General features: G+C 64.2%; 61 protein-coding genes (1 of these 61 cut by a window edge). 46 read left to right on the forward strand and 15 right to left on the reverse strand.

Annotated features, from left to right (window positions below; all coding sequences use genetic code 11):
* Positions 1-79: 79 nt before the first annotated feature.
* From flgB to RFM68_RS30185, 28 genes are all read left to right on the forward strand, one after another.
* Positions 80-460 carry a flagellar basal body rod protein FlgB gene (gene flgB, locus RFM68_RS30050; RefSeq protein ID WP_320236598.1) on the forward strand — a complete coding sequence of 127 codons (381 nt, stop codon included), beginning with the start codon at positions 80-82 and terminating at the stop codon, positions 458-460.
* 2 nt (positions 461-462) lie between these two features.
* Positions 463-879, forward strand: a complete 417-nt coding sequence (gene flgC / locus RFM68_RS30055; RefSeq protein WP_320212446.1) for a flagellar basal body rod protein FlgC — start codon at positions 463-465, stop codon at positions 877-879.
* The gene (gene fliE, locus RFM68_RS30060; protein ID WP_320236599.1) at positions 880-1,209 is read left to right on the forward strand and encodes a flagellar hook-basal body complex protein FliE; all 330 of its coding nucleotides are present in this window, start codon (positions 880-882) and stop codon (positions 1,207-1,209) included.
* Between the two features lie 4 nt (positions 1,210-1,213).
* Positions 1,214-2,002, forward strand: coding sequence for a flagellar basal-body rod protein FlgG (gene flgG / locus RFM68_RS30065; RefSeq protein WP_320236600.1), 789 nt, complete (start codon positions 1,214-1,216; stop codon positions 2,000-2,002).
* 6 nt (positions 2,003-2,008) lie between these two features.
* Positions 2,009-2,530, forward strand: coding sequence for a flagellar basal body P-ring formation chaperone FlgA (gene flgA / locus RFM68_RS30070; RefSeq protein WP_320236601.1), 522 nt, complete (start codon positions 2,009-2,011; stop codon positions 2,528-2,530).
* Between the two features lie 149 nt (positions 2,531-2,679).
* A complete protein-coding gene (locus RFM68_RS30075; RefSeq protein WP_320236676.1) occupies positions 2,680-3,768 on the forward strand; it encodes a flagellar basal body P-ring protein FlgI in 1,089 nt (362 codons plus the stop codon).
* A 2-nt stretch (positions 3,769-3,770) separates the two neighbouring features.
* Complete coding sequence (locus tag RFM68_RS30080; protein ID WP_430694976.1) at positions 3,771-4,382, forward strand: MotE family protein; 612 nt, start codon at positions 3,771-3,773, stop codon at positions 4,380-4,382.
* A complete protein-coding gene (flgH, locus tag RFM68_RS30085) occupies positions 4,379-5,083 on the forward strand; it encodes a flagellar basal body L-ring protein FlgH (protein ID WP_320236605.1) in 705 nt (234 codons plus the stop codon). Before RFM68_RS30080 ends, flgH begins: the two co-directional genes overlap by 4 nt.
* 18 nt (positions 5,084-5,101) lie before the next feature.
* Entirely contained in the window at positions 5,102-5,596 is a 495-nt protein-coding gene (locus tag RFM68_RS30090) for a flagellar basal body-associated FliL family protein (protein ID WP_320236606.1), read from the forward strand.
* Positions 5,593-6,324 (forward strand): flagellar type III secretion system pore protein FliP, encoded by a 732-nt coding sequence (gene fliP, locus RFM68_RS30095; protein ID WP_320236607.1) that lies wholly within the window; start codon positions 5,593-5,595, stop codon positions 6,322-6,324. The genes RFM68_RS30090 and fliP overlap by 4 nt, the downstream gene beginning before the upstream one ends.
* A gap of 215 nt (positions 6,325-6,539) precedes the next feature.
* A complete protein-coding gene (locus RFM68_RS30100; protein WP_320236608.1) occupies positions 6,540-7,535 on the forward strand; it encodes a flagellin N-terminal helical domain-containing protein in 996 nt (331 codons plus the stop codon).
* A gap of 258 nt (positions 7,536-7,793) precedes the next feature.
* Entirely contained in the window at positions 7,794-8,864 is a 1,071-nt protein-coding gene (locus RFM68_RS30105; protein ID WP_320236609.1) for a flagellin N-terminal helical domain-containing protein, read from the forward strand.
* Between the two features lie 179 nt (positions 8,865-9,043).
* The gene (gene fliF, locus RFM68_RS30110; RefSeq protein ID WP_320236610.1) at positions 9,044-10,702 is read left to right on the forward strand and encodes a flagellar basal-body MS-ring/collar protein FliF; all 1,659 of its coding nucleotides are present in this window, start codon (positions 9,044-9,046) and stop codon (positions 10,700-10,702) included.
* A gap of 3 nt (positions 10,703-10,705) precedes the next feature.
* The gene (locus RFM68_RS30115) at positions 10,706-11,332 is read left to right on the forward strand and encodes a hypothetical protein (RefSeq protein ID WP_320236611.1); all 627 of its coding nucleotides are present in this window, start codon (positions 10,706-10,708) and stop codon (positions 11,330-11,332) included.
* On the forward strand, positions 11,329-12,747 hold the full coding sequence (locus tag RFM68_RS30120; RefSeq protein WP_320236612.1) for a MotB family protein: 1,419 nt from the start codon (positions 11,329-11,331) through the stop codon (positions 12,745-12,747). Before RFM68_RS30115 ends, RFM68_RS30120 begins: the two co-directional genes overlap by 4 nt.
* Before the next feature lie 146 nt (positions 12,748-12,893).
* The gene (locus RFM68_RS30125) at positions 12,894-14,294 is read left to right on the forward strand and encodes a MotC family chemotaxis protein (protein WP_502572771.1); all 1,401 of its coding nucleotides are present in this window, start codon (positions 12,894-12,896) and stop codon (positions 14,292-14,294) included.
* Positions 14,291-15,643 (forward strand): flagellar hook-length control protein FliK, encoded by a 1,353-nt coding sequence (gene fliK, locus RFM68_RS30130; RefSeq protein ID WP_320236614.1) that lies wholly within the window; start codon positions 14,291-14,293, stop codon positions 15,641-15,643. Before RFM68_RS30125 ends, fliK begins: the two co-directional genes overlap by 4 nt.
* Entirely contained in the window at positions 15,573-16,163 is a 591-nt protein-coding gene (locus RFM68_RS30135; RefSeq protein ID WP_430694977.1) for a transglycosylase SLT domain-containing protein, read from the forward strand. The genes fliK and RFM68_RS30135 overlap by 71 nt, the downstream gene beginning before the upstream one ends.
* 221 nt (positions 16,164-16,384) lie before the next feature.
* Entirely contained in the window at positions 16,385-17,053 is a 669-nt protein-coding gene (locus RFM68_RS30140; RefSeq protein WP_320236616.1) for a response regulator transcription factor, read from the forward strand.
* A 79-nt stretch (positions 17,054-17,132) separates the two neighbouring features.
* On the forward strand, positions 17,133-18,386 hold the full coding sequence (locus tag RFM68_RS30145) for a flagellar hook protein FlgE (RefSeq protein ID WP_320236617.1): 1,254 nt from the start codon (positions 17,133-17,135) through the stop codon (positions 18,384-18,386).
* 29 nt (positions 18,387-18,415) lie between these two features.
* Positions 18,416-19,867: a flagellar hook-associated protein FlgK gene (gene flgK / locus RFM68_RS30150; protein ID WP_320236618.1), complete on the forward strand. Its 1,452-nt coding sequence runs from the start codon at positions 18,416-18,418 to the stop codon at positions 19,865-19,867.
* A 3-nt stretch (positions 19,868-19,870) separates the two neighbouring features.
* Positions 19,871-20,920 carry a flagellar hook-associated family protein gene (locus RFM68_RS30155; protein ID WP_320236619.1) on the forward strand — a complete coding sequence of 350 codons (1,050 nt, stop codon included), beginning with the start codon at positions 19,871-19,873 and terminating at the stop codon, positions 20,918-20,920.
* Positions 20,921-20,951: 31 nt separating this feature from the next.
* Positions 20,952-21,299 (forward strand): flagellar biosynthesis regulator FlaF, encoded by a 348-nt coding sequence (flaF, locus tag RFM68_RS30160; RefSeq protein ID WP_320236620.1) that lies wholly within the window; start codon positions 20,952-20,954, stop codon positions 21,297-21,299.
* Positions 21,296-21,733 carry a flagellar biosynthesis repressor FlbT gene (gene flbT, locus RFM68_RS30165; protein WP_320236621.1) on the forward strand — a complete coding sequence of 146 codons (438 nt, stop codon included), beginning with the start codon at positions 21,296-21,298 and terminating at the stop codon, positions 21,731-21,733. Before flaF ends, flbT begins: the two co-directional genes overlap by 4 nt.
* 2 nt (positions 21,734-21,735) lie before the next feature.
* Entirely contained in the window at positions 21,736-22,143 is a 408-nt protein-coding gene (gene flgD, locus RFM68_RS30170; protein ID WP_320236622.1) for a flagellar hook assembly protein FlgD, read from the forward strand.
* A gap of 25 nt (positions 22,144-22,168) precedes the next feature.
* Positions 22,169-22,435, forward strand: a complete 267-nt coding sequence (gene fliQ, locus RFM68_RS30175) for a flagellar biosynthesis protein FliQ (RefSeq protein ID WP_040989996.1) — start codon at positions 22,169-22,171, stop codon at positions 22,433-22,435.
* Between the two features lie 163 nt (positions 22,436-22,598).
* Positions 22,599-24,464 carry an asparagine synthase (glutamine-hydrolyzing) gene (gene asnB, locus RFM68_RS30180; protein ID WP_320236623.1) on the forward strand — a complete coding sequence of 622 codons (1,866 nt, stop codon included), beginning with the start codon at positions 22,599-22,601 and terminating at the stop codon, positions 24,462-24,464.
* 150 nt (positions 24,465-24,614) lie between these two features.
* Positions 24,615-26,258: an MFS transporter gene (locus RFM68_RS30185; RefSeq protein WP_320236624.1), complete on the forward strand. Its 1,644-nt coding sequence runs from the start codon at positions 24,615-24,617 to the stop codon at positions 26,256-26,258.
* 57 nt (positions 26,259-26,315) lie between these two features.
* On the opposite strand, the gene RFM68_RS30190 is transcribed toward RFM68_RS30185, so the two are convergent.
* Positions 26,316-26,453, reverse strand: coding sequence for a cupin domain-containing protein (locus RFM68_RS30190; RefSeq protein WP_320236625.1), 138 nt, complete (start codon positions 26,451-26,453; stop codon positions 26,316-26,318).
* Between the two features lie 76 nt (positions 26,454-26,529).
* On the reverse strand, positions 26,530-27,915 hold the full coding sequence (locus RFM68_RS30195) for an NAD(P)/FAD-dependent oxidoreductase (RefSeq protein ID WP_320236626.1): 1,386 nt from the start codon (positions 27,913-27,915) through the stop codon (positions 26,530-26,532).
* 368 nt (positions 27,916-28,283) lie between these two features.
* On the opposite strand from RFM68_RS30195, the gene RFM68_RS30200 reads away from it, so the two are divergent.
* A complete protein-coding gene (locus RFM68_RS30200; RefSeq protein WP_320236627.1) occupies positions 28,284-28,784 on the forward strand; it encodes a putative pterin-binding protein in 501 nt (166 codons plus the stop codon).
* A gap of 16 nt (positions 28,785-28,800) precedes the next feature.
* Positions 28,801-30,831 carry a putative bifunctional diguanylate cyclase/phosphodiesterase gene (locus tag RFM68_RS30205; RefSeq protein ID WP_320236628.1) on the forward strand — a complete coding sequence of 677 codons (2,031 nt, stop codon included), beginning with the start codon at positions 28,801-28,803 and terminating at the stop codon, positions 30,829-30,831.
* Between the two features lie 75 nt (positions 30,832-30,906).
* Here the strand turns inward: RFM68_RS30205 and RFM68_RS30210 are convergent, their stop codons facing one another.
* The gene (locus RFM68_RS30210) at positions 30,907-32,688 is read right to left on the reverse strand and encodes a chloride channel protein (protein WP_320236629.1); all 1,782 of its coding nucleotides are present in this window, start codon (positions 32,686-32,688) and stop codon (positions 30,907-30,909) included.
* Between the two features lie 287 nt (positions 32,689-32,975).
* Positions 32,976-33,704: an NAD-dependent epimerase/dehydratase family protein gene (locus RFM68_RS30215; RefSeq protein ID WP_320236630.1), complete on the reverse strand. Its 729-nt coding sequence runs from the start codon at positions 33,702-33,704 to the stop codon at positions 32,976-32,978.
* Between the two features lie 62 nt (positions 33,705-33,766).
* Here RFM68_RS30215 and RFM68_RS30220 point away from each other — a divergent pair, with 62 nt between their 5' ends.
* Complete coding sequence (locus tag RFM68_RS30220; RefSeq protein WP_320236631.1) at positions 33,767-34,240, forward strand: MarR family winged helix-turn-helix transcriptional regulator; 474 nt, start codon at positions 33,767-33,769, stop codon at positions 34,238-34,240.
* 12 nt (positions 34,241-34,252) lie between these two features.
* On the opposite strand, the gene RFM68_RS30225 is transcribed toward RFM68_RS30220, so the two are convergent.
* The gene (locus tag RFM68_RS30225) at positions 34,253-34,552 is read right to left on the reverse strand and encodes a putative quinol monooxygenase (protein ID WP_320236632.1); all 300 of its coding nucleotides are present in this window, start codon (positions 34,550-34,552) and stop codon (positions 34,253-34,255) included.
* A 182-nt stretch (positions 34,553-34,734) separates the two neighbouring features.
* Here RFM68_RS30225 and flhA point away from each other — a divergent pair, with 182 nt between their 5' ends.
* The 7 genes from flhA (at position 34,735) to RFM68_RS30260 (ending at position 40,069) form a co-directional block, all read left to right on the forward strand.
* Entirely contained in the window at positions 34,735-36,822 is a 2,088-nt protein-coding gene (gene flhA / locus RFM68_RS30230) for a flagellar biosynthesis protein FlhA (RefSeq protein ID WP_320236633.1), read from the forward strand.
* Positions 36,819-37,571 carry a flagellar biosynthetic protein FliR gene (gene fliR, locus RFM68_RS30235; RefSeq protein WP_320236634.1) on the forward strand — a complete coding sequence of 251 codons (753 nt, stop codon included), beginning with the start codon at positions 36,819-36,821 and terminating at the stop codon, positions 37,569-37,571. Before flhA ends, fliR begins: the two co-directional genes overlap by 4 nt.
* A gap of 5 nt (positions 37,572-37,576) precedes the next feature.
* Positions 37,577-37,963 (forward strand): hypothetical protein, encoded by a 387-nt coding sequence (locus RFM68_RS30240; protein WP_320236635.1) that lies wholly within the window; start codon positions 37,577-37,579, stop codon positions 37,961-37,963.
* A 73-nt stretch (positions 37,964-38,036) separates the two neighbouring features.
* Complete coding sequence (locus RFM68_RS30245; RefSeq protein ID WP_320236636.1) at positions 38,037-38,606, forward strand: rod-binding protein; 570 nt, start codon at positions 38,037-38,039, stop codon at positions 38,604-38,606.
* 8 nt (positions 38,607-38,614) lie between these two features.
* Positions 38,615-39,034, forward strand: coding sequence for a hypothetical protein (locus RFM68_RS30250; RefSeq protein ID WP_320236637.1), 420 nt, complete (start codon positions 38,615-38,617; stop codon positions 39,032-39,034).
* Between the two features lie 30 nt (positions 39,035-39,064).
* Complete coding sequence (locus RFM68_RS30255) at positions 39,065-39,586, forward strand: hypothetical protein (RefSeq protein ID WP_320236638.1); 522 nt, start codon at positions 39,065-39,067, stop codon at positions 39,584-39,586.
* Between the two features lie 198 nt (positions 39,587-39,784).
* On the forward strand, positions 39,785-40,069 hold the full coding sequence (locus tag RFM68_RS30260; protein ID WP_320236639.1) for an SCP2 sterol-binding domain-containing protein: 285 nt from the start codon (positions 39,785-39,787) through the stop codon (positions 40,067-40,069).
* A gap of 60 nt (positions 40,070-40,129) precedes the next feature.
* Here the strand turns inward: RFM68_RS30260 and RFM68_RS30265 are convergent, their stop codons facing one another.
* Together RFM68_RS30265 and odc2 are read right to left on the reverse strand one after the other, a co-directional pair.
* Positions 40,130-40,723, reverse strand: a complete 594-nt coding sequence (locus tag RFM68_RS30265; RefSeq protein ID WP_320236677.1) for a GNAT family N-acetyltransferase — start codon at positions 40,721-40,723, stop codon at positions 40,130-40,132.
* A 270-nt stretch (positions 40,724-40,993) separates the two neighbouring features.
* Positions 40,994-42,127 (reverse strand): ornithine/lysine decarboxylase, encoded by a 1,134-nt coding sequence (gene odc2 / locus RFM68_RS30270; RefSeq protein ID WP_320236640.1) that lies wholly within the window; start codon positions 42,125-42,127, stop codon positions 40,994-40,996.
* A gap of 542 nt (positions 42,128-42,669) precedes the next feature.
* On the opposite strand from odc2, the gene RFM68_RS30275 reads away from it, so the two are divergent.
* The 4 genes from RFM68_RS30275 to RFM68_RS30290 all read left to right on the forward strand — a co-directional run bounded on the left by RFM68_RS30275 (position 42,670) and on the right by RFM68_RS30290 (position 46,901).
* Entirely contained in the window at positions 42,670-43,866 is a 1,197-nt protein-coding gene (locus tag RFM68_RS30275) for an amidase (RefSeq protein ID WP_320236642.1), read from the forward strand.
* Between the two features lie 2 nt (positions 43,867-43,868).
* Positions 43,869-44,768, forward strand: coding sequence for a LysR family transcriptional regulator (locus RFM68_RS30280; RefSeq protein ID WP_320236643.1), 900 nt, complete (start codon positions 43,869-43,871; stop codon positions 44,766-44,768).
* Positions 44,769-44,992: 224 nt separating this feature from the next.
* A complete protein-coding gene (locus tag RFM68_RS30285; RefSeq protein ID WP_320236644.1) occupies positions 44,993-45,661 on the forward strand; it encodes a DUF1007 family protein in 669 nt (222 codons plus the stop codon).
* A 103-nt stretch (positions 45,662-45,764) separates the two neighbouring features.
* The gene (locus tag RFM68_RS30290) at positions 45,765-46,901 is read left to right on the forward strand and encodes a nickel/cobalt transporter (protein ID WP_320236645.1); all 1,137 of its coding nucleotides are present in this window, start codon (positions 45,765-45,767) and stop codon (positions 46,899-46,901) included.
* Between the two features lie 15 nt (positions 46,902-46,916).
* On the opposite strand, the gene denD is transcribed toward RFM68_RS30290, so the two are convergent.
* From denD to RFM68_RS30310, 4 genes are all read right to left on the reverse strand, one after another.
* Positions 46,917-47,891 carry a D-erythronate dehydrogenase gene (denD, locus tag RFM68_RS30295; RefSeq protein WP_320236646.1) on the reverse strand — a complete coding sequence of 325 codons (975 nt, stop codon included), beginning with the start codon at positions 47,889-47,891 and terminating at the stop codon, positions 46,917-46,919.
* 2 nt (positions 47,892-47,893) lie between these two features.
* Positions 47,894-48,100, reverse strand: coding sequence for a hypothetical protein (locus RFM68_RS30300; RefSeq protein WP_320236647.1), 207 nt, complete (start codon positions 48,098-48,100; stop codon positions 47,894-47,896).
* Positions 48,101-48,150: 50 nt separating this feature from the next.
* On the reverse strand, positions 48,151-49,146 hold the full coding sequence (locus RFM68_RS30305) for a cation diffusion facilitator family transporter (protein ID WP_320236648.1): 996 nt from the start codon (positions 49,144-49,146) through the stop codon (positions 48,151-48,153).
* Between the two features lie 64 nt (positions 49,147-49,210).
* A complete protein-coding gene (locus RFM68_RS30310; protein WP_320236649.1) occupies positions 49,211-49,897 on the reverse strand; it encodes a GNAT family N-acetyltransferase in 687 nt (228 codons plus the stop codon).
* Positions 49,898-49,980: 83 nt separating this feature from the next.
* Here RFM68_RS30310 and RFM68_RS30315 point away from each other — a divergent pair, with 83 nt between their 5' ends.
* Positions 49,981-51,165, forward strand: a complete 1,185-nt coding sequence (locus RFM68_RS30315; protein WP_320236650.1) for a pyridoxal phosphate-dependent aminotransferase — start codon at positions 49,981-49,983, stop codon at positions 51,163-51,165.
* A 12-nt stretch (positions 51,166-51,177) separates the two neighbouring features.
* On the opposite strand, the gene RFM68_RS30320 is transcribed toward RFM68_RS30315, so the two are convergent.
* The 3 genes from RFM68_RS30320 to trhO form a co-directional block, all read right to left on the reverse strand.
* Complete coding sequence (locus RFM68_RS30320; protein WP_320236651.1) at positions 51,178-51,939, reverse strand: SDR family oxidoreductase; 762 nt, start codon at positions 51,937-51,939, stop codon at positions 51,178-51,180.
* A 309-nt stretch (positions 51,940-52,248) separates the two neighbouring features.
* On the reverse strand, positions 52,249-52,980 hold the full coding sequence (locus tag RFM68_RS30325) for a tellurite resistance TerB family protein (RefSeq protein WP_320236652.1): 732 nt from the start codon (positions 52,978-52,980) through the stop codon (positions 52,249-52,251).
* Between the two features lie 121 nt (positions 52,981-53,101).
* On the reverse strand, positions 53,102-54,031 hold the full coding sequence (trhO, locus tag RFM68_RS30330) for an oxygen-dependent tRNA uridine(34) hydroxylase TrhO (protein ID WP_320236653.1): 930 nt from the start codon (positions 54,029-54,031) through the stop codon (positions 53,102-53,104).
* Between trhO and RFM68_RS30335 the strand changes: the two genes are divergently transcribed.
* Both RFM68_RS30335 and RFM68_RS30340 read left to right on the forward strand, forming a co-directional pair.
* Entirely contained in the window at positions 54,030-54,182 is a 153-nt protein-coding gene (locus tag RFM68_RS30335; protein WP_320236654.1) for a hypothetical protein, read from the forward strand. The genes trhO and RFM68_RS30335 overlap by 2 nt on opposite strands.
* Positions 54,179-54,817: a 2-dehydro-3-deoxy-phosphogluconate aldolase gene (locus RFM68_RS30340; protein ID WP_320236655.1), complete on the forward strand. Its 639-nt coding sequence runs from the start codon at positions 54,179-54,181 to the stop codon at positions 54,815-54,817. The genes RFM68_RS30335 and RFM68_RS30340 overlap by 4 nt, the downstream gene beginning before the upstream one ends.
* Before the next feature lie 11 nt (positions 54,818-54,828).
* Here the strand turns inward: RFM68_RS30340 and RFM68_RS30345 are convergent, their stop codons facing one another.
* Positions 54,829-55,578: an SDR family oxidoreductase gene (locus RFM68_RS30345; protein ID WP_320236656.1), complete on the reverse strand. Its 750-nt coding sequence runs from the start codon at positions 55,576-55,578 to the stop codon at positions 54,829-54,831.
* Between the two features lie 244 nt (positions 55,579-55,822).
* Here RFM68_RS30345 and RFM68_RS30350 point away from each other — a divergent pair, with 244 nt between their 5' ends.
* A protein-coding gene (locus RFM68_RS30350) for an AraC family transcriptional regulator (protein WP_320236678.1) crosses the window boundary here: on the forward strand, positions 55,823-56,167 show its 5' end (the start). Its footprint extends 549 nt past the window's final position; 345 of the gene's 894 nt are visible here — the first part of the coding sequence; it begins with the start codon at positions 55,823-55,825; the stop codon falls past the right edge of the window.

The raw sequence follows: 56,167 nt of genomic DNA on the forward strand, positions 1-56,167 counted from the left end.
GGCAGCATAGCCCGTTCCCGCGCAAGGTCCGCGCAAGACTGGCCGCCTAGTCTTGTGCGTAGATGCCCGGGAGATTCCCATGGAACCCGTAAACCTTTTTGATCTCGCCACACGGCAGTCGCAATGGCTGGCCGTGCGCCAGTCGGCGATTGCCTCCAACATCGCCAATGCCAACACGCCAGGCTATACGGCCAATGATGTCGAGCCGTTCGAAAAGGTCCTCGATCGGACCGCGGTGACGCTTGCGGCCACGCAGGCAGGTCACCTTGGCGCCGAAACGGCCAATGCCGGCTTCAACGTCAAGCCGCAGGACCCCAACGGCGCGATCATGCCGTCGAAGAACACCGTGGTTGTCGAGCAGGAGTTGATGAAGGCCGGCGACGTCCGCCGCTCCTTCGAGCTCAACACGGCGATCGTCAAGGCGTTCCATTCGATGATGACCATGGTGGTGAAGAGCTGACCATGGACGCGCTGACAGCAGCCCTCAAAGTCGCGGCCTCCGGCCTAGGCGCCCAGTCGGAACGCCTGCGTGTGGTCTCGGAAAACCTCGCCAACGCCCAGTCGACCGGCAACACGCCCGGCGCCGATCCCTATCGGCGCAAGACGATCACCTTCCAGTCCGAGGTCGACCGCGCAAGCGGCGGCTCGCTGGTGGAAGTCAGCTCGATCTCTCGCGATCCCTCCGACTTCCCGATCGAATTCCAGCCCGGCAACGAAGCCGCCGACGCCAAAGGGTACGTCAAGATGCCAAACGTCAACACGTTGGTTGAAATGGCCGACATGAGCGAGGCGAACCGCTCCTATGAGGCCAACCTGCAGGTCATCAAGCAGGCTCGCGATCTGATTTCCATGACCATCGACCTGATGAGGAACCAGTAAATGATCGGCGGTATCGGGGCACTACAGTTCAAACCGGCAATCGACGGCGCCGACTCAGCCGCGCCCGGCCTTCTTCAAGGCGGTGTCGGGACACCAGCCGGTGAAAGCGTCGGCAGCAGCTTCGCCGAAGTCCTCAGCCATGCCGCGACGAAGACGGTCAAGACGCTGCAGGGCGCCGAACAGATGTCGATACAGGCCCTCAAGGGCGATGCCGACACGCGTCAGGTTGTCGATGCGGTGCTGAGCGCCCAGCAGGCGCTGCAGACCACAATCGCGATCCGCGACAAGGTCGTCTCGGCCTACCTCGAAATCAGCCGCATGAGTATCTAGCATCATGAAAGCACTTGCCATCGCCGCCACCGGCATGAATGCCCAGCAGACCAACCTGGAAGTTATCGCCAACAACATCGCCAACATCAACACCACCGGCTACAAGCGGGCGCGGGCCGAATTCTCCGACCTGCTCTACCAGGTCGACCGCACCCAGGGCGTGCCCAACCGGTCCAACACCTCGCTGGTGCCGGAAGGCGTCTCGATCGGCCTTGGCGTCAAGACGACGGCGGTGCGCAACGTCCACACCCAGGGCGAACTGACCAGCACCGGCAACAGCTTCGACCTGGCGTTGACCGGTAGGGGCTGGTTCCAGATCGAGGGCGCCGACGGCGGCACACTCTACAGCCGCGCCGGCGCCTTCAACACCAATGCCACCGGCCAGCTTGTGACGGTGGACGGCGCCAACGTCATCCCGGCCATCACGGTGCCGACCGACGCCGTCGAGGTGATCGTCAACAAGACCGGCCAGGTCTTTGCTCGCTTGGACGGTCAAACCAACCTCCAGCTTCTCGGCCAGCTCCAGATCGCCAACTTCGCCAACGAGGCTGGCCTGGCGCCGCTCGGCGACAATTTGTTCCAGGAAACGGCTGCCTCTGGCACGGCCAATGTCGGCGTTCCCGGCGATCCAGGCTTCGCCACCATCCAGCAGGGCTATCTGGAATCCTCCAACGTCGATCCGGTCAAGGAAATCACCGAGCTGATCTCGGCGCAGCGCGCCTACGAAATGAACTCCAAGGTCATCCAGGCAGCCGACGACATGGCCTCGGTGGTCTCCAAGAACATCAGGTAACGGATGATGGCCGGGCCGATCTCCCGCGCACTCCGTCGCGCCGCGCTGGCCACCGTCCTGGTGGCCGCAGGCATGCCGGCGTTCGCGCAGGACACGACCGGCCAGTCGGCTACGCAGATCGCCGCCGGCCAGGCCGTCGGCGAGGCCGTGCTGATCCCCAACCGGGTCATCTATCCCGGCGAGATAATCGAGCCCGCCTCGCTCAAGCAGGTGACGCTCATCCCCGGCAAGCACAAACCGGACGGCATGGCGACGCGCTCGGAGGAACTCCAGGGCAAGGTTGCCAAGCGCACGCTTCTGCCGGGACGCTACATTCCGGCCACGGCCATCCGCGACGCCTGGCTGGTCGCACAGGGCGCTTCCGTGCAGGTCTATTTCACCGCCGGCGCGCTGACCATCTCCGCGGCCGGCGTCACGCTGGAGCCAGGCGCCGCCGGCGACCAGATCAAGATCCGCAACATCGATAGCGGCAAGATCATCTCCGGCACGGTGATGACCGACGGCACCATCAAGGTCGGCGCTTCGTGATGCGCGCCTTTGTTCTGCTGCTGAGCACGGCCATCTGCCTTCAGCCGGCACTGGCGGACGGGCTGACGCCCAAGGCCAAGCGCGAGCTGGCGCAGAAAAACGGCGGCGTCTACGACGATCCGGAGTACGATCCGGCCACCACCCAGCGCATGTTTCGGGTCTCGACGGGGCCAAGCACGCTGCCGCCCGGCCAGGTCGCCGCGCGCATCAAGGACATCGCTCAGCTGCAGAGCGCGCGCGACAACCAGCTCGTCGGCTACGGCCTGGTCATCGGCCTTGCCGGCACTGGCGACAGTCTGCGCAACTCGCCGTTCACCGAGCAGTCGATCCGCGCCATGCTGGAGAATCTCGGCATCGCCACCGAAGGCGGCAGCGCGCGCGCCAAGAACGTGGCCGCCGTCATCGTCACCGCCAACATGCCGCCCTTCGTCCAGTCGGGCAGCCGCATCGACATCGACGTCTCCTCGATGGGCGACGCCACCTCGCTTGCCGGCGGCACGCTGGTGATGACGCCGCTGAAGGCGGCAGACGGCGAGATCTATGCCGTCGGGCAAGGCTCCGTGATCGTCGGCGGTTTCACCGCCCAGGGCCAGGCAGAGAAGTTGACGCAGGGCGTTCCGACGGCCGGCCGTGTGCCCAACGGCGCCATCGTCGAGCGCTCGGTGCCGGCCGAGTTCGACGACCAAGGGGTGTTGACGCTGCAACTGCGCAATCCCGATTTTTCCACCGCCATCCACATCGCCGACGCCATCAACGACTACACCTCGCAGCGCTTCGGCATGCGGGTCGCCGCCGAGCGCGATGCGCGCACCGTGCAGATCAGGCGGCCGAAGAATGTCTCCGCCGCGCGTTTCTATGCCGAGATCGAAAATCTGGTCGTCGAGTCGGATGCCCCTGCCCGCGTCGTCATCGACGAGCGTACCGGCACCATCGTCATCGGCAGCAACGTCAGGATCTCGCGCGTGGCGATCAGCCACGGCACGCTTACGGTGCGCATCACCGAAGCGCCGAAAGTTGTCCAGCCGGAACCCTTCTCCAGGGGCGAGACCGCGGTCGAGCCGTTCACCGCCATTGAAGCGAGCCGGCCCGACGCGCGCGTCGCCGTGCTCGACGGTCCCGATCTCGAAACGCTTGTCTCCGGCCTCAATCGCCTCGGCGTAAAGCCCGACGGCATCATCGCCATCCTGCAAGGCATCAAATCGGCCGGCGCCTTGCAGGCCGACCTTGTTCTCCAATAGGCATGCCGATGATCGAGCTTCTCTCCTCGAGGATGCACCGCCCTCTCATGATGATCGCCGCCGCGGCAGCGGCCGCGCTTCTTGGCAGCGCTTCTGTCGGCGCGGAGGAGGTTCGTCAGGTTCTACCCGGCGGACAGGCGCCGCTCCAGCCGGCCCAACTCACGCGCGAGCAGGAGCCGGCCCAGCCGGCCGCACTCGCAGGCGGGAAGGCGCCTGACGAAAGCGAGATCCAGCGCTTCTGCTCCAACATCGCGGACGCCGCACGCGACCGTCGTTACGCGCTTCAGGCCGAGGAACTGAAGCAGCTGCAGGCCGGCATCGACGCGCGCATGAAGGCGCTGGAGGCGAAGCGGGCCGAATATGAAGAATGGCTGAAGCGCCGCGAAGTGTTCCTGGCGCGCGCCGAGGACGGCGTCGTCAAGATCTATGCCGGCATGAAACCCGACGCCGCCGCCGAACGGTTGGCGATGGTCAATGCCGAACTCGCGGCGGCCATCCTGATGAAGCTCGATTCACGCAAGGCCGGCGTCATCTTGAACGAAATGGACCAGAAGGCGGCGGCGACGCTCACCGGCATCATGGCCAGCGCGGCGCGAAGGGTTGATCCGTCATGAAGTTGAAGCTCTTTGTCCTCGTCGCGGTTGCGGCGTTGTCCGGCTGCGGCACCAATTTCAAGGAGATCGGCCGGGAGCCGGCCTTGTCGCCGGTCGGTTCCGGTATCGGCGACGGTGCCTCCGGTCCTTACAGCTATCCCGAGCCACCGGCGGCGCGGCCGAAGAAATTTTCGCTGTGGGACGATCGCCAGAGCCGGCTCTTCACCGATCCCCGCGCCTTGCGCGCCGGCGACATACTGACCGTCAACATCAAGCTCAACGACAGAGCCAATTTCAAGAACCAGAACGATCGCAGCCGCACCGCCGCGCGTAAGCTCGGCTACGACGTCAATCTCGGCTGGGAAAAGGCGAGCACCAGCGGCAAGGGCGACGCCGGCTTGAGCTCCAGCACCGAGACCAATGCCGACGGCGAGATCAAGCGCTCGGAAGACATCGCCCTCAATGTCGCCGCCGTCGTCACCGATGTGCTGCCCAACGGCAACCTGCTGATCAGGGGTTCGCAGGAAGTGCGCGTCAATTACGAGCTTCGGGTGCTGACCATCGCCGGCATGGTGCGTCCCTCCGACATCGGCGCGGAGAATACCATCCCCTACGAGCGCATCGCCGAGGCGCGCATCTCCTATGGCGGCCGTGGCCGCGTGAGCGAGGTCCAGCAGCCGGCCTATGGCCAGCAGGTGCTCGACCAGGTTCTTCCTTTCTAGGGCCCGGAGAGCGCTGCCGTGGCCAATGTCGAGCAGGTTCAGCCCAAGAAGGGACCTTCCGTGGTGATCCAGCTCGCCATGTTGCTGGTCATGACGGGTGCGGCCGTCGGCATGGGCTGGGTTTCCGGCGGCTATCTCAAGCAGGGCGAAACGCCGGCCCCCGTGCCCGCGGCGCCGCAGAATGCCGGCACGGCGGAGAAGCCCGCCGAAGCCGGCAAGTCGGCCGCTGGGCCGACGCTGGTTCAGCTGGCGCCGATCACCACCAATCTCGCCTCGCCGTCGGAAGTCTGGATCCGGCTGGAGGCATCGCTGCTCTACGATGGCCCTCAGGCGCCGGAAATGACCGAGCAGATCCATCAGGATCTGCTCGCTTACGTGCGCACGCTCAAGCTGCATCAGATCGAAGGCGCCAGCGGCTACCAACATCTCAAGGCCGATCTCGAGGAGCGCGCGGCGCTGCGCAGCGGCGGCCACGTCAAACAGGTTCTGGTCAGGACGATGCTGCTCGAATGAGAAAATTCCTCATAGCCACGGCGCTCGTCGTCGTCACCACTTCCGTCGCCGCTGCCCAGCAGCTCGATCTCGGCGGCATCGGCAAGGCCGACGGCACGACCGTTGGCTATCTGATCCAGATGTTCGGCCTGCTCACCGTGCTTTCGGTGGCGCCGGGCCTGCTGATCATGGTGACGAGCTTCACCCGCTTCGTCATCGCCTTCTCGATCCTGCGCGCCGGCATCGGCCTTCAGTCGACGCCGGCAAACCTGATCCTGATCTCGCTGTCGCTGTTCATGACCTTCTATGTCATGGCGCCGACCTTCGACCAGGCCTGGAACACCGGCGTGAAGCCTTTGATGGACAACCGGATTACGCAGGCCGAGGCCTTCGAGAAGATTTCCGGCCCGTTCCGCGACTTCATGCTGCACAATGTGCGCGACAAGGATTTCGACCTCTTTGCCGATCTCGCCAGGGAGCGCGGCCAGACCGTCTCGCGCGAGACCGTCGACCTGCGCATCCTGGTGCCGGCCTTCATGATCTCGGAAATCCGCCGTGGCTTCGAGATCGGCTTCCTTATCGTTTTGCCGTTCCTCGTCATCGACCTCATCGTCGCCACCGTCACCATGGCCATGGGCATGATGATGCTGCCGCCGACGGTGGTGTCGCTGCCGTTCAAGATCCTGTTCTTCGTGCTGATCGACGGTTGGAACCTTCTGGTCGGCAGCCTGGTGCGCTCCTTCACCTGACGCGGCAGCGGGTTGGCACCGCATACTGGCTCGAATTTTACCCAATATATTTTCGATTAACCCTGCGATTTAGCTCTTTGGTAGGGACTGGTCTGCATATTGCTCGCAGATGGCGGGTGATCGGGTTTCAGAGATCATTGGCATGATGCCGCACCGTCATACCGGACATGCCGGTATGTCAAAAAAATCCGTGTAAAAACAAGGTACGAGTACCCATGGCCAGTATCATGACCAACGCCTCGGCGCTGACCGCGCTGCAGAGCTTGAACGCCACCCAGAAGAACCTCGACACCACCCAGGCCCGCATCTCGACGGGCTATCGCGTCTCCCAGGCTTCCGACAACGCCGCTTACTGGTCGATCGCCACCACGATGCGCTCCGACAACCAGGCCATGTCCACCGTTTCGGACGCGCTCGGCCTCGGCGCCTCCAAGGTCGACACCGCTTACACCGGCATGGACAGCGCGATCAGCACCATCAATCAGATTCAGCAGAAGCTGACCGCATCCTTCGGCCAGACGGATGCTTCCAAGGAAAAGACCCAGGTTGAAATCAAGGCTCTTCAGGACCAGTTGAAGGCCTATGCCGATGGCGCCACCTTCTCCGGCACCAACATGCTCTCGGTCAACAGCGGCGCCACCGCCACGACCGCAGCCGACGTCAAGATCGTTTCGGCCTTCAACCGCAGCGCCGCTGGCGCGGTTTCGATCTCGACGATCGACGTCAACGTGGAAAGCATCAAGCTGTACGAGGCCGGCACCGCTGCGGGCGTGACCAAGGGTATCCTCGACGCCGACCGCCTCGGCTCGAGCGGCGCCGTCACCGCGACCGCCTCGAACCCGACCCTGGGCGCCGCTGCGGCGGGCACCGACACTTATTCGGTCGCCACCCTGAAGATCTTCTCGGGCACCACCGCTGCCAGCGACACCCAGATCCAGCAGATGATGAACGTCGTCGACGCCGCACTCAAGGGCATGACGACCGCCGCCACCAAGCTCGGCGCCGCCAAGAGCTCCATCGACCTGCAGAAGACCTTCACGTCGAGCCTGATGGACTCCATCGATCGCGGCGTCGGCCAGCTCGTCGATGCCGACATGAACAAGGAATCGACCCGCCTTCAGGCGCTGCAGGTCCAGCAGCAGCTCGGCGTCCAGGCGCTGTCGATCGCCAACGGCTCGTCGCAGTCGATCCTGTCGCTCTTCCGCGGCTGATCGCTCTACACTGACTAGGCTAAAGCATCGGGCCGCGCCAAAAGCGCGGCCCGATTTGCGTTTGCTCAAGGCTCGCGCAATCCTCGTTCCTTAACCTCTCGAAAGCCTACTTTTAACAGGCCATTAACCATATCGCGCTAGGTATGGTTAACCAATGACTTAGGTTGTCGAATCGGCCCGACCGGCACGATCGCAACCGATGGGCAGGTCGAAACCCGGCCTGTGTGGCATGCCGGCTTTTGAGAAGGAGCGAGTTTCTTGGCGAGCATCATGACGAACGCTGCGGCGTTGACTGCACTTCAAAGCCTCAACGCCACCAACAAGTCGCTCGAGCAGACGCAGGCCCGGATCTCGACCGGCTACCGGGTCTCCCAGGCCGCCGACAACGCTGCCTACTGGTCGATCGCCACGACGATGCGCTCCGACAACCAGGCGCTCTCGACCGTGCAGGATGCGCTCGGTCTCGGCGCCTCGAAGGTCGACACCGCTTACACCGGCATGAACAACGTCCTTTCGACGATCGGCCAGCTCAAGACCAAGCTGCTGTCGAGCGTCGGCCAGTCGGATGCCAACAAGGCAAAGACGCAGACCGAAATCACCTCGCTGCAGGCGCAGATGAAGTCCTTCGCCGATGCCGCCACCTTCTCCGGCTCGAATTTCCTATCGGTGACGTCCAAACAGGTCGCGGCCGCCAATGACGGCGTCCAGCCCGACGCCAAGATCGTTTCCTCGTTCAACCGCTCTTCGTCCGGAGCCATTTCGCTCGGGACGATCGACATCAATGTCGAGAGCACCAAGCTGTTCGATTCGGGGCTTGCCACCGACGTCAAGAACCAGGGCATCCTCGATCGCCAGACTTCGATCTATTCGACAGCTGCGGACCAGTCCGCCTACGATACGGCCTATGCTGCTTCGATCGCCACCGGCAACACCGACATCGCCGCCAACACCGCAGGCCAGGCCGCTGTGACGGGCACGCCCGTAAAGATCGACAACGTATCCGCCTTCAATCTCGACATCACGGCATCGGGCGTGACCGACGACATCATCACGCAGATGGTCACCAAGATCGACAAGGTCATGAGTCAGCTCACCGACTCCGCCACCATCCTCGGCGCCGCCAAGAGCTCGATCGACCTGCAGAAGACCTTCACGCAGAGTCTGATGGACTCCATCGATCGCGGCGTCGGTCAGCTCGTCGATGCCGACATGAACAAGGAATCGACCCGCCTCCAGGCCCTGCAGGTTCAGCAGCAGCTCGGCATCCAGTCCCTGTCGATCGCCAACAGCTCCTCGCAGTCGATCCTGTCGCTGTTCAAGAACGGCTAAGCCGCTCGATCACACCCCGACCGATAGAAGGCCGCGTCTGAAGCGCGGCCTTTTTCGTTGCCCCGAGAGAAATCACACGATCGGCACTTTGCTCGCTCTTCGGCAGCACGCCTATCATCCTCGCACAAGCTTCGCGGTCTAGTCTTCCGGCGGACAGTCGTGCTGGGAGCCGTTGAATCGTGCCGGAACAGATCCAGAGCATCATCGCGAATTTAAAGAGCTTCGGCGTGAGGCGTCTGGCGCTCATGGGCGGCATCGCGGCCCTCGTCATGGCCGTCATCGGCATCGCCTCTGTCTATCTCAACCGCCCGGCCTATGAGACGCTCTATGTCGGCCTCGAGCGCTCCGACGTCAACCAGATCGGCCTGGTGCTCGCCGATGCCGGCGTCGGCTTCGATGTCGGCTCCGACGGAACCTCCGTGCTGGTGCCGGCAGGCACCACCGCGCAGGCGCGCATGCTGCTTGCCGAGAAGGGCCTGCCGACCAGCGCCAATGCCGGCTACGAGCTGTTCGACAATGTCGGCTCGCTCGGCCTCACCTCCTTCATGCAGCAGATCACCCGCGTGCGCGCGCTGGAAGGCGAGATCGCGCGCACCATCCAGTCGATTTCCGGCGTCAAGGCGGCTCGCGTCCACATCGTCATGTCCGAGCGCGCCAATTTCCGCCGCGACGAGCAGCAGCCTTCCGCCTCGGTGGTCATCCGCTACGCCGGTAGCGACGCCGAGAAGAGCGCCATGTCGATCCGCCATCTGGTCGCCGCGGCCGTTCCCGGCCTCTCGGCCGACAAGGTCACCGTGCTCGATTCCAACGGCAACCTGCTGGCCGCCGGCGACGACCCCTCCAACACCAGCGCCGCCCGCACGCTCGGCGTCGAGCAAACGGTCGAAGCGCAGATTGGCGACAACATCCGCCGCGCGCTTACCCCTTATCTCGGCCCCGACAATTTCCGCGCCAGCGTCAAGGCCGACGTCAACACCGACACCCGCCAGACCGAGGAGACGATCTTCGATCCGAACTCGCGCGTCGAGCGTTCGGTGCAATCGGTGAAGACCAACGAGGCCAGCAACCAGAAGCAGGCCTCGACCCCGGCCAGCGTCGAGCAGAACCTGCCGGAGACGCAGACGACCACCACCGAGGGACCGCAATCCACCTCGCAGAACGACCGCAAGGAAGAGATCACCAACTACGAGATCAACTCCAAGAAGATCGCCACCGTCTCCAACGGCTACACCGTCAACAAGATGTCGATCGCGGTCGTCGTCAACCAGGATCGCCTGAAGACCATCCTCGGCAAGGACGCCACGCCGGACCAGATCGCCAAGCGCGTCGCCGACATCCAGAAGATGGTGGCCTCGGCCACCGGCTTCGACGACAAGCGTGGCGATGTCATCGACGTGTCGGCGGTCGAGTTCATCAACGGCCTGGACGGCGAGCCGATCGATCAGCCGGGCATCCTCGCCTCGATCGGCACCTATACCGGCACGCTGATCAATGCCGGCGCCTTCATCGTTGTCGTCTTCCTGGTGGCCTTCTTCGGCCTGAAGCCGATGGCCGCCGCGCTGACGCCATCGGCGAAGCCCCCGGCCATCGCCGGCCCAAGCTTCGACGACGTGCAGCGCTCACTGCCGATGCCCGACGCGCCGGTCGCCGCGATCACCGCCGAAACCCCGGCCGGCGCCCTGTCCGGCGCGCGCGCCGGCGCAACCCCGCTCGACGATCTGCGCCAGAAAATCCGTCCGGCGCCGCAGGACCGGCTTGCCCGCATGGTCGACCTCAATGAGGAGCGCACGGCGCAGATTCTGCGCAAATGGGCGGCCGCCCCGGAAGCCGTGGGTTAGGCCATGGCCTCGGCAGCCCTCTTCGATCTCCTGCCCGATTTTGGTTCGCGGACGCCGCACGCCAACCAGGCGCCAACAGCCGGCGACGCCGGGCATATACCGGCCGCGCCGGCGCCGCAGGCCGATATCGGCGCGCTGATCGCCGAGGCTGTGGCCGACGCGGAGGCAGCGCTCGAGGCGCGCCTTGCGTTCGCCCATCAGGCGGCGCTCGACGGCGAGCGCCAGGCCAACGACGATGCGGCGAAAGCATTCCTTGAGAGCTTCGGCGGCGATCTCGGCACTGCTGTCGCCACGCGGATCGACGCCATGGAACAGCGCGTTGCCGAGCTTGCCGGCGCGACCGTCGCCCGCATCGTCGGCAGCCTTTTCAGCGACGACCTGCAGCAACGTTCGCTCCAGGCCCTTTCGCGCGCCATCAGCGCGGCGGTCGCCGACAGTGAGGCCGTGCGCATCGGTGTTCGGGGACCGCTCTCTTTGTTCGAACCGCTGCAGGCGGCGCTCGGACCCCGTGCCGCCAATCTCGACTTCACCGAGGCGCCGGGCTTCGACCTGACCGTCACCATTCACGGAACGGTGTTCGAGACGCGTATCGCCGAGTGGTCGGCGTCCTTGTCGGAGGTTCTGTCATGAGCGCCATCGACCATGCCGAGCCGCCCCACGAGATCATCATCGTCAAGCGCAATCACGACGGTCATGACGATGGCCACCATGGCGGCGTGTGGAAGATCGCCTTCGCCGACTTCATGACGGCGATGATGTGCTTTTTCCTCGTCATGTGGCTGATCAACGCCGCCAACGAGCAGACCAAGGCGGCCGTCGCCAGCTACTTCAATCCGGTCGAGCTGATCGATCGCAATTCCAGCCGCAAGGGCCTGGAGGATCTCGGAGACGGCCCGAGCAAGGTCGGCCTGACCTCCAACAACCCGCAGGACGGCGCGACCAAGGCGGGCGATGACGGCAAGGGCGGCGCCGGCTCCTCCGAACGCCGGCAGACCAAGCAAGGGGCGCAGGACGCCCAGCTCTCCGATGAAAAGCTGTTTGCCGATCCCTATGCGGTGCTGGCGGAGATCGCCGCAGATACGGGCGTGATGCAGAACGTCAGCGCCAAGGGCGAAGGCGGCGCACAGGCGGCAGGTCCGGCGACCGGTGCCTCCGGCGGCGAATCCTATCGCGATCCGTTCGCGCCGGATTTCTGGTCGCAGCAAGTGGCGGCGCCTGGTGCCGAGGCCACCGCCGAACGCGCCAGGATCGAAGGCGATCCGGCCAAGCCAGGCGAGAAGGTCGCGACAGTCGCGGTGCCGAAGGTGAAGGCCGTTCCGGCTGCTCCTCCGCTGACGGCCGCGCCGCTCGAGCCGCTGGCAACGCCGGAAAAGACCGACACCAAGAGCGGGCAAAAAGCCGCGCAAGGCGAGGCTGAGAAGCCGGCGAGCCAAGGGAACAAGAGCGAGAAAGCACAGGGCGGGAGAGCCGAAGCCGACAAGCGCGAGGCTGCGGCCGGCGACGCCAAAGTCGAAGCGGCGAAGGCGGAAAAGACTGGGCCGGAGCAGGCCGCCGAGAAGGGCGACAAGGCGCCGAGCAAAGCCGCCCTCCAGCAAGCGGCCGAGATCAAGAAGGAACTCGCCAAGGCATTCCTGCCGGGCGAAAAGCTCGCCGACGGCGTCTCGGTCGAGGCCAGCGACAAGGGCGTCGTCATTTCGATCACCGATCAGCTCGATTTCGGCATGTTCGAGATCGGCTCGGCCATGCCGCGCCGCGAGTTGGTGCTGGCGATGGAGAAGATCGGCCGCATCATCAACGAGAAGAAGGGCACCATCACCATCAGCGGCCACACCGACGCGCGGCCGTTCCGCAGCGACACCTACGACAATTGGCGGCTGTCCACCGCGCGCGCCCATTCGGCCTACTACATGCTGGTGCGCGGCGGCGTCGACGAAAGCCGCATCACCGAGGTCGCGGGCTTCGCCGACCGGCAGCCCAAGATCGCCTCCGACCCGATGGCGGCCGCAAACCGCCGCATCGAAATCCTGATGGCGGCTGGCGGATGAGGGGCAGGACCGTCATCGGCCGCGCGATAGAGCACTTCACCGTTTCACCGAAACGGCGAACCGCTCTATCTCTTTCCTTTGATGCGATTCCGGACGGAAGGCCACGGCGAAGTCGCCGAACCTTACCCTCTCGTACTCTTCCTGGAATTGCTCTGGCGCTGCTTCTCGCCGCGGGGCCGACATCGCCTGCCTTCGCGCAGGACGCCCTGCAGCCCTATCAGCTGGTGCGTTCACTGCAGCTGATCCAGGACCGGATTGCCGGCGGCGATCATGCCGCGCTGCCGATGCAGGCAAAACTCCTCGAGATGATCGACGCCCGGATGCGCGATGCGAATGCCGAGGATTTCAAGGAACCTAAGAATTTCCGCGCTTTGCTCGTCTATGGCATGAGCGGCGGCAATCCGGTGACGGTCGCGGCTGCGGCTTCGCGCGCAATTACCGACCCGCAAAGCCTCGCCATCGCCAAGGGCGTCGTCGCCTATCTGAACGGGAGGCCGGCCGAGGCGATCGAAATGCTGAAGCCGATCGATCCGATGAGCGTGCCGGCCGACATCGGTGCCTTCCTGGCGCTGGTCAAGGGCTCGCTGCTTGCGACCGACGATCCTGCCCAGGCGCTTGCTCTACTGGACGAAGCGCGCCTGCTCAGCCCCGGCACGCTGGTCGAGGAGGCAGCGCTTCGCCGCTCCGTCGGCATCGCGGCCGCGCAAGGCGACGCCGCCCGCTTCGCGCTGGCCTCGACCCAATATGTCGCGTCCTATCTTTATTCGCCTTACGCCAGCCAGTTCGCCGATGCCTTTGTCTCCGGCGTCATGACGCTGCATATGGCGATCAGCCAGGACAAGATCGCCGACATCACCTCGATGATGGATTCGGAGCGCGAGAAGGTGATCTACCTGCGCATCGCGCGCCGCGCCGCGATCGACGGGATGATGGAGCTGTCGGTTTTCGCCTCGGCCAAGGCGGAGCTGGGCCGCAACGGCAACGGCAACCAGGACGACCCGCGCACCCAACTCTATTCGAGCCTTTCCACCATGACTTCGGCCGGCGTCGATGACGTACGCGCCAAGCTCGGCAAGATCGATCGTGGTAAGCTCTCGGAAAGCGACCGTGCCTTGCTCGACGCCGCGCGAGCCGTGGCCGGCGAGGTCGTGGCACCGGTGAAGTCGGCCGCCAGGGACGAAGCCGCGCCTGCTGTCCCGGCAAAGAGCGACGATGCGAAATCCACAGCCGAGGCCTCGGCCGATGCGGCCAATGCGGACTTGCCTCCGGTGGAAGGAGCGATGCCCGACCAGCCGGCGGTCGCGGCGAGCGGTCAGGCCAAGGACATGCCGCCCGTGGCTTCGCCGCCACCTGCCCCGCAGCCGGCGCAAACAACAGCTGAAACGCAGGCGGCCGTACCGATACAGGCCGCCGACGCCGCACCCGTGGTGCCCGCGTCCGCGCTAGCGGCAACCCCCGATGCGCACGACCCTGTCGATGCGGCGGTGACCAGCACGCGACGTCAGCTCGACCAGATCGACCAACTCCTCGGAGCAGCCCCAAAATGACCAATGTCAGCCAGACCCTGCCGGGCTTTGCTTCGACCCAGCCCCGGCAGCACGCCGCCGGCGGCAAGGACAACGATCAGCACTTCGGCGAGATGGTGCAGGGGACGGAGAAGTCCGATCGGCCGCAGGACAGGCACGCGGCCGGATCGGTAATGCCGGACGGGCATCTGGCAAAGCGCTCATCGGCCAACAACGGCAAGCAGGAGCCGGACCAGGACCCGCAGGGGAGAACCGGTTCGCAGAAAGCAGCCACGGGAAAGTCCGCCAGGACCAGCGCTCAGGCTGGTCAGGTGAAACAAACGGCGAGCAAAGACACCACCGCGCAATCCAACGATTCCGCGCCGCTGCAGGATCGTCTGCCGTTGCTGATGGCGCTGAGTGACATGAAGCATTTCGCGCAATCGTCGGGAATGGACTCCGCCGCCGGTGAAAAGGGCGCCGGCGAGCACGGATCGCTGGAATTGCCCCTGCGTCCGGGCAAGCGCGCAGCGGTCGGCAATTCCACCGAACCGCTGACGCGATCCGCCCGTTCGACGGCGGCGGAAGATGCCGGGCCCGATTTCGGGCAGAAACAGTTGAAGGCGCAAGTGACCCTCGACATGCCGGGCCGCCGCGATGCCAATGCGTTGCCGGTGCAAGGGGATGGGGCAAAGGCCGACGGCATAGTGCCGTCGCGAGGCTGGCGGCCGGCATCCGCCTCCAAGGCCTCGCAACAGTCTCAGTCCATCACGCAGCAGACAGCGGCCAAGCCGTCTTCCGCCGGCCGCATGGAAGTCGTCAGCCAGCAGAGCTTCCCGGCGCCGGCGCAGAACCCGATCAACCAGACGGCATCGGCGCTTGTTGAAGCGCTTGCCTCCGACAATGGCGTTCAGCAGGCCTTTGCGAGCGCCTCGGGAGGCTCCCGGACGACCAATTCTGTTGCCGTTCCGACACATGTGCTCAAGATCGAGCTCCACCCTTCGGAGCTAGGATCGGTCACCGCCAGCCTGCGGCTCTCGGGGGAGCAACTTTCGATTGAGATGAAGCCCGAGACACACGAGGCATATCGCCGTCTCACTACCGACAGCGATGCCATCATCAAGTCCATGCGCAGCCTCGGCTTCGATGTCGACAAGGTTACCATTCTGCAACCCTCGATAGCAGCGCACGCGGCCAGCCGCGCCGACGCAAACAGCGCGATGCCGATGTCGACTGGTCGCGACCAGCCTTCGTTCCAGCCCGGGGACTCGGGCGGCAACGGCGCGGGCGGCGGCCGGCAACCGGGAAGGAACGATGGCAATGGCGCACAGGAATTCGGTCGTGCTGCTTCGCCTCCTCGCGAGCGCGCTGGCGACGATATGTATATCTAGTTTCGCTGCCGGCACTGCCAGCGCCGCCGCCAATCCCTGCGAGCCCGAGATCCTGCGCGCCGCCGATCGCTACGGCGTGCCGACCGGCATTCTCTACGCGGTTGGCCTGACCGAGACTGGAAAGAAGGGCAGCCTTCAGCCTAATGCCTTGAATATAGAAGGAAAAACTGTCTTTCCGCACAGCCGAGGCGAGGCGCTCGCCACGGTCGAGAACGCTCGGCGCGAAGGCAAGGTGCTGATCGATCTCGGCTGCATGCAGATCAACCAGCACTATCATGGCGATCATTTCCGTAGCGTCGACGACATGCTCGACCCGCATCAGAATGTCGACTATGCGGCGCGCTTCCTGGCGAGCCTGCACGCCCGGCATATGACCTGGTCGATGGCTGTCGCCCGCTACCATGCCGGCCCCGACAACGACCCGGCGCAGAAGGTCTATGTCTGCCGCGTCATAGCCAACATGGTCGCCACCGGCTTCGGCAAATGGACGCCGAATGCCAGCGCCTTCTGCAACCAATAGTTGTCTTATCCCGGGCGCCGATCGACCTTCGCCACCTATCCGCCGGCGCCAATATTCGTCTGCCAACAGTTGGCGCGAATACACCTGAGCAACCGCTTTTATTACGGCTCCCAAAAAAACTCCCAAGAAAATAGCTACAAGAAATGATGGTTTTTCAGGATTCGCCGGGCCGGCTACCCCTTTACGCACGGGGCAAGTGGATTGATTCGGAGGGCGGGCCGATGATCGTGATCGTTGACGAGCGAGAGCTCGTGACAGAGGGCTACTCTTCACTTTTCGATCGCGAAGGCGTGGCCACGGCCGGCTTCGCGCCAGGCGAATTCGGCGAGTGGGTGAGTTCCGCCGCCGACACCGACCTCAGATGCGTCAGGGCCTTTCTCATCGGCGACTGCCGCGATGGCGCGATATCGCCACGCCAGATCCGCGACCGCACCGGCGCGCCGGTGATCGCGCTCAGCGAACACCATTCGCTCGAACATACGCTGCGACTGTTTGAAAGCGGCGTCGACGACGTCGTCCGCAAGCCTGTCCACATCCGCGAGATTCTCGCCCGCATCACCGCCATCCGCCGCCGTGGTTCCGAAGAGGCCGCCTACACCGAAGTCGGCTCGATGCGCATCTTCATGGATGGCCGAGATCCGGAGATCGACGGCGAGCCGCTACCGCTGCCGCGGCGCGAGCGGCGCATCCTGGAATATCTGGCCAGCAACCGCGGCCGTCGCGTGACCAAGACGCAGGTCTTCAACGCCATCTACGGCATCTTCGACGAGGAGGTCGAGGAGAACGTGGTGGAGAGCCATATCTCGAAGCTGCGCAAGAAGCTGCGCGAGAAGCTCGGCCGCGACCCGATCGATTCCAAGAGATTTCTCGGCTACCGGCTGGTGTTCTGATGCCATCCCGCGCCAGCCTCGCGCAAGACACGAGGCATAGCTTTATGGCCTCCTACCCAGGCACTGCGGAGATGTATCGATGAGCCTCTACGGAATGATGCGGACCGGCGTTTCCGGTATGAACGCGCAGGCCAACCGCCTCTCCGCGGTGGCCGACAACATCGCCAACTCGGACACCACCGGCTACAAGCGCTCTTCGGCCGAGTTCTCGACGCTGATCATGCCCGGCACCGGAGGCGCCTATAATTCGGGTGGCGTGACGACGACGATCCGCTCCGCCGTCAGCACGCAGGGCGTCATGACCTACACCACCTCGGTGTCCGACCTTGCCGTCAACGGCGACGGCTTCTTCGTCGTGCAGGATGCCAGCGGCACGCCCTATCTCACCCGCGCCGGCTCCTTCGTCCCGGATGCGCAGGGCCGGCTGGTCAATGCGGCCGGCTACCAGCTCATGGCCTACAGCTACGACAATGGCGAGCCGGCGGCGACCGCCAACGGCTTCGAAGGCCTCGTGCCGGTGCAGATCTCCGACCAGCAAATGACGGCGACGCCGAGCACGGAAGGCAACTTCACCGGCAATCTGCCCGCGGGCGCCGCTCCGCCCTCCGGCCCGCTGCCCTCGACCAACAGCGCGACGGCCGAATACACGTCGAAGACCTCAATGGTTGCCTATGACAATCTCGGCAACAAGAAGCTGCTCGACGTCTATTTCACCAACACCGGCGCCGGTACCTGGCAGGTCGCGGTCTTCGATCAGTCGAAGGCAACGCCCGGCACCTCCTTCCCCTATACAGGCGGCGCGCTGGCATCGACGAACCTTACCTTCGACACCACCACCGGCAAGCTCACCGGCGCGACCACGGGCATCTCCTTTACCGTGCCGGGCGGCTCTACCCTCGACCTCGATCTCTCCCAGCTGACGCAGCTCGGCACCGGCTTCACCGTCGCCGACGCCAAGGTCAACGGCAATGCGCCGAGCTCCATCCAGAAGGTCCAGATCGGTCAGGACGGCGTCATCTACGCGCAGTTCGAGGACGGCTCGACCAAGGCGCTGTACAAGATTCCGCTGGCCGACGTTCAGAGCCCCGACAACCTCACCGCCATGCCGGGCAACGTCTATGTGCAGAGCACCGATTCCGGCGCGGTCCACATCGGCTTTGCCAATGAGGGCAAGCTCGGCTCCATCGTCTCCGGAGCGCTTGAAAACTCCAACGTCGATATCGCCGAGGAACTGACCAACATGATTGCGGCGCAGCGCAGCTACACCGCCAATTCGAAGGTCTTCCAGACCGGTTCGGACCTGATGGACGTTCTTGTCAATCTGAAGAGATAAACGACGGGCGCCGCCCGTGAAAGATCCGCATGTCGCTTTCCTCCGCACTAAGCATTGCCCAGTCGGCGCTCCTGGCCACGTCCAAGCAAACCAGCGTCGTATCGCGCAATGTAGCCGACGCGTCGAACCCGGACTATACCCGCCGCATCGCCGTGGTAACCAGCACGGCGCCCGGCGCCAGGGCGGTGGAAATCCAGCGCGCCGCGAATGATCTGCTGTTTCGCCAGAACCTTTCGGCACTGTCGGCTTGGAGCGGCCAGAGCGCGCTTTACAACGGCATGGATCAGCTCGATCTCTCGGTCAACGGGGTCGACAACGCGTCGTCCCCCTCGACGGCAATAGCCAATTTGCAGCAGTCCCTGCAGCTCTACGCCACCACGCCGTCGAACCAGAACCTCGGCACCAGCGTCGTCGACGCCGCCAAGCAAGTGGTGAACTCGCTGAACAGCGGCACCAAGGCGATCCAGGATTTTCGCACCCAGGCGGACAGCCAGATCGCCACCGCCGTCAACGATCTCAACTCGCTGCTCAGCCAGTTCCAGGACGCCAACAAGGCCGTCATCTCGGGCACCCGATCGGGCACGGACGTATCCGACGCGCTCGACCAGCGCGACGCGCTTTTGAAGAAGATAGCGGAATATGTGCCGGTCTCGACCTTCACGCGTGGCGACAACGACATGGTCATCACCACCAAGGACGGCTCAACGCTGTTCGAGACCGTGCCGCGCTCGGTGACCTTCACGCCGTCGGCCGGCTATTCGGCCGGCACGCCCGGCAACACAGTCTACATCGACAACGTACCGGTCTCGTCCGGCACCGGCGACAGTGCCAACGCCGACGGTAAGCTTGCGGGCCTGTTGAAGCTGCGCGACGGCGTCGCCTCGACCATGCAGAGCCAGCTCGACGAAATCGCGCGCGGTCTTGTCACGGCATTTGCCGAAACCGCGCCCTCGCAGCCCAACGCCACCGGCCTGTTCACATGGTCCGGCGCGCCGGCAATTCCGGCCGCCGGCACCCTGGTCGACGGTCTCGCCGGCTCGATCAGCGTCAATGCCGCCTTTGACCCGAGCGCCGGCGGCAATCCGGCGCTGTTGCGCGACGGCGGCGCCAACGGCGCGGCCTATGTCGTCAACACCGGCGGCGCATCGTACTCGGACCTCTTGATAGGCTACGGCAACAAGCTGGATCAGCCGATGGCCTTCGATACCTCGGCGGGCATCACCGTCAGCTCCGGCGTCTCCGACTATGCGGCCAATGCCATCGGTTGGTTCGAAGGCGTGCGCCAGCAGGCTTCGACCAATGCCGACAGCAAGCAGGCGCTGGCGGCACGCACGGCCGAAGCGCTGTCCAACGACACCGGGGTCAATGTCGACCAGGAGATGTCCCTGCTTCTCGACCTCGAGCACACCTATCAGGCCTCCGCGCATATGATGAAGACCATAAGCGATATGCTGGACGCGCTGATGAGCGCGGTGGGATAATTCATGAAAGCGACAGCCGTTTCCTCCGCCGCGATCTCAAATGCCTTGCGCTACCAGCAGGCGCGCATGCAGGCCGATCTCGTCAAGGCGACAACGGAATCCTCGACCGGCAGGGTGGCGGATGTGGGCCTGGCGCTTGGCGGACGCACGACCCAGGCGGTCACCTTCCAGCGCGATCTCGACCGGTTGAACGGCATCGTCGATTCCAATGCGCTGGTTACCGCGCGTCTGACATCGACCCAGGATTCGCTCGGCCAGATCTCCGATACCGCGCAGAGCTTCCTGTCCGCGTTGACCAGCGGCGTGTCGGGCGACTCCTCGACCAATATCCTGCAGACCGCCGGCGCCTCGGCGCTGCAGCAGATGACGGGCATCCTGAACACCAGCGTCAACGGCGAATATTTGTTTGCCGGCACCAACACCGACGTCAAGCCGATCGACGATTTCAGCGCCGCCGGCTCACCGGCCAAGGCGGCATTCGACACAGCCTTCACCAGCTATTTCGGCTTTGCCCAGACCGATCCGGCGGCAGCCAACATCACCGCCGCGCAAATGGACGACTTCATCACCACCAAGGTCGAGCCGCAATTCCTGGGTTCCGGCTGGCAGGGCAACTGGTCGAGCGCCACCGACAATCAGATCACCAGCCGCATTTCGCTCAACGAAACCACTCAGACCTCGGTCAGTGCCAACGAGCAGGGCATCCGCAAGCTCGCCATGGCGGCCGCCATGGTCAGCAGCCTGGTCACCGGCGGCATGAGTGAAGCCGCCCAGAACGCAGTCGTCAGCCGCGCGCAGGCGCTGGTCGGCGAAGCCATCGGCGGCATCATCCAGGTGCGGGCCGAAACGGGCCTTGCCCAGCAGCGTGTGTCCGATGCCAGCGACCGCATGAGGACCCAGGTCGATCTTTTCGAGAAGCACATCGTCGATCTCGAAGGTGTCGATCCGGCGGAAGCGGCTACCCGCGTCGCCGATCTGACGCAGCATATCGAGACGTCCTTTGCCTTGACCGCGCGTCTGCAGCAGCTCAGCCTGCTGAACTATCTGACCTGAACACATAAACCGGAACGCCAGAGCGCCGACGATGTATCAATTCTCCTACGCCGACATCCAGACCGACTCCGTCGCCGACGCCAAGGATCGGGAGCGACAACTGCTCACCCGCTCGATCGACATGCTGGCCGCGGCAGCCGCCATTGGCACAGATTCGATGGAAGCGGTCGAGGCGTTGCACTTCACGAACCGCGTCTGGACCACCTTCGTCGAGGATCTCGGCTCCAGCGACAACGCCCTGCCCAAGGAGCTGCGCGCCAACCTGATCTCCATCGGCCTGTGGCTGCTGCGCGAAACGGAAGACATCCGCCAGGGCCGCACCAACAATTTCGAAGGATTGATCGAGGTCTCTCAGATCATCCGAGACGGCATCCAATGACCAACACACTGAAGATCTCGCTGAAACCCGGCGAGAAGATCTATATCAACGGCGCAGTCATCCGCGTCGACCGCAAGGTCACCATCGAGCTGATGAACGACGTACAGTTCCTGCTCGAAAGCCATGTCATCCAGGCCGACCACGCTTCGACGCCGCTCAGGCAACTTTATTTCATCGTGCAGATCATGCTGATCAACCCCGCGGGCGCAGCGGAGGCGCGCGACATGTTCCGCCGCTCGCTGCCGATGCTGATTGCAAGCTTCGACAACCAGGACATCTGCAAGGGCCTGAAGCAGATCGACCGCATGGTCGGCGAGGATGAAATCTATGAGGCGCTGAAGGCAATCCGCGCGCTCTATCCGCTCGAGCGCAAGGCGCTCGAGGACAATGACGACATTCCCGAAACGCCCCGTGCATTGGCTGTAGGAGCATAAAGATGGCCGTCGACATGACGACAACGATCCCGGTCGGCGCCAACCAGGCCAGCCAGCAGACCTCGAAGACGGCGGTGGACTACCAGTCGTTCCTGAAGCTCTTGATCGCCGAGATGAAGAACCAGGATCCGACCAAGCCGATGGATTCGACGCAATATGTCGCGCAGCTCGCCACCTTCTCCCAGGTCGAGCAGTCGGTGCAGACCAACACCAAGCTCGACCAGATCATGCAGTCCTCGGCATTGTCGCAGGCCGACGCGCTGATCGGCCGCTCGATCACCTCGGCCGACGGCAACACCACTGGAACGGTGGCTTCGGTGACGCTCGCAAGCAGCGGGCTGATCGCGGTGCTGCAGGATGGCACCCAGGTCCCGGTCGGCGCAGGCGTGTCGATCAAGCCGGCCAGCTAGGTTCATTGATTGAGGGTGTGTCCGCATGAATGAGGCCGACGCCCTCGATATCGTCCAGTACGCGGTGTGGACGGTTCTGACCGCTTCCGCCCCCGTGGTGCTGGTCGCGATGGTGGTCGGCATCGGTATCGCGCTCATCCAGGCGCTGACCCAGATCCAGGAAATCACGCTGACCTTCGTGCCGAAGATCGTCGCCATCATGCTTGTGGTGGCGCTGACCGGCCCATTCATCGGCAGCCAGATCTCGGCCTTCACCAACGTCATTTTCGAGCGCATCGAACACGGTTTCTGACGCGAAGCCCTGGCGGGCGTCGAGCGGCCTGCTCGCAAGCCGCAAGATCGCTTGCGGCGACGTTTGTTGCAGCTAGATTGTAAGCGCGCCGGCATCGGGCGGCGTCGTTGTCTCGGGTGAAATTTCTGGAAGCGATGCATCAGGCAAAACCGGCCGGCAGGCCATGTGCGGAATAGCCGGCGTCTGGCGAAAGCGCGATCCGATCGGCAGCGGCGATCTTTCCGATATCGTGCGCATGATGCAGGCGTTGGCACATCGCGGTCCCGACGATCACGGCAACTGGAACAACGCCCGCCTGGCGCTCGGCCACCGCCGGCTGACCATCATCGACCCATCGCGCGCCGCGCGCGAGCCGATGCTGACCGCGTCCGGCGACGGCGTCCTCTGCTACAATGGCGAGGTCTATAATTTTCGCATGCTGCGCAAGACGCTGGAGGCGGAAGGCCTGACGTTCCGCACGGTGTCCGACACCGAGGTGGTGCTGCAGGCCTTGCACCACTGGGGGCCGCAAAAAGCAGTGCCGTTGTTCGACGGCATGTTCTCCTTCGCCTATTTCGATGCCCGCGACGGCGCCTTGTGGCTTGCCAGGGACAGGCTGGGCATCAAACCGATGTCGATCGCCATGACCGGCGAGCGCGTGCTGTTCGCCTCCGAGGACAAGGCGATCCTCGCCTGCCATGGCTTTCCGCGCCGGATGGACACGCGCGAGCTGACGCTGCGGCTGGCCTGGCAGAGCCGCGATTCCAGCTACAGTGTCTTCGACGGCGTCGAGCGGCTGCCGCCGGCCGGCCTTTGGAAGATCACCGGGGACGGCATCGAGAAGCGCCGCTTCTGGCATGTCCTCGACATCCTGGACATCGCGCGCATCGCCGGCGACAACACCTCCGACACCGGACACGCGGCGACGCTTCAGACATTGCTCGAGGAAAGCGTCGAGCTGCATTGCATCGCCGATACCAGCCTTGCCACCGCCTGCAGCGGCGGCGTCGATTCCGGGCTGATCACCGCGCTTGCCAAACACTTCAGGCCGGAGCTGCATGGCTACGTCGTCGACCCGAAGCTCGGCCACAGCGAGGCGCGGGACGCCGAGCGTACCGGTCGCCGTGTCGGCGTCGGCCTGCGCCGGGTTTCTCTCGATAGGGACCGGTTCTTCGAGCTCTGGCCTCGCGCGGTTTGGCATCTCGAAACCGACGGCTGGCACGCCAGCCATGCCGCGCTGCTGGCGCTTGCCGAACAGTGCCGCGCCGACGGCGTCAAGGTGCTGCTCACCGGCGAGGGCTCCGACGAGCTTTTCGGCGGCTACAGATGGCAGGCGTCGACGATGCGGCTCTGGCGCCAGTCGTGGCTGCAGCGTCTGTTCCGCTCGAAGGCCAGGCGCGACCGCAAATTCGCGGAATTGCGGCGCACGCCGTTCCGCAACTCGATCGGTCGCGGCTCGCCGACCGACCGCAGCATGGCGCTCAGAGCCTTGTCGCCCGAGCTGAACTTCCTGCAGACAAAGCTGTTCGACAGGCTGGAAGGCGTCGTGCCGCTTAGCGACCGCGCCTTCCTTGCAAGCTGCCTTTACGACCTCTACTCGCACCTGCAGGACCTTCTGCACCGGCACGACCGGTTGGGCATGGCAGCGTCGGTGGAGCTCAGGGTGCCGTTCCTCGAGAACAAGCTCATCGACTTCGCCATTCATCTGCCGCGCAGGCAGAAATATCGCGACGGGACTAGCAAGTGGCTGCTCAAGAAGGTCGCCGGGGGCCATCTGCCGCGCGAGAACATTCGTGCTGCGAAGAACGGCTTCGAGATGTCGGCCGCCTTTTCAGCCGGCACGCAGGGCCTGCTGCGCGGCGGTCTGCTGCGCGACGCGATGAAATGGTCTTCTTCCGAGTTGGAAGACCTGATCGACATGGCGAGGAGCCACGAAACCTCGCGCCTGCGCCTCGTCGGCATGGAAATGCTGCTCAGGCTTTACATCGGTGGCGAGACGACAGGCGGCCTGACCGAGGCCCTGCATGCCGAGGCGGGAAGCGAGACATAGCGAAAAGTTGGTCCACACCGGCGAGATGCTTGGTTTAAACCTTCGCCGACGCATTTTCGCCTTTGCCATCCTATTGTTGGGTCGCACTCTTCAGCGAGTCGCCGACCCGTCCAGGCGCGGCGCGTATATATAGCGGACGAAGGCGCAACCATGATCGACGACGAGCCGGAAAGCGAACGCGTCTCCGCGCTGGCGCCGTTCCGGCACGGCATCTTCCGCGCCGTCTGGTCAGCCAGCCTGGTGTCGAATTTCGGCGGCCTGATCCAGGGCGTCGGCGCCGCCTGGATGATGACCACGATCGCCACCTCGCCCTACCAGGTGGCGCTGGTCCAGGCCTCGACCACTTTGCCGATCATGCTGTTCGCGCTCGTTGCCGGCGCTATCGCCGACAGCTTCAACCGCCGCAAGGTGATGCTGGTGGCGCAGACCTTCATGCTCGTCGTCTCGGCGCTGCTGACTCTGTTCACCTGGCTCGGCTGGATGACGCCGTGGACGCTGCTTGCCTTCACCTTCCTGATCGACAGCGGCACGGCGTTGAACAGCCCGTCATGGCAGGCATCGGTCGGCGACATGGTGCCGCGCGCCAAGGTGCCGGCCGCGGTGGCACTCAACTCGCTGGGCTTCAACATCACCCGCAGCGTCGGCCCGGCCATCGGCGGCATCATCGTCGCCGCCGCGGGTGCGGCCGCGGCCTTCGCCGCCAACGCCGTCAGCTATATCGGCCTGATCGTCGTGCTTGCCCGCTGGAAGCCGGCGCTGCCCGAGCAAACCCTGCCGCGCGAGTCGCTGGGTGCTGCGATGGGCGCCGGCCTGCGCTATGTCGCCATGTCGCCGAATATCGCCAAGGTGCTGGTCCGCGGTTCGGCCTTCGGCTTCAGCGCCGGCGCGGTGCTGGCGCTCCTTCCCCTGGTGGCGCGCGACGTCGTCAAGGGCGACGCGCTGACCTACGGCATCATGCTCGGCGCCTTCGGCATCGGCGCAGTCGGCGGCGCGCTGATCAGCGTTAGGCTGCGGCAGCTATTGTCCAGCGAGGTGATGGTGCGCATGGCCTTTTGCGGCTTCGCGCTATGCGCCTTCAACGCCGCCGTCAGCCACAATGCCTGGCAGACATCGGCGGGCCTGCTCATCGGCGGCGCCTGCTGGGTGATCGCGCTCTCGCATTTCAACGTCACGGTGCAGATGTCGACGCCGCGCTGGGTGGTCGGCCGCGTGCTGTCGATCTACCAGACGGCGACCTTCGGCGGCATCGCGCTGGGCAGTTGGATCTGGGGTGTCGTCGCCGACGCGCATGGAGCGGAGACCGCGCTGATCGCGGCGGCGGTCGCGATGCTTGCCGGCGGTGCCGTCGGCTTCGTCCTGCCATTGCCGCGGCAGACCGTTCTCAACCTCGATCCTCTCAACCGCTTCAAGGAGCCGATGCTGGCACTCGATCTGAAGCCGCGCAGCGGCCCGATCGCCATCATGATCGAGTACATCATCCGCGAGGACGACGTGCGCGAATTCCTGGCGACCATGGCGGAGCGCGGCCGCATTCGTCGCCGCGACGGCGCTCGCAACTGGACTTTGGCCCGCGACCTCGAAAATCCATCGGTATGGATCGAGCATTACCACACGCCGACCTGGGTCGAGTATATCCGCCACAACCGGCGCGCCACCCATGCCGACGCCGTGGTCGGTGAACGCATCCGCGGGTTGCACAGCGGCGAGAACCCGCCGCGGGTGCGCCGCATGATCGAGCGCCCGACCACCGCGGGCACGACGCTTGTCTCACCGAAGGGGCCGATCGATCACTGATCGCATGCCGTCCAAAGCGCGCAGCGCTTCAGGCAACGATCAATCAAGGACCAACGATCAGCCGGCGCTCTGGATCATGTAGAGCTTGCGGGTGGTCTCGTGGATGCGCCATTCGCCCGTCCATCCCCGCGGCAGGACGAGAAGGTCGCCTGGCCCCAGCTCACGCATCTCGCCATAGGCGCGACTCACCTCCACGCGGCCGGATATGCAGCGGTTTTCCGTCCGGAATTGCGTAAAAACAAATAGCTAGAGCGGTGAACGCTGAACCGCTCTAGTGGCCTGTGAGGCTGTCGGCGAGAGCGGCCAGCTTCGAAGTATGCGCAAGTCCCGCAGCCTCGCGTTGGTCGGCAATGCGGTAGAGCTGGTACATCGAGTGGGCGCCCAGCCAACGCAACGGCTCCGGCTCCCAGGGACGCACCTTGCGGTTGACCCAGGGCAGCCGCGTCAGCTCGGTATCCTGGCCGAGCACGAGATCGGTCAGCGTGCGCCCCGACAGGTTGGAGCTCGAGACGCCGAGCCCGACATAGCCACCGGCCCAGCCGATGCGCGTCCTGGGGTCGAGGCCGACCGTCGTGCACCAGTCGCGCGGCACGCCGAGCACGCCGCACCAGGCGTGATCGATGCGGCATCCGGCCGTCTGCGGTAACAGCGTCGTCAGGATCGTGTGCAACTGGTCGATCGTCGCCTGCTGCGTCTGCCCGTTGACATCGGTGCGCGACCCGTAGCGGTAAGGCACGCCGCGGCCGCCCATGGTGATGCGGCCCTCGCGCGTGCGCTGGGCATAGCAATAGGCATGTGCGGCATTGCCGAGCAGTTCGTGACCCTCCCAGCCTATCTTGCGCCAGAGTTCCTCCGACAGCGGCTCGGTGACGATCTGGGCGCTGTTGAGCGCCAGCCAGGTCCGCTCTTCTCCCGGAATGCCGGCGGTGAACCCTTCGGTGGCGCGGATGATGGTTTCGGCCCGCACCGTGCCGCGATCCGTGGTGACGCTGCCCTTGGCGATCGCGGTCACCGTCGTCTTTTCGTAGATCGAAACACCAAGCCTTTCGACCGCCGCCGCCAGCCCGCGCACCAGCTTGGCCGGCTGCACGCGCGCCTGGCCGTGGATGACGAAGCCGCCCATGACGTTGTTGATGTTGATGCGCGCGCGTGTCGTGTCGGCGTCGAGAAGCTCTATGCGTTCGGGGTCGGCATCCCAGGAGCGGATCGTCTCGCACTCTTCGCGCACGCGTTCGAGCTGCGCCGGATTGGTGGCGACCGTCAGATTGTCGGTGCGACGGATATCGGCGTCGATGCCCTCTTCGGCCGCCACCCGGATCACCTCGTCGACGCAGCCGGCCATTGCCTTCTGCATGGCGGTGATGCCTTGCCGTGTCGAATTCTTCAAAAACTTCTCGCGCGACCAGCCGAAGCCGCCCGACAGCCAGCCGCCATTGCGCCCCGATGCACCGAAGCCGGCGAACTCCCGCTCGATGAGCACGATGCGCAGCGATGGCTTCGCCTTCTTCAGATAATAGGCGGTCCACAGCCCGGTATAGCCGGCGCCGACGATCGCTACATCCGCCTCGATGTCGCCGGCCAAAGGCGGACACGGCGTCGGAATAGCGCCCATATCCGCATACCAGAACGAGATGCCGCCGTTGCGCTTGACTTGCATGGGATGATTTCCAGGAGAGAGCGGGTGAGAGGAGATCAGGTGAGCGTCGTGTCGGCCGTGCTGTCGTCGGGCAGAAGCTCGGCGCCATCGAAGCAGAGCTCCATCTGTTCGCCGAGGCCAAAAACTCTCGCCGGTCAGCAGCGACCGCACGATCGCCGTCGGCGAGCTTGACTTCGTACATCTGGCAAGAGGGTGAATGCAATTCCCTCGCCGTCTATGACTGGAAACGGAAGCCGACCAAAAAATTAAGCATTCAACGGCAGTATCGACCGTCAGCCGGCAAGATGTCGTGCGGCAAGGATCCGTTGCCGGTCTGCTGGCCGGGAAGGGATTGCGGTATGTCACCCTTGCTAAGAACGGGACCGTCAATGCTTATGCGCAGCCTTCTTATGCTGGCCGTCTTGGCGGTCGGCACTCTACCCGCATTGGCGCTGGAACCGGCCAGCTATCCGGAGCCGCCGGACTCTGTGGCTTTCACCGTTCAGAAGGACGGCAAGCCGATCCCGGTCACACTGCGGCAGTTGGAAAAGCTCGGCCTCTACAAGGTCGTCACCACAAGTCCTTTCGAGGAGGGGCAACTGACGTTTGAAGGCGTTCTGTTCCGAGACGTGCTCAAATCCCTGGGATTGGAAGACAGGGATTCCGTTACCCTGCGGGCCGTGGACGAATACGTGCAGGTTATTCCACACGAAGATTGGACCGAGGGCCCTCTGCTTCTCGCGACCCGCCAGGACGGGGAACTGCTCACCCGACGAACACAAGGCCCGACCCGCCTGATCTACCCTCTCATGGACTACCCCGCCTTCGACACGCCGATCCGCAAGCCGCGATGGATTTGGCTGATCAAGACGATCGAGTCCAACAACTGACCGGCGGCAGGCGTCGATGGCACGATCTCGACCGAGAGGCTGGCAATTTCCACTTACCTACGGCACTGCCATAGGGGTAGCGGCGATCGGTTCTGCTATTCTGATCGTCATGCTGTTTGCCAGCATCAACAAGATCGAGTCTTCGCTGCCTCGGTTCGGCTTCTTCGCCATTCGTGAATTCCATATTGCCATACGCGATGTGACCCATCTGAGGGATATGATCTCGCTTGCCGAGGGCGCTCCCAACTCCCAGGAGAGCCTGGATCAATTGTCGGCGGCAAACGATCTGGTTTACATCCGCTTCAAGCGCATCGACGGCAGCGAAACAATCAGCGCAATTCCCGCCTATGCAGGCGTTGTGCCGCGCGTGAACGACGCGGTAACGCGGCTTGATGCCGTGCTTTCGGCGGGGCTGCCACTCGATCAGAAAAGCTTGAAGGAACTGGGTTTCGAGCTTGAGCAGATCGTCGGCCGGATGAACGACGAGTACTATAAATACGGCGAGGAGGTTAACGCCGATCTCTATTCGTCAGAAGTCAGCCTGAAGAGGTTCAACTATCAGATAGCCTTTGCTCTGACGATCCTGTCGCTGCTGGCAATCGGGACGGCGGTTCTGTTCATCGGGCGCCGGGAAACGATAAAGAAGCTGGAATTTCTTGCCTGGCGCGACGCAACGACCGGACTGAAGAATCGTGCCTGGATGGCGGCCAACAGGGACGCCATGCTGGACCGGACGAAGGAGGCCGGCAAACAGCTTCAACTGCTCCTGATCGATCTCGACCATTTCAAGAGCGTGAACGACACCTTCGGTCATCACGTCGGAGATCTCCTGCTGAAAGCAGTTGCCGAGGTCCTTGAGTCGGTCGAGCGGCCCGGCGAGGTAGCCGCCGTGCGATTGGGCGGAGATGAATTTGCCATCATGGCTATTGCCGACCAGGACTCCCATGAAGATTTGGGACAACGTCTGCGCGAACGGTTGAACGGGTTTGCGGAGTTGGAGGGCCACCAGGTGCGCGTCGGCGCCAGCATCGGCATGGCATGTTTCCCCCAGCATGGTTCCGACATTTCCACGTTGCTGCACAATGCCGATAGCGCTCTCTATACGGCGAAGGCCGAGGGACGGTCTGGTTTCGTGACGTTTTCGCCCGCGATCCTTAGTCAGATTGACATGCAGCTTGGTGAAGAAGCGGGCATCAAACGGGCGCTCAATTGCGACGAGTTCTTCCTGGTCTGGCAACCCCAGTTCGAGCTGGCGACCGGCCGCATGACCGGCACCGAGGCACTGGTCCGCTGGCGCGACCCGGTCTCGGGGGCGGTTCGTGCGCCGGCATCGTTCATTCCAATCGCGGAACGAAGTGATCTGATATTGGAACTCGACAATATGGTTCTGCGCAAGGCTTGCGTGCAAGCTGCCCGATGGATGCCCATTACCACCGAGGAGTTCGTCTGTTCGGTCAACGTCTCTGCAAAAAGCCTCCAGGCCGACGCCTATCTGACGCATCTCACCGAGACGTTGCGGCAAACGGGATTGCCGCCATCGCGCCTGCAGTTGGAGATCACGGAAGGAATCTTTATCCAGAACAGCCGCGATGCCCTGGAGAGTGTCGGTAAAATTCGAAACATCGGAGTCAGCCTGGCACTCGACGATTTTGGCTCGGGCTATGCGAGCTTCGGATACCTTGCCGATTTCAACCTGAACCAATTGAAAATCGATCGCTCGCTGCTGAGCGATCTGGCTTCCTCCACAAAGAAACAGAATGTGGTTCGGGGGATCATCGCGCTGGCCAATTCGCTAGGTCTGACCGTTGTCGCGGAAGGAGTGGAGAACGAGGCTCAACTCGACTTTCTGATCCGCGAACACTGCCACGGCGCTCAAGGGTTCTTCATGTCGGAGCCAGTTGAGGAAAGGCTGATGACAAACTATCTCGCTGCAAGGCAGGGCGGCGTCCGCCTAGAGCAATTCCAGGAAAAGTGTGTAACGGTTTTTCGTCCGGAATTGCGTAAAAACAAAGAGATAGAGCGTTTTGCCGTTTCCGTGAAACGGTGAAACGCTCTAGGCCCACCCTCCCTGCGGAAAGTCGATGTTGTCGCCAAACAGAGCTGGAAGAGCGCCGACTGGCGCTCAGCCCTCGCCCGACAGATCCCGCCGCGCCTTGTCGAGTTCTTCGGCGTAGCGGCGCATCAGATGGCTTTCGGTGAGCAGGCCGAGAACGATGCGCTCGTCGAAGTCCTCGACCACCGCCAGCTCTTCGGCCCCAGTGCGCTGGAAGGTCTCGGCGGCGGTCTGGACGTTCATCGACGGCACCAGCACAGCGTCCTTGAACTGGGCGAGCGCGCTTACCGGGGTGGCGCCATCGGAAAGATCGCTGTGCAGTTCCGGCACTAGCAGCATGCCGACATATTGGTCGGCCTGTTCGACAGCGATGACGCGCTGCCCGGAGCCGAGCGGGATTTCCTTGCGGAATTCGGAGAGCGTGGTCGAGGCCGGAATGGTGCGGACATCCTTGCGCATCATCGAGCCGACGGTGAGGCTGCGCATCCAGCCGACGTCATGGGCGCTGCGGATCGTCTCGCCGCGCAGATGGAAGCGCCAGGTCGAGAAGGAGTAGCCGAAGGTCTCGCGAACCAGGATCGCCGACATGATCGAGGCCGCCAGCACCACGCCGGTGAGCGTCAGGTCGCGGGTGGATTCCAGCGCCAGGAACGTCATCGTCAGCGGACCGCCGACGACGCCGACCGCAAGCGAGGTCATGCCGACGACGGCGGCGATCGCGGGGTCGATGCCCGCCGACGGCGCGGTCAGCGCCATGACGCCGGCAAAGACCTTACCGAGCAGCGCCCCCAGGAACAGCGAGGCGAAGAACAGCCCGCCGCGGAAACCGGAGCCGAGCGAGATGGCGGAGGCCGCCAGCTTCATCACGAAGACGCTCGCCACCACCGGAAGCGCGTAATTCATGGCGAACTCGCGATGCAGCGCGCCATGGCCGCTGGAGAGCACTTGCGGCGTGACCAGCCCGAGCAGACCGACAAGGATGCCGCCGATGAACGGCCGGACCGACGCGTCGATCGCCAACCGTTCGAAAAGGCGCTCGACAATGCTCACCAGCTGCATGATCGCTATCGAGGCTGCGCCACCGAGCAGGCCCAGCAGGAGGAACGGCACATACTCGCTGGCGGTCAGCGTCGGCAGACCTGAAAGCTCCAGCGGGAACGGCACGCCGCCGAACACTTCCGCCGTCAGCGAGGCTGCGATCGCCGCCGCCATCACCGGTGCCACATTGGCGACGGAGTAGATGCCGATGACCAGCTCGAAACCATAGAAGGCGCCGGTCAGTGGCGCGTCGAAGGCGGCCGAGATCGCGCCGGCAGCACCGCAGCCGACCAGCATGCGGACGTCGTTGCGGCGCAGGCGGAACGCGCGCGCCAGCCGAGAGGCGAAGCCGGAGCCGATCTGCGTATAGCCGGCCTCCAATCCGACCGAGGCGCCGAAGCCGCTCGAAATCATCGTCTGCACCACGATGATGAAGGTGTCGGTGAGCGACATGCGCCCGCCATAAAGCGCGTTGGCCTCGATCGGATCGACCGGGGTGCGGAATTTGCGCTTTCGCAGCCAGATCACGGAAAGGCCGAGCAGCAGGCCGCCGATTGCCGGGAACATCGCCTGCACAGGATCGGCAAGCGAGAACATTGCCGAAAGCCGGCCGCCCGGCTGCACGTCGAACAGCAGGTAGTGCATGCCTTGCACCAGTGCGCTCATGCCGGTGACCAGCGCGCCCGCGATCACGCCGACCATGCCCGCCATCAAAACGATCACGATGCCGCGCGCCTCGAGCACGGGGATCGAGCTGATCAGCACCGCGCGAAGCCGGCGGGCGTAGACTTGTGGGTCGTTTCTGGCAGGCAACGGAGCGGCTCGCCGGTATGCGAAAGATAAATAACTGCCGTGCCTGATACGCGCGGCGGCTTTGCGTGGCAATCGCAATGCCGACCGCTTGTGGCGCCATTTTGGCGTTGCGCGAAATAACGTTACGGAAGGCTTGTCGCCGCGACCAAGGAGACAGACTTAGTCAGGTACAGCGATGGTCAGCGGGACCACGGCAACGCCAAGCAGCCCGGCGATGATCGCGGCGACACCGAGCAGCGTAAGGCTTCGCGGAGAAACGTCCTCGATCATGACAGCAACTCCTTCGCTCACTCGGCCAGGCGAAAGCCGGCGTGCCAGCCGAGCTCGCTGACAATCTTGTCGGTCGTGACGTGGCCATTCGGCTCCGCAACGTTGAATGCGCCCTGCGCTCCGCGTTCGACCGCAAGCAGCGCGGCATAGGCGGCGGCATCGACATGCACCGCGGGATCGGCCCCAGTCTCCGTGCCGGTGCCTGGCCCGTAGAGATGGCCGTAACGCAGCACGATGCCGGTGATCGGCCAGGCGCTCAGCACATGCCGCTCGAGAGCGATGACGCCGCCGACGCTGACGGCTCGGCCGCCTTCGGCGCCGCTGTCCAGCGCATCAGTCTCGGCATGCGGCTCGGATCCCGGCGCGTAGGCCCAGGCGATGCTTTGCGCGATCAGCCGCCTCGCGCCGGCGGCCTTCGCCGCCTCGACGAGGTTGCGGGTTCCTTCATCGCGAATGCGGGCGTTTCGTACGATCGCCTCGGCCATCCGCGACGGGTCGAGCCCGGCCGGCAGATCGGTAAGCTGGTGGATGACGATTTCCGGCTTTGCTGCCACCACCGCTGCGCGCAGCGCGCTCGCATCGAACACGTCGACCGCCACCGGATCGGCGCCAAGCGTGCGCAGTTCTTCTGTTTTAGCCGCCTGGCGTGTCGTCGCCGTCACCTGATGGCCGGCTGCCAGCACTTGCGGAACCAACCGGCGGCCGATCGCGCCGGAGGCACCGGCAAGAAAAATACGATAGCCCATCGTCTTTCGCTCCTCGCCGCGATAATATCAGTGTACGAACAACATATAAGAGCCCTGATATTATGAGCAAGGGTAATCCGTCCATTCCGTCTGCCGGTGAAGGCAAGCGCGGCGAGCAAGGCTATCTGGGCTATCTGCTGCGTCAGGCGGCCGGCGCCTACCGGCTGAGGGTGGAACGGGCGCTGGACGAGTTCGGCGTGACGCAGGCGCAGTTCGCGGCACTGACCATGGTTTCGGCCTATCCCGGAATATCCAACGCCGATCTGGCCCGGCTGGCGGTGCTGACGCCGCAGACGGTGAGCGTGATTGTCGGCAATCTTGAAAAAGCCGGTTCCCTCATCCGTCGGCCGCATGCGGTCCATGGCCGCATCCAGCATCTCGACCTCAGCGACAGCGGCCGCGCCTTGCTGAAGAAATGCCGGGAACGCGTGTACAGGCTCGAAGCTGAACTGACCGCCGGCCTCTCCGCCGAGGAGGAACGCGCCGTGCGGCGCTGGCTGGTCGCCGTCGCGACCGCGGATACGGCACAGGCCTGAGAGCCGGCGTTTTCAGGTCGGCGCGCCGCCGTCCGTCTCGTAAAGCGTAAGCTTGCGGTCGCCGATGCCGAGCTCTGCCCAGCTCGCGCGCCATTGCGCGATATGCGCAGACTTGAAATGCGCTTCGAGCGCGGCGCGGTCGCTCCAGGCTTCCGAAACATGGATGAGCCCGGCATCCAACACATCCTGCGCATAGGAATAGCCGAGGCAGCCCGGCTCGGCGCGGCTCGCTAATATCATTCGTTGCATCGCCGGCTTTGCCTGTTCGAGCCTGCCGGGCGGCAGCCGAACCGTGCCGATGATCAGGAGCATGCGACTTTCCTTTCGCTGATGCATCGAAACAAAGACTTGAAGCGCGTCGCCTGAATCATTTCACCCCGACGCGCTTTGAGGCCGGATGAGGTTGCGTAGCCAACCTCCCACTTTCGCGCAAGCTTGGAGGGCTACGGTCAAGGGCCTGCCCTGTGTTTGGCGGCTCTTGATTTGAGGACGACATGGCGATCAGCGAAACACTCCCGTCGGGCCTTGCGGTCAAGAACGGCCGCGACGTCTTCTTCGCGCTGGGCATCGTCTTCATCCTGGCGGTGCTGTTCCTGCCGATCCCCGCCTTCCTCATCGATATGGGTCTGGCCTTCTCGATCGCGCTCTCGGTGCTGATCCTGATGGTGGCGCTGTGGATCCAGCGGCCGCTCGACTTCTCGTCCTTTCCGACCGTGCTGCTCATCGCAACCATGCTGCGGCTGTCGCTCAACATCGCCACCACGCGCATGATCCTGTCGCACGGCAATGAGGGCACGCATGCCGCGGGCTATGTCATTTCCGGCTTCTCGAAGCTGGTGATGTCGAGCGACTTCGTCATCGGCCTTATCGTCTTCATGATCCTGATCGTGGTGAACTTCATCGTCATCACCAAGGGCGCCACCCGTATCGCCGAAGTCGGCGCGCGCTTCACCCTCGACGCTATCCCCGGCAAGCAGATGTCGATCGACGCCGACCTCTCCGCCGGCATGATCGACGACAAGACCGCGCAGCTGCGCCGCCGCGAGCTGGAGGAAGAATCCTCCTTCTTCGGCTCGATGGACGGCGCCTCGAAATTCGTGCGCGGCGACGCCATCGCCGGCTTGATCATCACCGCCATCAACATCGTCGGCGGCATCGCCATCGGCTATCTGCGCCACGGCATGGGCCTCGGCCAGGCGGCCGACGTCTTCATCAAACTGTCGGTCGGCGACGGTCTCGTCACTCAGATCCCGGCCCTCATCGTCTCGCTCGCCGCCGGCATGCTCGTTTCCAAGGGCGGCACGCGCGGCTCCACCAACCAGGCGGTGTTCGGCCAGCTCGGAGCGCATCCGCGCGCGCTCTATGTCGCGTCCTCGCTGCTGGTCATCCTCGGCCTGATGCCCGGCCTGCCGCTGTTCCCGTTCTTCGCGCTCGCCGGCGCCATGGCAAGCCTCGGTTACATCATCCCGTTGCGCCAGAACCGCGAGCTTGCCGCCGCCGAAGCCCTGAAAACCCAAGAGAAGGCGAACAAGGTCGAGGAGGAAAAGAACTCGGTCAAGGCCTCGCTGGTCACTGCCGAGATCGAGCTTCTGATCGGCAAGCAGCTCTCGACCAGGCTGATGGTGGCGCACCAGGAACTGGTGTTTCGCATGTCGAAGATGCGCAAGAAATTCGCCCAGCAATACGGCTTCGTGGTGCCGGAAATACGCGTCGCCGACGACTTCGCCATCCCGCCGAAGAGCTATCAGATCAAGGTGCACGGCACGGTGGTCGCCGAGTACCAGATGCGCGTCGGCGAGATCATGGTGCTGCTCGGCACGCGCGGCGTGCCGGAAATCCCCGGCGAGGAAATCCGCGAGCCGGCCTTCGGCATGCGCGCCTATTCCGTGTTGGAAACCTTCGCCGAGGATCTGAAGCGCGAGAACTTCACCTTCGCCGACAACATGTCGGTGCTGCTCACGCATCTTTCCGAGGTGATCCGCAACAACCTGCCGCAGCTTCTGTCCTACAAGGACATGAAGGCGCTGCTGGAGCGGCTCGACCCGGAATACCGCAAGCTCGCCGACGAGATCTGCACCTCGCATATCTCCTATCCCGGCCTGCAGGCCGTGCTGAAGCTGCTGCTTGCCGAGCGCGTCTCGATCCGCAACCTGCATCTGATCATCGAGGCCATCGCCGAGATCGCGCCGCATGTGCGCCGCACCGAGCAGATCGTCGAGCATGTGCGCATCCGCATGGCGCAGCAGATCTGCGGCGACCTGTCCGAGGGCGGCATGCTCAAGGTGCTGCGCCTCGGCAACCGCTGGGATCTCGCCTTCCACCAGAGCCTCAAGCGCGACGCCAAGGGCGAGGTGCGCGAGTTCGACATCGATCCGCGTCAGCTCGAGGAATTCGGCCAGGACGCCACCAAGGCGATCCGCAAGCATCTCGAGGCCGGCGAGCGCTTCGTGCTGGTCACCGCGCCCGACGCGCGTCCCTATGTGCGCATGATCATCGAGCGGCTTTTTACCACGCTGCCGGTGCTCAGCCATGTCGAGATCGCCAAGGGCGTCGAGATCAAAGTGCTCGGAACGATCTCGTGAACGCGCTCTCGCAGGGCGTCGTCATCGCCGCCTTCCTCGCCTTCTGCCGCATCGGCGCCTGCTTCATGCTGATGCCCGGCCTGTCGAGCGCCCGCGTGCCGCTGCAGATCAGGCTGTTCGTCTCGCTCGCCGCCACCGGCGGCCTGCTCGCCTTCCTGTGGGACCGCATCTACCCGTTCGTCGATCCGCGCCCGCAGATCCTGGCGCCGATGATCGTCTCCGAGCTGCTGGTCGGCGGGCTGATCGGCGCCATGACGAGGCTTTACATGGAAGCGCTGCGCTTCATGGGCTCGGCCATCGCCATGCTGATCGGCTATGGCGGCTCGGGCGGACCGGCGATCGAGGAGCCTGAGCCGCAGGCAGCGCTTGCCGCCATCATCTCGTTCTCGGCGCTGCTTCTGCTTTTCGTCTTCGACTTCGACCACGAGATCATCAAGGCGCTGGTCGCCTCCTACACGGTCGCCCCGGTCAACGTGTTCTTCAATCCGCAGGCCGCCCTCGTCGACGTCACCGACACGGTATCGGACGCCTTCTTCCTGGTCATCCGCCTGGGCAGCCCCTTCATCGCCTATGCCATCCTGGTCAATTTGACGATCGGCTTCGTCAACAAGCTGACGCCGCAGATTCCGGTCTATTTCATCTCGCTGCCCTTCGTCATCGCCGGCGGCATGATCATCTTCTATTTCGCCGTCGGCACCTTGCTGTCGCTGTTCGTCGACGGCTTCGTCGATCTCACGCTGGCGAGATAGGCGCCATGACCACGCGCAAGGACCGCCTGAAGAAACTGGTCAGGGTGCAGGAGCAGTTGAAGGCGCTGCACGAAACGCGCCATGCCGGCTTTCTCGCCGCCGCCGTCAAGGCGGAAGCGGAGGCCAAGGAACTGATCGAGCATTTCGACACCGACAATTCGCTGGCCGGCCTGTTTCCCGCGCTCTACCACCGGCGTATCACCGACGCGCTCGGCAAGCAGAAACAGAACCTCGAGAACGCCCGCCAGGAGGCGTCGCTGATCGCCACCGCGACGGCGCGTACCAACATGGTCGAGCGCGCCTACAAGGACGTTCGCCGCCGCGACGAGCGCGAGCGCTCCGACCGCGAGCGGCTCGACCTCATCACGCAGAAGCGAATCTCCGACGGCTGATCGCCGCAAGCCTGCCACAAGCTTGTTGAGTCATTGTGCAACTAACAAAACCCGGCAAAAAGGCAGTGCTTTCTTGGCGATATCTCCCCCCAGCGACATCGTGATGGACGTCGCCCGCGCTGCGGAGCCGGCCGATCTCGAGGCCGCGCGGGCAGCACTCCTGAAGCGGGCGGGCGGTGCGCCGGGCGCGTTCTCCGTCGATCCATCCGCCACGGTCGATGCCGGCTCCGTGCTCTCGCGCGCTACGGCCGACAAGGCGGAAGCCGTTAATCCGGCGAAGAAGTTCCAGCGCTTCGAGGCGATGGTGCTGACGACCTTCATCCAGAACATGATGCCCAAGGACACCGAAGGCGTTTACGGCAAGGGCCTGGCCGGCGACATGTGGAAATCGCAGCTCGCCGAAAAGGTAGCCGATGTCATGGCCGCGCATGGCGGCATCGGCATCGCCAAATCGATGCTGGCCGATCATTATCTCGACGGCAAGCACAAGGTGCCGATCGGTCCGGTTGCCGGGGGGCCGCAGAAAACCGAGATCGACCAACAGACCAGGCTATCGACCTCGATGCTCGAGGAGCTTGAGCGCAAAGCCGCACGGTCGATGACCGGCGACGACACAACCATAAAAACGGATATCAAGATCTAGGGACCTACATGGCCGACCAAACGGACCTTTCCAACCTTCCCGCGCGGACCAACGCAATGGAAGCGCCCGCCGCCGCACGACCCGGCAACCTCGCCGCCATCATCGGCCGCATCGAGGAAGCCGTGGACGAGGAGACCGCCGGCATCCGCAGCGGAACAGCCTATGACCTCAAGGCCTCCAACGCGCGCAAGAGCCGGTATCTCTACGAGCTGAACCGCGCCATGAAAGGCGCCAACGAGATCGAATTCCTCGAGCAGCATCGCGAAGGCCTGCTGCGGCTGCGCCAGAAACTGGCGAAGAACGAGGCGGCGATCCTAGCACATCTCAACGCCGTCAACGAGGTTGCCACGCTTCTGCGGAACGCCATCCAACGCGCCGATGCCGATGGTACCTATTCGGCGAGCGAATTCGGAATGGCGCGGGCCTGATGAGATGATCAAGGCGCAAGGACGGACCCGGTGATCAAGTTCATCGCCGCCGCGCTGTGGATTTGCGCCGTGACGCTTGGCGCGGTTTTCTATTCCTTCCAGGCGGCCGGTCAGCGCGGCGTGGGCGAACCGCCGAAGCCGATGCTGGGCGGCCTCGACTATGTCAAGACCGACATGATCTCGGTGCCGCTGCTGCGCGACGGCAGGATCGAGGGCTATTTCCTCACTAAGCTCGTCTACACGGTGGAGCCGGACCAGATAAAGAAGCTGTCGATCCCGGCGCAGGCGCTGATGACCGACCAGGTCTATTCCTATCTCTATTCCAACCCGCAGATCGATTTCACCAAGAAGGAATCGATCGATCTCGACGCCTTCCGCAAGTCGATCCACGACACCATCAACACCCGTGTCGGCGTCGAGCTGGTGCACGAGGTGCTGATCGACCAGGTCAACTTCCTCTCCAAGGACGATATCCGCGACAACGCGCTTCGCCGCCGCAAGAATGCCGGCGAAACCGCGGCGGCGATGACCAAGCCTTTCCAGGCACATTGATTGCCCCCCAAGGGGTGGTGCCGGCGACAACCGCTTGCCCGTGATGCGAGATGACGCATGGTGACCGCGTTGACGTTAACGTCAACTCGAAGCTATATGCGCCGGTGACAGGCGACCGCGCGCAGGCGCGGCGCGCCTACCTCGCCCAGCGGCTCGACAAGCCGGTGCGCGTCAACGCAACCAACGAGGAGAACCGCCATGGGCGTTCAGGAGATTGCCGACAAGATCAAGTCGCGCGTGGCAAGCGCGGGCTTCGAGCATTCGGTCAAGTTCGACACCGGCAGCGACGGCGTCATCGTCATCGACGGCGCGACCGTCACGACCGCCGACGCGCCGACCGACTGCACGATCAAGCTCTCGCTCGATGATCTGGAGCAGTTGATTGCCGGCGACCTCAACCCGACCATGGCCTTCATGGCCGGCAAGCTGAAGGTCGAAGGCGACATGACGGTCGCCATGGCGCTCGGCCAGTTGCTCGGCTGATCATTCGCAAAAAACAACGCCGCTCACCGGGCGGCGTTGTTTTTTGTCGAACAGTAGGCGTCAGGCGACGAACTCCAGCGCCTGTCCCTTGAGCTTGCGGCCGACGGCCTTGATCGTGCCCTTTGCGCCGTCCAGCGCGCCGTCCTTCAACTCCAGCGCCAAGAGCCGGTGCCGCTCATAGGGGCCAGGCATGGCAAGCGTTCCGGTGCGGTCGGCCGAAAAGCCGAACCGCCCGTAATAGGGCACATCGCCGACAAGCAGGATCGCGCCGTGGCCGAGCCGTGCGGCTTCGGCAAGCGCGTGCCGCATCAGCGCCGAGCCGATGCCGCCGCTCTTCAATCCCGGCTCGACCGCGAGCGGGCCGAGCAGGAGCGCCGGACCGCCCTCGCCCAGCCTCACATCCCAAAGCCGCACCGTGCCGACGACCACGCCCGACGCGTCGCGGGCGACAAAGGCCAGGCCTTCCGAAGGCCGGCGGCCGCGCCGCAGCTTCTCGGACGACTTCGTCTTGCGCTTCGGCCCCATGGCGCGGTCGAGCAGCGCTTCACGCGCCGCGAGATCGCCGGCGCCTTCGCCAACGACGACGAAGGCCGGCGCCTGGGCGGCCCCCTCGCCCGGCGCGCCGCGCGAGCCAGCCTGTGCCCAAAGGGCCAGGGAGGGCACGAACGCATTTTCAGGCGAAGTGGAAACCGGTTCGCCGTAAGAAAATGCGCCAAGAAGCGCTGCCGTGAAGCTATTCTCCCCCGCGGAGAAAAGCTCAGCCGACGGTCCGGACGAGGGGGCAATTTCGGTGGCCGCGACGGCCGATTTGATCAGGTATTCCATGTCCGCGATCCTTCACGAGCGGAGATCTGTTCCACAAGCGAGCCCGGGCGGATGACAGGCACCCACTCGGGTTGATCTGAGCGGTTTCTTGCGAACTGCTCAGATCACGTAGGATCGGAGGGGCTCGAAGCCGTTGAACGCGACCGCCGAATAGGTGGTCGTGTAGGCTCCGGTGCCTTCGATCAGAACCTCGTCGCCGATGGTCAGCGACAAAGGCAGCGGATAAGGCGTCTTCTCATACATCACGTCGGCCGAATCGCAGGTCGGGCCGGCGAGCACGCAAGGCGCGGTCTCGGAGCCGTCATGGCGCGTGACGATCGGATAGCGGATCGCCTCGTCCATGGTCTCGGCGAGGCCGCCGAACTTGCCGATGTCGAGGAACACCCAGCGCACATTGTCGTTGTCGGCCTTCTTGGAGATCAGCACGACTTCCGACTTGATGACGCCGGCATTGCCGACCATGCCGCGGCCCGGCTCGATGATCGTCTCGGGCAGCGCGTTGCCGAAATGCTTGCGCAGCGCCGAAAAGATCGCCTGGCCATAGGCCTGAGCTGCCGGCACGTCCTTCAGGTAACGGGTCGGGAAACCGCCGCCCATGTTGACCATCTTCAGGAAGATGCCTTCGTCGGCGAGCGTCGCGAACACCTTCTTGGCGTCGCCCAGCGCACGGTCCCAGGCCGACAGATCGGTCTGCTGCGAGCCGACATGGAACGACACGCCATAGGCGTCGAGGCCAAGGCCCTTGGCATGGCGCAGCACGTCGACGGCCATCGCAGGCACGCAGCCGAATTTGCGCGACAGTGGCCACTCGGCGCCCTCGCCGTCGGTCAGCACGCGGCAGAACACGCGCGAGCCGGGGGCGGCGCGGGCGATCTTCTCGACCTCCTCGACGCAGTCGACCGCGAACAGGCGGATGCCGAGTTGGAAGGCGCGTGCGATATCACGCTCCTTCTTGATGGTGTTGCCGAAGGAAATGCGGTCCGCGGGCGCGCCAGCGTCCATCGCCATCTCGACTTCGGCAACCGATGCGGTGTCGAAGGACGAGCCCATCGCAGCAAGCAGGCGCAGGATTTCCGGCGCCGGGTTTGCTTTCACCGCATAATAGATCTTGGAATCGGGCAACGCCTTCTCGAAGGCGCGGAAATTGTCGCGCACGACATCGAGGTCGACGACGAGGCAGGGGCCGTTCGGACGTCGGGTGGCGAGGAAGTCAAGGATGCGCTGGGTAGCCATCGGGGTCTCTCCATAAACGCCTTTCGGCGCGCAATAAGGCTGCGGGACGCGGGCTGTCGGCTTCGCGGACGCGTGGTGGACAAAGGCGGGACGTCAAATTCATGGGACCAGCCGGTGGAGACCCCGGAACCATGAAATGCCGTCTCGCGGCGATGAACCTTGGCCTTGCCCGGCCTCGGTTCGCTTTGTCTGCCTTGGCTTGGATGGGAAACCCGTCCGCACTGCCGGCAATGAAGGTGTGCCTCTTTAGTAACCCCGGTCTTTGGACAACCGGAAGAGAACCAGAAAGGCCCGCACCGTCGTTGCTTCAAGGTGTCCTCGGGCTGGCGGTTGGCCGCTAGACCGACTGGAGGGGTTGGCTCCAGTTACCTTACCGATTGCCCTCACCATTCGAGGATCGGCGGACACCCACAGGCACGTGCGACTTTGGGCAAGCGCGATATAGGAGCGAAGAGTTTCACAATCAATAAAAATCGTAGGCGCAGGTTGTAAAATTTCTGGCATCGAACAATGTTTGTCGGACCGTATCCGGAAATCGAACGATGCCAGGAACTCAAGGGCCGCTCAATGCCTTCCTCGATCTGCGCCAAATGCCTGTGGCGAATGCGGAATTAGGCCCGCTCGCCGGCCTGCGCCTTGCCGTCAAGGATATCTACGACGTCGCCGGCTACCGCACCGGCTGCGGCAACCCGCAAAGGTTCGCGGAGGCGCATGCCGCCTCGCGCACGGCCGAAGCGGTGCAGACGATTCTCGATGCCGGCGCGCGATTCGTCGGCAAGACCCAGACAGACGAGTTGGCCTTCTCGTTGTTCGGCCAGAATTCGCATTTCCCGTTTCCGGTCAATCCCGCGGCGCCCGAGCGCGTCACCGGCGGCTCCTCCTCCGGCTCGGCGGCCGCGATAGCCGGCGGGCTGGCGAACATCGCCACCGGTTCCGACACCGGTGGTTCGATCCGCGCGCCGGCGAGTTTCTGCGGCCTGATCGGACTGCGCACCACGCACGGCCGCATCCCACTCGACGGGACGATGAAGCTGGCATCGAGCTTCGATACTTTCGGCTGGTTCGCCGACGACATCGAGACCTATGAGACGGTCGGCAAGCTTTTGCTCGGCCGCGATTCGCACCAGCACCCGCTGAACCGGCCGCTGTCTATCCGCTGGCTCGACGCCTTCGTCACCGGCCCGACGGAAGCCGCGGAATATGCGCGCATGAAGGCGCTTGCCGCGTCCGTGATCGGCCAGCCGGCGGAGACCGAATACGCCTTCGCCTCGTTCCCCGACGAACTTTACTGGTGCTTTCGCCGCCTGCAGGCCTTCGAGGCCTGGCGCGAGCATGGCGACTGGATCTCGGCCGGTGGCCGCCTTGGCCCCGGCGTTGCGGAACGCTTCGGCTTCGGTCGCACCATCGATGCCAAAACTGCCGCCAGCGAGGCGGCGCGGCGGCTGGCTTTCCGCGCCGAGTTCGGGGCGATGCTCGGCAACAACGGCTTTCTGGTCCTGCCCACCGTTCCCGGCGCAGCACCGCTCGCTTCGAGCACGCCGGAACAGTTCCAGGCCTATCGCAAAAGAGCATTGCAGCTGCTGTGCCTCTCCGGCCTTTCGGGCTTTCCGCAGATCACCTTGCCGATCGGCTCCGTCGATGGCGCGCCCTTCGGCCTGTCGCTTCTGGGCCCTTCCGGCAGCGACGTTGCCCTGATACGGCTCGGCCGCAAGATTCTCGACGCGGCACGAAAGGTCTGACCATGGATACATTGACCCGCATGCGGGCCTTCATCGACGTGGTCGAGGCCGAGGGCTTTTCGGCCGCGGCGCGCAAGATCGGCCGCTCAAAGGCGCTGCTGTCGAAATATGTGCGCGAGTTGGAGGACGAGCTCGGCGCGCTGCTTCTGAACCGCACCACGCGCCAGTTCTCGCTGACCGAAGCCGGCCACACCTATTATCAGCGGGCGTCGGAAATCGTGCGCGAGGTCGACAACCTCGCCGAGGCGGTGCGCCAGTCTTCCGGCGACGTTCGCGGCAGGATCAAGCTGTCGGCCGCCCGCACCTTCGCCGACGCGCCGATCGGTCAGTCGTTGATCGACTTTACCAGGCAGCACCCCGACATCGTGCTCGACATCCATCTCGACGACCGGTTCGTCGATCTGGTCGAGGAAGGTTTCGACCTTGCGGTGCGCATCTCGCGGCTGGAGAACTCCTCGCTGATCGCCAGGCGGCTGGCGCCGTTCTCTGTCAGGCTTTGCGCATCGCCGGAGCTGATCGCCAAGCATGGTGCGCCGACGCGCCCGCAGGACCTCGCCAACATGCCCTGCATCGTCGACACCAATGGCCGTTCGCTGGCCAACTGGCGCTTCAAGGGTGAGGGCGAAGAGTCCATCAGCGTCGCCGTTTCGGGGCCGATCGAGGTCAACAGCCCGATCGTGGCAAGGGTAGCCGCGGTCTCCGGCCTGGGCTTCGCCATGCTGCCGGATTTCATCGCCGCCCCCGACATCGCATCCGGCAAGCTGGTCAGCGCGCTCGACGATCGCCTCCTGGCGGGCACCGGCATCTTCGCCGTCTACCCGCACCGCCGCTATCTGCCGGCCAAGGTGCGGGTCTTGGTCGATTTTTTGGTGCACTGGTTCAGGACGCGCGATACCGTCTGATGCATGTCGCGGAGACCTATGCAGCGGTATGCATCAAAGGAAAGCTGAGGCGCGTCCCAATTTCGCCGGCTTTCTGTTAACTCTCGGGCTCGCCCCCTAGGGCAATTCCAGGAAAAGTGCATAGCGGTTTTCCGCCCGGAATTGCGCAAAAACAAATAGTTAGAGCGGTTCAGCGATTCCATGAAATGCTGAACCGCTCTATGTCAATGGAATCGCGGCCCGGAATGCATCTGAAACGGCAAGCAACCATGCTGGCTTCGGCCCTTGCGGCCACATTTGCCGTCGTCGGGCCGGCCGAGGTGCACCCGCATGTCTTCGCCGAAGCTCGCCTCGACGTCATCCTGAGCCAGGATCACCAAAGTGTGACGGCGCTGCGCCACCTTTGGCGCTTCGACGACCTGTTTTCGAGTACAGTGATGATGGAATTCGACAAGAACTCCGATCTGAAACTTGACGACAAAGAGCTCAAGGAAGTGGCCGACACCGTCCATTCCTCGCTGGCCGAGTTCAACTACTTCCAGCTCGTCACCCAGAACGGCAAGGACGTCCCGATGGTCCCGCCGCCGCACCTGATGGCGAACTTCGACAACGACCAGCTGATCATCCTGTTCGAATCGCAGCCGAAGACACCGATCAAGCTGACCGGCAAGATCGACATCGGCGTCTATGATCCGACCTTCTATACGGCGATCGACTTTACCGACGACGCCAACCTGACCATCGAAGGCCTGCCCTCGACCTGCACCAGGAAGGTCATCCGTCCGGATCCGGACGAGGCGATCAAGGAAAACCAGAAGACCCTGACGGACGCGTTCTTCAATGATCCGACAGGCACCGACATGAGCAAGATCTTCGCCACCAAGCTCGAGTTGAACTGCCCGCCGGAAGGATAATTTGGTGATGAAACCGTCGCTGCGCGCAAGCAGGTTCCGCAAAAGTGTCCCACGGTTTTGCGATCGGAAACTGCGACAAGCAAGGGAATCTAAGCGGATATTCGTGGGGCATCCCACGAATATCCGCTTAGCGCTCGGCCTGTTGGCCACCACCCTGGTGATCACCCATTTGCCTGTCGTCGCGCATGCGCAAAGCTCGCTCGGCATCGGCACCAATGACGGCATGGCGCCGACCACCACGGGCCCGTTCGCCCACATCCTGATGTGGATCAATCTGCGCCAGCAGGAATTCTACCATTCGCTGGCGGCCGCAATGAAGGCGATGCGCCAGGACGGCAGCAAGCTCTGGGTGCTGATCGGGCTGTCATTCGCCTATGGCATCTTCCACGCCGCCGGTCCCGGCCACGGCAAGGCGGTGATCTCTTCCTATATGGTGGCCAATGAGGTGGCGCTGAAACGCGGCGTCATGCTCTCCTTCGTCTCGGCGCTGCTGCAGGGCCTGACGGCGGTCGTCGTCATGATGCTTGCCTATTTCGTGCTGCGCGGCACCGCGATCTCGATGACCGATGCGGCCTGGTTCCTGGAAATCTCGAGCTATGTGCTGGTGACGCTGTTCGGCGCCTGGCTGCTCTGGCGCAAGCTTGGTCCGTCGATCCTGCGCCTGTTGGGCAGAACCCCCGCCTACAGCCTGTCGGCCGCCCATGCCGGCCATTCGCATGGCGGGCATTCCCATGCCGGGCACGCGCGCGCTCATGCGCATTCGCACGCGCACGGTCAGGATCATGGCTCGCATGACCACCACCATCACTCCGCACATGACCACGCTCACGCCGACCACGAGCATGGCCTGGACGAAGTCTGCGAGACCTGCGGCCATTCGCATGCGCCGGACCCGGCAATGCTTTCGGGCGACCGCTTCGACTGGCGCACGGCCTGGTCGGCGGTGGCCGCCGTCGGCATCCGCCCCTGCTCCGGCGCGCTGATCGTGCTGAGCTTCGCGCTGCTCAACGGGCTGTGGGTAGGCGGTCTGCTTTCGGTGCTGGCGATGTCGATCGGCACCGCGATCACCGTCTCGGCCTTAGCGACAGTCGCGGTGCTGGCGAAGAACTGGGCGGTCTATTTCGCCGGCGAAGGACGCATCGGCGACCGCATCCATTCGATCGTCGAGATCGGCGGCGCGGCCTTCATCTTCGTGGTCGGTCTGCTGCTGTTGTCGGCCAGCTTGTCGGGCGGTGCCTGAAGTCTCTCAAACCTGTCAGGCGATCTTTCCGCCCAACTCATCATCGATATGAGCCTGGATGATCTCGTCGAAATTGCTTTCGGCGGCAAAGCCGAGTTCCCTCGCCCGCCTTGCCTCGAACCGAGTCGGCCAACCCTTGACGATCGCCCATACGGTCTCGTCGGGCTGCTCGCGGATCAAGCTCACCGCCTTCGCCCCGGCAATGCGTTCCAGCGCCTCGATCTGCTCGCCGACTGTGACGGCGACGCCAGGCATTGTGAGGTTGCGGCGTGGGCCGACCGCTTGACCGTCGATCTCGGCCGCATGGACAAGGAAATTGACCGCCGAGCGCGGGCTGGCATGGGTGTGCAGCACCGAGCGCGGCACCGGCAGGATCGCTTCCTGGCCGCTCAGCGGCTCGCGGATGATGCCGGAGAAGAAGCTCGACGCCGCCTTGTTGGGTTTGCCCGGGCGCACGCAGATCGTCGGCAGGCGGATGCCGATGCCGTCGAAGAAGCCGCGTCGCGTATAGTCGGCAAGCAGCGCTTCGCTCATCTGCTTCTGCGTGCCGTATGAGGTGAGCGGCGTCGGATGGAATTCGTCCGGGATGACGTCTGGGAACGGCGCGCCGAACACGGCGATCGATGAGGTGAAGACAAGGCGCGGTGCAAACGCCGCCAGCCGCACGGCGTCGAACAGTGCGCGCGTGCCGTCGAGATTGACCCGGTAGCCGAGATCGAAATTGGCCTCCGCCTCGCCCGACACGATGCCGGCCAGATGGAAGATCACATCCGGACGGGAGGCTACGAGCGCAGCCATGGCGCCGGGTGTCGAAAGGTCGCCGGTGTGGATCGAGACATCGACGCCCGCGAGCGCCGGCGCCTGCGGCGCCACGATGTCATGCAGGTCGAGCGCCGTTATTTTCTGCCCACGCAAAGCGCCGTCCTTGGCCAGCCGCGCGATAAGCTTGCGGCCGACCATTCCGGCTGTACCCGTGATCAGTATTCTCATCTTCAGAGACCTTTCTTGCGCTGGCTGCGTCCGCGCAGCCATAGGACGACGAACAGCCCGACCATGAAGATCACGGCGATGATTGCCGCCAGGACTGTCGATACCTTGCCCGCGGCCAGCATAATGGTCGGCAGGAAATAAGCGGCGAGACCGAACACGAGCAGTATCACAGCAGCGGCGGTCGCAGCGTTGCGTGTGTCACTATCCATCGGCAGGCATTCCTCGTTCGAGGCCGTTCGGCTTCATCGTCGCGGCGTGATCAGTGATAGTGTCGGCGATCGCGCGGCGCATCATGCGCGTGGTCGTGATCATGGTGGTGGTCATGCTCGTCATGGCTGTCTGCGCATTGGCCGAATTCGGGCTCGACCGTGGCATGCTCGATGCCATGCTTGACAGCAAGCCGTTTCTTGATGGCGCTCACCGCCACATGCGGATCGACGCCGTCATTCAGGCAGGCATGCAGCGTCGCCATGTTGGAGGTGCCGTCAAGCGACCAGACATGCATATGATGCACCTCGCGCACGCCCTTGACCGCGCCTTCGATATCTTTGGCGATCACGTCGCGGTCGAGGCTTGCCGGCACGCCCTCGAGCAGGACATGCGCCGCCGCGCGCATCAAAGACCAGGCCGTCGTCAGGATGAGGAGCGACACCAGCACCGACAGGATCGGGTCGATCGGCGTCCACCCCGTCGTCAGGATGATGACGGCGGCGACAATTGCCGCGGCCGAGCCCAGCAGGTCGCCCAGCACATGCAGGATGGCGCCGCGCATGTTGAGGCTCTCGCGGTCGCCGCCATGCAGCACGAAGAAAGAGGCGATATTGACCAGGAGGCCGGCCACCGCCACCACCAGCATCGGCCCGCCAAGCACGGGAGCCGGATGCATCAACCGTCCCCAGGCTTCGTAGACGATCCAGAGCGCGATGACGAAGATGGCGATGCCGTTGGTGTAGGCGACCAGCGTCTTCACGCGGGCGAAGCCGTAGGTCAGACGGCCGGTGGCCGGACGCCCCGTCAAATGGAAGGCGTACCAGGCAAGTCCGAGCGCGATTGCGTCGGCAAGCATGTGTCCGGCGTCGGCGACCAGCGCCAGCGATCCGGTCAGCCAGCCGCCCAGCGCCTCGGCGACCATGAAGCCCGCGGTCAGGCAGGTGGCGACCAGCACCCGCTTCTTATCGGTCGAGCCATGCACATCGCCGGGACCATGGCTATGACCGGCGGAGCCGTGGTCATGCGAACCGTGGTCATGCGCCATCGCCAAACTCCTGTCTGCCGACCATGGTCCCGAGAGCCGGTTTGCCGGTTCTCAGGATCATGATCTACGCGCCGAACTCGGCGCGAAAATCCTCGAGCCGCCGCTTCTGGCCGCCCTCGCCATCGAAATTCGCCGGATCGAGCCATGCCTCATACGCCTTGCGCAGTGCCGGCCATTCCTTGTCGATGATCGAATACCACGCCGTATCGCGGTTTTCACCCTTGACCACAAGATGCTGGCGGAAGATGCCTTCGAACTTGAAGCCGAAGCGCTCGGCCGCGCGTTTCGACGGCTCGTTGCGGTTGTTGCACTTCCACTCGTAGCGGCGGTAGCCGAGATCGTCGAAGAGATATTTCGCAAACAGGAACTGCGCCTCGGTCGCTGCCGGCTTGCGCGAGATCAGTGGCCCCCAATAGATGTTGCCGATTTCGCCGACGCCGTTGTTGGCGTCGATGCGCATCAGCGTCTGGCGCCCGGCGATCTTGCCGCTCGCCTTGTCGATGACGGTGAAGAACAGCGGATCCTCGCTCGCTTCGGCCTTGTCCAGCCATGGCTGGAAGGCGGCGCGGGTATCCGGCGGATAGTCGGGCAGCCAGGTGAAACGCCCACCGGCATCCGAAACCGAAGAGGCCTCGTAGAGGCCGTCGCCATGCTTTGCCGCGCTCAGCGGCTCGAGCCTGACGGTGCGTCCCTCGATCGCCTTGCGTTCCGGCCGCGGGCGCGGCTGCCAATTCTTCAGATCTTGCGACACCGACCACTCCAATCCGTTTGACTTTTACCAGCGGACGGTCACAAAAACGCTCGCTCACAGAAAGAACCACAGGGACGGGAAAAATGCTCCACACGATCGCAGCCTTCGACCGTCTCGGCGAGGAAAATGCCTTCGCGGTGCTGGCCCGGGCCACCGCGCTTGCCCATCAGGGTCGCGATATCATCAACCTCGGCATCGGCCAGCCCGACTTCAAGACGCCGCAGCATATCGTCGAGGCGGCGATCAAGGCGCTGCGCGACGGCCACCATGGCTATACGCCGGCCAACGGCCTTTTAGCCACCCGCGAGGCGGTCGTGCGCCGCACGCTGACCACCACCGGCGTCGAGGTGTCGCCCGAGAATGTGATGATCCTGCCCGGCGGCAAGCCGACGATGTTCGCCGCGATCCTGATGTTCGGCGAGCCGGGTGCGGAGATCCTTTATCCCGATCCCGGCTTTCCGATCTATCGCTCGATGATCGAGTTCACCGGCGCCGACCCTGTACCGGTGCCGATCCGCGAGGAAAACGGCTTTGCCTTCTCGGCCGATGAGACGCTGGCGCTTATCACGCCGAAGACCAGGCTGCTGATCCTCAACTCGCCCGCCAACCCGACCGGTGGCGTCACCCCGCGCGCCGAGATCGAGAAGCTGGTCAAGGGGCTGGAGAACCATCCCCAGGTCGCCATCATGTCCGACGAGATCTATGACGTCATGACCTATGACGGCGAGACCCACTGCTCGCTGCTCGATTTCCCCGAAATTCGCGACAGGCTGATCGTGCTCAACGGCTGGTCGAAAACCTGGGCGATGACCGGCTGGCGCATGGGCTGGTCGATCTGGCCGAACGGCGAAAAGGGTGCCCATCTCTACGACAAGGTGCGCAAGCTGGCGGTGAACTGCTGGTCCTGCGTCAACGCGCCGAGCCAGTTTGCCGGCATCGCGGCGATCGACGGCCCGCAGGACGACGTCGAGAAGATGATGCGTGCCTTCGACAACCGCCGCAAGATCGTGGTCGAGGGGCTGAACGCGCTTCCCGGCATTTCCTGCATCACGCCGAAGGGCGCCTTCTATGCCTTCCCCAACGTGTCGAAAACCGGCTGGAAGGCCAAGAAGCTCGCCTCGGCGCTGCTCGAGGATGCCGGCGTGGCGCTGATCGGCGGCCCCGATTTCGGCGTTCTCGGCGAAGGCTATGTCAGGCTGTCCTACGCCAATTCCGAGGAGAACATTTTGCGCGCGCTGGAGCGGATCGAGGCGTTCCTGAAGAAGTAACGCCTCAGCCGCTCATCCGCGCCCGACGAACGGCATCTTCGTCGCCATCACGGTCATGAACAGCACATTGGCGTCGAGCGGCAGGCTGGCCATGTGAAGCACCGCGTCGGCGACGCGCTGGACATCCATCACCGCCTCGGCGGCGATCGAGCCATTGGCCTGCGGCACGCCGATCGTCGTCGGCTGCACCATCTCGGTCAGTGCATTGCCGATATCGATCTGCCCGCAGGCGATGTCGAAGGGCCGCCCATCGAGCGCCAGCGTCTTGGTGAGCCCGGTGATCGCGTGCTTGGTCGCCGTATACGGCACGGAGCCCGGCCGCGGCGCATAGGCCGATATCGAGCCGTTGTTGATGATGCGGCCGCCCGTCGGCTTTTGCCGACGCATGGCGCCGAAGGCTGCGCGTGCGCAAAGGAACGATCCGGTGAGATTGACGCCGACGACATCGTTCCAGACTTCGACCGGGATCTCGTCGATCAGCGTCGACTTGTAACCCATGCCGGCATTGTTGAAGAGCAGGTCGACGCGGCCGAACGCCTCGAGCACGGTCTCGAACATGTCATCGACCTGGTCGGCCTTGCTGATGTCGCAGGCGACGGCCAATGCCTTGGCTTGCGTCTTTCCCGCCCCGGCGATCGCCTCTTCCAGCACCGTCTTGCGGCGGCCGCAGAACACCGTGTTCCAGCCCGCCTTGAGCAGCGCCGTGGCGACACTCTTGCCGATGCCGGTGCCGGCGCCGGTAACGATGGCGGTCTTCTCTGCTATGGCTGTCATCGCCGTCCTGCCGGTCATGGATGGATAGACGTGGCATCGCAAATGGCAGGGATGATGGCAAGCAGTTGTTGGCGATAAACAAGAGGCCAACAAAAAGGGCGGCCATTGGCGACCGCCCCCATCTGAACCGCGCTTGGGAGGAGGAAAAGCCGGTCCGACTGATTAGAATGATGCGCTTGCTGGGTTAACGAGAGACTAACTGCATCAATGCATGTCGCCATAAGTGGGTAGCGATTCAGGGACAACGACATGCATGTCGCCTGGATCCGTTTCAGCGCGACGCGCTTTAAGGCGCGCTAACCCTCTTGCTTACCAGGGCGAACCGGGCGCGCTGCCGGCCGGCGCCTTTGCCGCCGACACCGTCGCCTCGACATGGTCGACCAGAGCGTCCGGCAGGCCGAGGCGGCCGGCGAGCAGGTCGAGATAGCCGCGCTCGGCGCGCGTGTCGGGATCGATGGTGAGCCGCGAGGCGGTGTAGAGCTCCAGTTTCTGCGCATCGGTCTTGGCGCCGGCGACAAGCGTGTCGAGATCGAGCGGGCTTTCGAGCTCGGCAAGCAGGAACTTCTCCGCTTCCGCGCCGATGCCGGCGAGCTTGAGCTTATCGGCGATCTTGTTGCGCTCTTCATCGTCGACATGGCCGTCTGCCTTCGCCGCCGAGATCATTGCCCTGACAAGCGTCAGCGTGAACTCGGCCTCGCCTTGCGGCGCCTGCGAGGGATGAAATGCGGTATCGGCGGGCGGCGGCAGCAGATCAGGCCCACCGGATGCCGGCGCCTGCGCCGGCTCGGCGCCGTTCTTGTAATTCTGATAGGCTTTGTAGGCGAGACCGCCGATCGCTGCCAGACCGCCGAGCTTGACGGCGGCGCCCGTCACCTGCCGGCCGGTGCCGGTGCCGAGCAGCACGGCGGCCAGCGCGCCGGCGGCGAGCGGATTGTCCTTCGCCATCTGCACCGCTTGCCCCGCCTTGTCGCGGACAGTCGAGCCGGTCCCAGGGATTTGCGAGCCGAGAAGGTCGTCGAGCAGCTTCTTGGGGTCGAGCATCAATGCCTCCAGAATTGGCCCGGCCGAACGCGCCCGGGCAGGGTTTCGGACGGGCAAGAGGTAGGCTCCGCGCTCTGACATTACAATGACGAGCCGGCATTTCCGCGGATGAGCGATCCGCTCAACTTCCGATGTGGCGCTTGCCGCCACGCGCCTGCGCCAGTTCCACCTGACGGTGGCGTTCGGCATAACGCTCCCGATCCTCATCTGATCGCGCTTCGAAACAATGCGGACATGCGACGCCGGCGGTGAATTTTGGCGACAGCCGGTCCTCGACCGTCAGCGGATGCCGGCAGGCGCGGCAGAGTTCGGCTTCGCCCTCCGCCAGTCCATGCGAGACGGACACACGCTCGTCGAAGACGAAGCATTCGCCTTGCCACAGGCTCTCCTCGGCCGGCACGTCCTCAAGATATTTCAGGATGCCGCCCTTGAGATGGAAGACGTTTTTGAGGCCGAGCGACCTCACATAGGCCGTCGCCTTCTCGCAGCGAATGCCGCCGGTGCAGAACATCGCCACCTTGCGGCCTTCAAGGTCTCCGCGGTGCTGCTCGACCCAGGCCGGGAATTCGCGGAAGCTGGTCGTGTTGGGATCGACCGCACCCTTGAAGGTGCCGAGCGAGACTTCATAGGCGTTGCGCGTGTCGATGACGACGGTATCGGCGTCCAAGATCAGCGCGTTCCAGTCGGCCGGCGCGACATAGGCGCCGGCGCTGGTTGCCGGATCGATATCCTCGACGCCCATGGTGACGATCTCGCGCTTAAGCCGCACCTTCATGCGATGGAACGGCATCTCGGCTGCGCTGCTGTATTTGACTTCCAGCCCGGCAAGGCCTTCGATAGTCTGGAGATGATCCATCAACCCGGCGATCGCTTCCTCGCTGCCGGCAACGGTGCCGTTGACGCCTTCACGCGCCAGAAGCAGCGTGCCCTTGATGCCGCGCCCGCAACAGAAGGCGGCGAGCGGCGCGCGCAGGGCCTCGTATCCGTCGAGCCGGGCAAATTTGTAGAGCGCGGCGACGCGGATTGGCTGAATTTCTGGGATCGTTGTCATGGCCATGCCACTAGACCGTGGTGAAAGCGGTTTCAAGGCAAAGCAGGAAACGCGGCTGGCGCGCGGCATCGCGACGCGCCTGCCTTCGTGGACTTGGCACAACCCTTCTGCTAATCGGTTGAAATCGATTGAAATGGAGACCAGCACATGACCAGCAAGACCGAAAAGCTCCTGTCGCTTCTCAATGGTCAGCCGGTTATCCCGGTGCTCAAGATCGCCAAAATTGCCGATGCCGTGCCACTTGCCCGTGCTCTGTCGCGCGGCGGCTTGCGGGCCATAGAGATCACGCTGCGCACGGCCGATGCGCTGGAAGCGATCCGCCGCGTGGCCGCCGAAGTCGAGGAAGCCATTGTCGGTGCCGGCACCATTCTCGACGCCAAGCAATTCGACGAAGCCGCCGTCGCCGGCTCGAAATTCATCGTCAGCCCCGGCATCACCAGCCAGCTTCTCGATGCGGCCAAGGACAGCCCGGTGCCGCTGTTGCCCGGCGCCATCACGCCCGGCGAGATCATGGCCGCGCGCGAGGCCGGCCTGCACTTCCTGAAGTTCTTTCCGGCCGAGCAGTCCGGCGGCATCGCCTCGCTCAAAGCCTTTGCCTCGCCGCTTGCCGACGTGAAGTTCTGCCCGACCGGCGGCATAACGGCCAAGAACGCCGCCGACTATCTGAGCCTGCCCAACGTCATCTGCGTCGGCGGCTCCTGGGTAGCGCCCGACGATCTCATCAAGGCCGGCAAGTGGGACGAGATTGAAGCGCTGGCGCGGGAGGCGAGCAAGCTCGCCAAATAACTCAGCTAAGCTCACCAGGGTAGCGGGCCGTTCTCGTCGAAGTAGCCGCCGGTCGGACCGCCGGCCTCCAGCGTCGCCAGCCGCACGATGACCTCGGCCGCCTGCTGCACTGTCCGACCGCCTCTTTGCGCGTTGAGATCCGTCGCGGTGTAGCCGGGAGCGGCCGCGTTGACCAAGATGCCGCGCGGCGCGAGTTCCCGCGCGAAGGCCAGCGTTATGGCATTGAGCGCCGTCTTCGAGCTGCCATAGCCCATGACATTGGGTGACTGGGTGTTGCCGGCCGCGCGTGCCAGCGATCCGAGATAGCTGCTGACCATGACCATGCGGGCAGCGGGCGATGCCAGGAGCAGCGGCAGGAACGCCTGGGCGACCCGCACCGGACCGAAGACGTTGACGTCATAGGTGGCTTTCACGTCGGCGATATCCTCCCGGCTCGGCGGCCGCCCGTAGCGGCCGTCCGGACCGAGCGCGTCGACATAGCCGGGAGCGATGCCGGCATTGTTGACCAGCACATCCAGGCCAGATGCCCGTGCCGCGACCGCTTTGGCCGCGGCGGCCACGCTTTCGTCGCTGGCGACGTCGAGCGCAAGCCACTCGACGTCGAGCCCTTCGTCGCGCAGGGCTTCCACCGCGGTCTCACCGCGCCCGGCATCGCGGGCGCCGAGCCAGACCTTGAACCCCATCGCCGCCAGCCGCCGTGCAGTCTCGAACCCGATGCCCTTGTTGGCGCCGGTCACCAGCGCGTTCCTTTGCGTCGTCATTTCCATTCTCCTGTTTCGGTGACTAGAAATGACGTCGACCGATTTGCTTCGCGCGCCGGATACTCGCGCCCTCTTGCCTAATCCTCTCAACAAGGTGCGCGTCTCCGCGTCACCTAAGTGCGCGTTTACGCGTCACTGGGTGCGCGTCGCCGCATCACCTGGGTGCGGGTTTACGCGTCACCTAAGTGCGCGTCTTCGCGTCGCGTTGGTTGCGCGGCTCGCTTGGATCGACAATGCTGGAACCATGAACGAAGCGCTTCAGGAATTGATCGCGATCGCCGGCCGCCATGCACGCGGTCGGCGAACGAAGACGGCGATCCCGCGCGTTACGATCGGCCGCAGCGAGGTTCCAACGCCGCCGCTGCCCGAGCTCTGCCAGCCGACGGCCTTGTTCGTGTTGCAGGGCACCAAGTCGGTGCTGATCGGCGACCGCACGCTTTCCTATGGCGCCGGCAGTTACTTCATCTACGTGGTGGAGACACCTGCGACCAGCCAGTTGATCGAAGCGAGCGCTGCCCATCCCTACATGGCCATCGCCTTTGCCCTCGACATCGAGGTGATCGCCACCTTGCTCATCGACCACAGGCCG

It is taken from the genome of Mesorhizobium montanum, assembly GCF_033977145.1.
In the GTDB taxonomy this organism is placed as follows: Bacteria; Pseudomonadota; Alphaproteobacteria; order Rhizobiales; family Rhizobiaceae; genus Mesorhizobium; species Mesorhizobium montanum.

Coding starts and splice junctions, on each gene's coding strand:
- RFM68_RS30120 (WP_320236612.1), top strand. CDS start 11,329: ATGAGCGCCATCGACCATGCCGAGCCGCCCCACGAGATCATCATCGTC.
- asnB (WP_320236623.1), top strand. CDS start 22,599: ATGTGCGGAATAGCCGGCGTCTGGCGAAAGCGCGATCCGATCGGCAGC.
- RFM68_RS30185 (WP_320236624.1), top strand. CDS start 24,615: ATGATCGACGACGAGCCGGAAAGCGAACGCGTCTCCGCGCTGGCGCCG.
- RFM68_RS30315 (WP_320236650.1), top strand. CDS start 49,981: ATGCTCCACACGATCGCAGCCTTCGACCGTCTCGGCGAGGAAAATGCC.
- fliQ (WP_040989996.1), top strand. CDS start 22,169: ATGAATGAGGCCGACGCCCTCGATATCGTCCAGTACGCGGTGTGGACG.
- odc2 (WP_320236640.1), bottom strand. CDS start 42,127: ATGGCTACCCAGCGCATCCTTGACTTCCTCGCCACCCGACGTCCGAAC.
- RFM68_RS30260 (WP_320236639.1), top strand. CDS start 39,785: ATGGGCGTTCAGGAGATTGCCGACAAGATCAAGTCGCGCGTGGCAAGC.
- flbT (WP_320236621.1), top strand. CDS start 21,296: ATGACCAACACACTGAAGATCTCGCTGAAACCCGGCGAGAAGATCTAT.
- fliK (WP_320236614.1), top strand. CDS start 14,291: ATGACCAATGTCAGCCAGACCCTGCCGGGCTTTGCTTCGACCCAGCCC.
- RFM68_RS30200 (WP_320236627.1), top strand. CDS start 28,284: ATGCTTATGCGCAGCCTTCTTATGCTGGCCGTCTTGGCGGTCGGCACT.
- RFM68_RS30115 (WP_320236611.1), top strand. CDS start 10,706: ATGGCCTCGGCAGCCCTCTTCGATCTCCTGCCCGATTTTGGTTCGCGG.
- RFM68_RS30320 (WP_320236651.1), bottom strand. CDS start 51,939: ATGACAGCCATAGCAGAGAAGACCGCCATCGTTACCGGCGCCGGCACC.
- RFM68_RS30285 (WP_320236644.1), top strand. CDS start 44,993: ATGCATCTGAAACGGCAAGCAACCATGCTGGCTTCGGCCCTTGCGGCC.
- RFM68_RS30335 (WP_320236654.1), top strand. CDS start 54,030: ATGGCCATGCCACTAGACCGTGGTGAAAGCGGTTTCAAGGCAAAGCAG.
- flgD (WP_320236622.1), top strand. CDS start 21,736: ATGGCCGTCGACATGACGACAACGATCCCGGTCGGCGCCAACCAGGCC.
- RFM68_RS30240 (WP_320236635.1), top strand. CDS start 37,577: ATGACCACGCGCAAGGACCGCCTGAAGAAACTGGTCAGGGTGCAGGAG.
- RFM68_RS30340 (WP_320236655.1), top strand. CDS start 54,179: ATGACCAGCAAGACCGAAAAGCTCCTGTCGCTTCTCAATGGTCAGCCG.
- RFM68_RS30250 (WP_320236637.1), top strand. CDS start 38,615: ATGGCCGACCAAACGGACCTTTCCAACCTTCCCGCGCGGACCAACGCA.
- RFM68_RS30305 (WP_320236648.1), bottom strand. CDS start 49,146: ATGGCGCATGACCACGGTTCGCATGACCACGGCTCCGCCGGTCATAGC.
- RFM68_RS30225 (WP_320236632.1), bottom strand. CDS start 34,552: ATGCTCCTGATCATCGGCACGGTTCGGCTGCCGCCCGGCAGGCTCGAA.
- RFM68_RS30300 (WP_320236647.1), bottom strand. CDS start 48,100: ATGGATAGTGACACACGCAACGCTGCGACCGCCGCTGCTGTGATACTG.
- RFM68_RS30345 (WP_320236656.1), bottom strand. CDS start 55,578: ATGACGACGCAAAGGAACGCGCTGGTGACCGGCGCCAACAAGGGCATC.
- flgK (WP_320236618.1), top strand. CDS start 18,416: ATGTCGCTTTCCTCCGCACTAAGCATTGCCCAGTCGGCGCTCCTGGCC.
- RFM68_RS30220 (WP_320236631.1), top strand. CDS start 33,767: ATGAGCAAGGGTAATCCGTCCATTCCGTCTGCCGGTGAAGGCAAGCGC.
- RFM68_RS30100 (WP_320236608.1), top strand. CDS start 6,540: ATGGCCAGTATCATGACCAACGCCTCGGCGCTGACCGCGCTGCAGAGC.
- denD (WP_320236646.1), bottom strand. CDS start 47,891: ATGAGAATACTGATCACGGGTACAGCCGGAATGGTCGGCCGCAAGCTT.
- RFM68_RS30135 (WP_430694977.1), top strand. CDS start 15,573: ATGGCGCACAGGAATTCGGTCGTGCTGCTTCGCCTCCTCGCGAGCGCG.
- RFM68_RS30205 (WP_320236628.1), top strand. CDS start 28,801: ATGGCACGATCTCGACCGAGAGGCTGGCAATTTCCACTTACCTACGGC.
- RFM68_RS30325 (WP_320236652.1), bottom strand. CDS start 52,980: ATGCTCGACCCCAAGAAGCTGCTCGACGACCTTCTCGGCTCGCAAATC.
- RFM68_RS30280 (WP_320236643.1), top strand. CDS start 43,869: ATGGATACATTGACCCGCATGCGGGCCTTCATCGACGTGGTCGAGGCC.
- RFM68_RS30145 (WP_320236617.1), top strand. CDS start 17,133: ATGAGCCTCTACGGAATGATGCGGACCGGCGTTTCCGGTATGAACGCG.
- flgC (WP_320212446.1), top strand. CDS start 463: ATGGACGCGCTGACAGCAGCCCTCAAAGTCGCGGCCTCCGGCCTAGGC.
- flaF (WP_320236620.1), top strand. CDS start 20,952: ATGTATCAATTCTCCTACGCCGACATCCAGACCGACTCCGTCGCCGAC.
- fliE (WP_320236599.1), top strand. CDS start 880: ATGATCGGCGGTATCGGGGCACTACAGTTCAAACCGGCAATCGACGGC.
- flgH (WP_320236605.1), top strand. CDS start 4,379: ATGAAGTTGAAGCTCTTTGTCCTCGTCGCGGTTGCGGCGTTGTCCGGC.
- RFM68_RS30195 (WP_320236626.1), bottom strand. CDS start 27,915: ATGCAAGTCAAGCGCAACGGCGGCATCTCGTTCTGGTATGCGGATATG.
- flhA (WP_320236633.1), top strand. CDS start 34,735: ATGGCGATCAGCGAAACACTCCCGTCGGGCCTTGCGGTCAAGAACGGC.
- RFM68_RS30080 (WP_430694976.1), top strand. CDS start 3,771: ATGCCGATGATCGAGCTTCTCTCCTCGAGGATGCACCGCCCTCTCATG.
- RFM68_RS30075 (WP_320236676.1), top strand. CDS start 2,680: ATGTTTCGGGTCTCGACGGGGCCAAGCACGCTGCCGCCCGGCCAGGTC.
- flgB (WP_320236598.1), top strand. CDS start 80: ATGGAACCCGTAAACCTTTTTGATCTCGCCACACGGCAGTCGCAATGG.
- flgA (WP_320236601.1), top strand. CDS start 2,009: ATGGCCGGGCCGATCTCCCGCGCACTCCGTCGCGCCGCGCTGGCCACC.
- trhO (WP_320236653.1), bottom strand. CDS start 54,031: ATGACAACGATCCCAGAAATTCAGCCAATCCGCGTCGCCGCGCTCTAC.
- flgG (WP_320236600.1), top strand. CDS start 1,214: ATGAAAGCACTTGCCATCGCCGCCACCGGCATGAATGCCCAGCAGACC.
- RFM68_RS30215 (WP_320236630.1), bottom strand. CDS start 33,704: ATGGGCTATCGTATTTTTCTTGCCGGTGCCTCCGGCGCGATCGGCCGC.
- RFM68_RS30140 (WP_320236616.1), top strand. CDS start 16,385: ATGATCGTGATCGTTGACGAGCGAGAGCTCGTGACAGAGGGCTACTCT.
- fliP (WP_320236607.1), top strand. CDS start 5,593: ATGAGAAAATTCCTCATAGCCACGGCGCTCGTCGTCGTCACCACTTCC.
- RFM68_RS30275 (WP_320236642.1), top strand. CDS start 42,670: ATGCCAGGAACTCAAGGGCCGCTCAATGCCTTCCTCGATCTGCGCCAA.
- RFM68_RS30155 (WP_320236619.1), top strand. CDS start 19,871: ATGAAAGCGACAGCCGTTTCCTCCGCCGCGATCTCAAATGCCTTGCGC.